57 protein-coding genes, 1 tRNA gene and 1 pseudogene (2 of these 59 running past the window's edge) are annotated in these 56,460 nt (G+C 53.0%); 44 read left to right on the top strand and 15 right to left on the bottom strand.

The window, feature by feature from the left end:
- The 16 genes from pepP to rbsK form a co-directional block, all read left to right on the top strand.
- On the top strand, positions 1 to 232 hold the 3' end of the coding sequence (pepP, locus tag ACZRKO_RS16030; RefSeq protein WP_463738246.1) for a Xaa-Pro aminopeptidase. It extends 1,085 nt beyond the left edge of the window; the window shows 232 of its 1,317 coding nt (coding positions 1,086–1,317); the start codon falls outside the window, past its left edge; it ends in the stop codon at positions 230 to 232.
- A 1-nt stretch (position 233) separates the two neighbouring features.
- Complete coding sequence (gene ubiH, locus ACZRKO_RS16025) at positions 234 to 1,412, top strand: 2-octaprenyl-6-methoxyphenyl hydroxylase (protein ID WP_463738245.1); 1,179 nt, start codon at positions 234 to 236, stop codon at positions 1,410 to 1,412.
- A gap of 29 nt (positions 1,413 to 1,441) precedes the next feature.
- The gene (ubiI, locus tag ACZRKO_RS16020; protein WP_463738244.1) at positions 1,442 to 2,668 is read left to right on the top strand and encodes an FAD-dependent 2-octaprenylphenol hydroxylase; all 1,227 of its coding nucleotides are present in this window, start codon (positions 1,442 to 1,444) and stop codon (positions 2,666 to 2,668) included.
- A gap of 441 nt (positions 2,669 to 3,109) precedes the next feature.
- Positions 3,110 to 4,207 (top strand): glycine cleavage system aminomethyltransferase GcvT, encoded by a 1,098-nt coding sequence (gene gcvT / locus ACZRKO_RS16015; RefSeq protein WP_463738243.1) that lies wholly within the window; start codon positions 3,110 to 3,112, stop codon positions 4,205 to 4,207.
- A gap of 42 nt (positions 4,208 to 4,249) precedes the next feature.
- Positions 4,250 to 4,636, top strand: a complete 387-nt coding sequence (gene gcvH, locus ACZRKO_RS16010) for a glycine cleavage system protein GcvH (RefSeq protein ID WP_463738242.1) — start codon at positions 4,250 to 4,252, stop codon at positions 4,634 to 4,636.
- Between the two features lie 103 nt (positions 4,637 to 4,739).
- Complete coding sequence (gcvP, locus tag ACZRKO_RS16005) at positions 4,740 to 7,613, top strand: aminomethyl-transferring glycine dehydrogenase (protein WP_463738241.1); 2,874 nt, start codon at positions 4,740 to 4,742, stop codon at positions 7,611 to 7,613.
- A gap of 667 nt (positions 7,614 to 8,280) precedes the next feature.
- Positions 8,281 to 9,027, top strand: a complete 747-nt coding sequence (locus ACZRKO_RS16000; RefSeq protein ID WP_463738240.1) for an SDR family oxidoreductase — start codon at positions 8,281 to 8,283, stop codon at positions 9,025 to 9,027.
- A 172-nt stretch (positions 9,028 to 9,199) separates the two neighbouring features.
- Entirely contained in the window at positions 9,200 to 10,321 is a 1,122-nt protein-coding gene (locus ACZRKO_RS15995) for a DUF4056 domain-containing protein (protein WP_463738239.1), read from the top strand.
- A 372-nt stretch (positions 10,322 to 10,693) separates the two neighbouring features.
- Positions 10,694 to 11,533, top strand: a complete 840-nt coding sequence (locus ACZRKO_RS15990) for a DeoR/GlpR family DNA-binding transcription regulator (protein WP_463738238.1) — start codon at positions 10,694 to 10,696, stop codon at positions 11,531 to 11,533.
- A 50-nt stretch (positions 11,534 to 11,583) separates the two neighbouring features.
- Entirely contained in the window at positions 11,584 to 12,570 is a 987-nt protein-coding gene (locus ACZRKO_RS15985; protein ID WP_463738237.1) for a substrate-binding domain-containing protein, read from the top strand.
- 2 nt (positions 12,571 to 12,572) lie between these two features.
- Positions 12,573 to 14,090 carry a sugar ABC transporter ATP-binding protein gene (locus ACZRKO_RS15980; RefSeq protein WP_463738517.1) on the top strand — a complete coding sequence of 506 codons (1,518 nt, stop codon included), beginning with the start codon at positions 12,573 to 12,575 and terminating at the stop codon, positions 14,088 to 14,090.
- A complete protein-coding gene (locus ACZRKO_RS15975; protein WP_463738236.1) occupies positions 14,083 to 15,072 on the top strand; it encodes an ABC transporter permease in 990 nt (329 codons plus the stop codon). Before ACZRKO_RS15980 ends, ACZRKO_RS15975 begins: the two co-directional genes overlap by 8 nt.
- 9 nt (positions 15,073 to 15,081) lie before the next feature.
- A complete protein-coding gene (locus ACZRKO_RS15970) occupies positions 15,082 to 16,164 on the top strand; it encodes an ABC transporter permease (protein ID WP_463738235.1) in 1,083 nt (360 codons plus the stop codon).
- 53 nt (positions 16,165 to 16,217) lie between these two features.
- Positions 16,218 to 16,898, top strand: a complete 681-nt coding sequence (gene alsE, locus ACZRKO_RS15965; protein WP_463738234.1) for a D-allulose 6-phosphate 3-epimerase — start codon at positions 16,218 to 16,220, stop codon at positions 16,896 to 16,898.
- Between the two features lie 14 nt (positions 16,899 to 16,912).
- Complete coding sequence (alsK, locus tag ACZRKO_RS15960) at positions 16,913 to 17,851, top strand: allose kinase (protein WP_463738233.1); 939 nt, start codon at positions 16,913 to 16,915, stop codon at positions 17,849 to 17,851.
- The gene (rbsK, locus tag ACZRKO_RS15955; RefSeq protein WP_463738232.1) at positions 17,848 to 18,780 is read left to right on the top strand and encodes a ribokinase; all 933 of its coding nucleotides are present in this window, start codon (positions 17,848 to 17,850) and stop codon (positions 18,778 to 18,780) included. The genes alsK and rbsK overlap by 4 nt, the downstream gene beginning before the upstream one ends.
- Before the next feature lie 66 nt (positions 18,781 to 18,846).
- On the opposite strand, the gene ACZRKO_RS15950 is transcribed toward rbsK, so the two are convergent.
- A complete protein-coding gene (locus tag ACZRKO_RS15950) occupies positions 18,847 to 20,025 on the bottom strand; it encodes a tetratricopeptide repeat protein (RefSeq protein ID WP_463738231.1) in 1,179 nt (392 codons plus the stop codon).
- A 485-nt stretch (positions 20,026 to 20,510) separates the two neighbouring features.
- Here ACZRKO_RS15950 and ACZRKO_RS15945 point away from each other — a divergent pair, with 485 nt between their 5' ends.
- From ACZRKO_RS15945 to ACZRKO_RS15925, 5 genes are read left to right on the top strand one after another with little or no spacing between them, the layout of a single operon-like run.
- Positions 20,511 to 21,383, top strand: coding sequence for a carbohydrate ABC transporter permease (locus ACZRKO_RS15945; RefSeq protein ID WP_463738230.1), 873 nt, complete (start codon positions 20,511 to 20,513; stop codon positions 21,381 to 21,383).
- A complete protein-coding gene (locus ACZRKO_RS15940; protein ID WP_463738229.1) occupies positions 21,373 to 22,266 on the top strand; it encodes a carbohydrate ABC transporter permease in 894 nt (297 codons plus the stop codon). The genes ACZRKO_RS15945 and ACZRKO_RS15940 overlap by 11 nt, the downstream gene beginning before the upstream one ends.
- Positions 22,267 to 22,292: 26 nt before the next feature.
- A complete protein-coding gene (locus ACZRKO_RS15935; RefSeq protein ID WP_463738228.1) occupies positions 22,293 to 23,117 on the top strand; it encodes a phosphodiesterase in 825 nt (274 codons plus the stop codon).
- Between the two features lie 2 nt (positions 23,118 to 23,119).
- The gene (locus ACZRKO_RS15930) at positions 23,120 to 24,244 is read left to right on the top strand and encodes an ABC transporter ATP-binding protein (RefSeq protein ID WP_463738227.1); all 1,125 of its coding nucleotides are present in this window, start codon (positions 23,120 to 23,122) and stop codon (positions 24,242 to 24,244) included.
- Positions 24,225 to 25,544 carry an ABC transporter substrate-binding protein gene (locus tag ACZRKO_RS15925; RefSeq protein ID WP_463738226.1) on the top strand — a complete coding sequence of 440 codons (1,320 nt, stop codon included), beginning with the start codon at positions 24,225 to 24,227 and terminating at the stop codon, positions 25,542 to 25,544. The genes ACZRKO_RS15930 and ACZRKO_RS15925 overlap by 20 nt, the downstream gene beginning before the upstream one ends.
- 83 nt (positions 25,545 to 25,627) lie before the next feature.
- On the opposite strand, the gene ACZRKO_RS15920 is transcribed toward ACZRKO_RS15925, so the two are convergent.
- The gene (locus ACZRKO_RS15920) at positions 25,628 to 26,236 is read right to left on the bottom strand and encodes an HD domain-containing protein (protein ID WP_463738225.1); all 609 of its coding nucleotides are present in this window, start codon (positions 26,234 to 26,236) and stop codon (positions 25,628 to 25,630) included.
- Between the two features lie 337 nt (positions 26,237 to 26,573).
- Between ACZRKO_RS15920 and trhA the strand changes: the two genes are divergently transcribed.
- On the top strand, positions 26,574 to 27,218 hold the full coding sequence (trhA, locus tag ACZRKO_RS15915; RefSeq protein ID WP_463738224.1) for a PAQR family membrane homeostasis protein TrhA: 645 nt from the start codon (positions 26,574 to 26,576) through the stop codon (positions 27,216 to 27,218).
- Between the two features lie 68 nt (positions 27,219 to 27,286).
- Here the strand turns inward: trhA and ygfZ are convergent, their stop codons facing one another.
- Entirely contained in the window at positions 27,287 to 28,279 is a 993-nt protein-coding gene (gene ygfZ, locus ACZRKO_RS15910; RefSeq protein WP_463738223.1) for a tRNA-modifying protein YgfZ, read from the bottom strand.
- A 279-nt stretch (positions 28,280 to 28,558) separates the two neighbouring features.
- Between ygfZ and sdhE the strand changes: the two genes are divergently transcribed.
- Positions 28,559 to 28,825 carry an FAD assembly factor SdhE gene (gene sdhE, locus ACZRKO_RS15905; protein WP_463738516.1) on the top strand — a complete coding sequence of 89 codons (267 nt, stop codon included), beginning with the start codon at positions 28,559 to 28,561 and terminating at the stop codon, positions 28,823 to 28,825.
- Positions 28,806 to 29,252: a protein YgfX gene (locus ACZRKO_RS15900; RefSeq protein WP_463738222.1), complete on the top strand. Its 447-nt coding sequence runs from the start codon at positions 28,806 to 28,808 to the stop codon at positions 29,250 to 29,252. Before sdhE ends, ACZRKO_RS15900 begins: the two co-directional genes overlap by 20 nt.
- Positions 29,253 to 29,300: 48 nt before the next feature.
- Here the strand turns inward: ACZRKO_RS15900 and fldB are convergent, their stop codons facing one another.
- The gene (gene fldB / locus ACZRKO_RS15895) at positions 29,301 to 29,822 is read right to left on the bottom strand and encodes a flavodoxin FldB (RefSeq protein ID WP_463738221.1); all 522 of its coding nucleotides are present in this window, start codon (positions 29,820 to 29,822) and stop codon (positions 29,301 to 29,303) included.
- Between the two features lie 84 nt (positions 29,823 to 29,906).
- On the opposite strand from fldB, the gene xerD reads away from it, so the two are divergent.
- The 6 genes from xerD to ACZRKO_RS15865 all read left to right on the top strand — a co-directional run bounded on the left by xerD (position 29,907) and on the right by ACZRKO_RS15865 (position 36,295).
- Positions 29,907 to 30,812, top strand: a complete 906-nt coding sequence (gene xerD / locus ACZRKO_RS15890; RefSeq protein WP_463738220.1) for a site-specific tyrosine recombinase XerD — start codon at positions 29,907 to 29,909, stop codon at positions 30,810 to 30,812.
- Positions 30,813 to 30,837: 25 nt separating this feature from the next.
- Positions 30,838 to 31,554, top strand: a complete 717-nt coding sequence (dsbC, locus tag ACZRKO_RS15885) for a bifunctional protein-disulfide isomerase/oxidoreductase DsbC (protein WP_463738219.1) — start codon at positions 30,838 to 30,840, stop codon at positions 31,552 to 31,554.
- Positions 31,555 to 31,560: 6 nt separating this feature from the next.
- Positions 31,561 to 33,294 carry a single-stranded-DNA-specific exonuclease RecJ gene (recJ, locus tag ACZRKO_RS15880; protein ID WP_463738218.1) on the top strand — a complete coding sequence of 578 codons (1,734 nt, stop codon included), beginning with the start codon at positions 31,561 to 31,563 and terminating at the stop codon, positions 33,292 to 33,294.
- A gap of 142 nt (positions 33,295 to 33,436) precedes the next feature.
- Positions 33,437 to 34,535 (top strand): peptide chain release factor 2 gene (gene prfB / locus ACZRKO_RS15875; RefSeq protein ID WP_463738217.1). Its coding sequence is split into 2 segments (ribosomal slippage): positions 33,437 to 33,511 and positions 33,513 to 34,535, totalling 1,098 coding nucleotides; the frame shifts between segments, so codons are not numbered across the junction.
- Between the two features lie 9 nt (positions 34,536 to 34,544).
- Positions 34,545 to 36,071: a lysine--tRNA ligase gene (lysS, locus tag ACZRKO_RS15870; RefSeq protein WP_463738216.1), complete on the top strand. Its 1,527-nt coding sequence runs from the start codon at positions 34,545 to 34,547 to the stop codon at positions 36,069 to 36,071.
- A gap of 150 nt (positions 36,072 to 36,221) precedes the next feature.
- Positions 36,222 to 36,295 (top strand) — tRNA-Gly (locus tag ACZRKO_RS15865).
- 487 nt (positions 36,296 to 36,782) lie between these two features.
- On the opposite strand, the gene arsH is transcribed toward ACZRKO_RS15865, so the two are convergent.
- Positions 36,783 to 37,484, bottom strand: a complete 702-nt coding sequence (gene arsH / locus ACZRKO_RS15860; RefSeq protein ID WP_064358872.1) for an arsenical resistance protein ArsH — start codon at positions 37,482 to 37,484, stop codon at positions 36,783 to 36,785.
- Positions 37,485 to 37,573: 89 nt separating this feature from the next.
- On the opposite strand from arsH, the gene ACZRKO_RS15855 reads away from it, so the two are divergent.
- The 3 genes from ACZRKO_RS15855 to arsC are packed head-to-tail and all read left to right on the top strand — an operon-like array spanning position 37,574 to position 39,671.
- Positions 37,574 to 37,894, top strand: a complete 321-nt coding sequence (locus tag ACZRKO_RS15855; RefSeq protein WP_071998062.1) for a metalloregulator ArsR/SmtB family transcription factor — start codon at positions 37,574 to 37,576, stop codon at positions 37,892 to 37,894.
- Between the two features lie 46 nt (positions 37,895 to 37,940).
- A complete protein-coding gene (locus ACZRKO_RS15850) occupies positions 37,941 to 39,230 on the top strand; it encodes an arsenic transporter (protein ID WP_064358873.1) in 1,290 nt (429 codons plus the stop codon).
- A 15-nt stretch (positions 39,231 to 39,245) separates the two neighbouring features.
- Positions 39,246 to 39,671 (top strand): glutaredoxin-dependent arsenate reductase, encoded by a 426-nt coding sequence (gene arsC, locus ACZRKO_RS15845; protein ID WP_064358874.1) that lies wholly within the window; start codon positions 39,246 to 39,248, stop codon positions 39,669 to 39,671.
- Between the two features lie 265 nt (positions 39,672 to 39,936).
- Here the strand turns inward: arsC and ACZRKO_RS15840 are convergent, their stop codons facing one another.
- Positions 39,937 to 40,545, bottom strand: a complete 609-nt coding sequence (locus ACZRKO_RS15840) for a tyrosine-type recombinase/integrase (protein ID WP_463738215.1) — start codon at positions 40,543 to 40,545, stop codon at positions 39,937 to 39,939.
- A 2,002-nt stretch (positions 40,546 to 42,547) separates the two neighbouring features.
- Between ACZRKO_RS15840 and ACZRKO_RS15835 the strand changes: the two genes are divergently transcribed.
- The 7 genes from ACZRKO_RS15835 (at position 42,548) to ACZRKO_RS15805 (ending at position 47,170) form a co-directional block, all read left to right on the top strand.
- Positions 42,548 to 43,054, top strand: a complete 507-nt coding sequence (locus tag ACZRKO_RS15835; protein ID WP_256562913.1) for a hypothetical protein — start codon at positions 42,548 to 42,550, stop codon at positions 43,052 to 43,054.
- A gap of 100 nt (positions 43,055 to 43,154) precedes the next feature.
- Positions 43,155 to 43,634, top strand: a complete 480-nt coding sequence (locus ACZRKO_RS15830) for a hypothetical protein (RefSeq protein ID WP_115627380.1) — start codon at positions 43,155 to 43,157, stop codon at positions 43,632 to 43,634.
- A 16-nt stretch (positions 43,635 to 43,650) separates the two neighbouring features.
- A complete protein-coding gene (locus tag ACZRKO_RS15825) occupies positions 43,651 to 44,217 on the top strand; it encodes a hypothetical protein (RefSeq protein WP_064358876.1) in 567 nt (188 codons plus the stop codon).
- A gap of 126 nt (positions 44,218 to 44,343) precedes the next feature.
- Entirely contained in the window at positions 44,344 to 44,727 is a 384-nt protein-coding gene (locus ACZRKO_RS15820; RefSeq protein ID WP_064358877.1) for a hypothetical protein, read from the top strand.
- A gap of 652 nt (positions 44,728 to 45,379) precedes the next feature.
- Positions 45,380 to 45,721 carry a hypothetical protein gene (locus ACZRKO_RS15815; protein WP_064358878.1) on the top strand — a complete coding sequence of 114 codons (342 nt, stop codon included), beginning with the start codon at positions 45,380 to 45,382 and terminating at the stop codon, positions 45,719 to 45,721.
- Between the two features lie 25 nt (positions 45,722 to 45,746).
- A complete protein-coding gene (locus ACZRKO_RS15810; RefSeq protein ID WP_064358879.1) occupies positions 45,747 to 46,784 on the top strand; it encodes a major capsid protein in 1,038 nt (345 codons plus the stop codon).
- Positions 46,785 to 46,879: 95 nt separating this feature from the next.
- Positions 46,880 to 47,170 (top strand): hypothetical protein, encoded by a 291-nt coding sequence (locus ACZRKO_RS15805; protein ID WP_064358880.1) that lies wholly within the window; start codon positions 46,880 to 46,882, stop codon positions 47,168 to 47,170.
- A 48-nt stretch (positions 47,171 to 47,218) separates the two neighbouring features.
- Here the strand turns inward: ACZRKO_RS15805 and ACZRKO_RS15800 are convergent, their stop codons facing one another.
- The 3 genes from ACZRKO_RS15800 to ACZRKO_RS15790 all read right to left on the bottom strand — a co-directional run bounded on the left by ACZRKO_RS15800 (position 47,219) and on the right by ACZRKO_RS15790 (position 49,498).
- A complete protein-coding gene (locus tag ACZRKO_RS15800) occupies positions 47,219 to 47,560 on the bottom strand; it encodes a hypothetical protein (RefSeq protein WP_064358881.1) in 342 nt (113 codons plus the stop codon).
- Positions 47,561 to 47,645: 85 nt separating this feature from the next.
- Positions 47,646 to 48,863, bottom strand: coding sequence for a tyrosine-type recombinase/integrase (locus tag ACZRKO_RS15795; RefSeq protein WP_064358882.1), 1,218 nt, complete (start codon positions 48,861 to 48,863; stop codon positions 47,646 to 47,648).
- A gap of 167 nt (positions 48,864 to 49,030) precedes the next feature.
- On the bottom strand, positions 49,031 to 49,498 hold the full coding sequence (locus ACZRKO_RS15790) for an Lrp/AsnC family transcriptional regulator (RefSeq protein ID WP_463738214.1): 468 nt from the start codon (positions 49,496 to 49,498) through the stop codon (positions 49,031 to 49,033).
- Between the two features lie 130 nt (positions 49,499 to 49,628).
- Between ACZRKO_RS15790 and ACZRKO_RS15785 the strand changes: the two genes are divergently transcribed.
- Positions 49,629 to 50,048 (top strand): DUF2000 domain-containing protein, encoded by a 420-nt coding sequence (locus tag ACZRKO_RS15785; protein WP_463738213.1) that lies wholly within the window; start codon positions 49,629 to 49,631, stop codon positions 50,046 to 50,048.
- Between the two features lie 38 nt (positions 50,049 to 50,086).
- Here the strand turns inward: ACZRKO_RS15785 and ACZRKO_RS15780 are convergent, their stop codons facing one another.
- The 3 genes from ACZRKO_RS15780 to ACZRKO_RS15770 form a co-directional block, all read right to left on the bottom strand.
- Positions 50,087 to 50,809, bottom strand: a complete 723-nt coding sequence (locus ACZRKO_RS15780; protein WP_463738515.1) for an amino acid ABC transporter ATP-binding protein — start codon at positions 50,807 to 50,809, stop codon at positions 50,087 to 50,089.
- Positions 50,796 to 51,560: an amino acid ABC transporter permease gene (locus tag ACZRKO_RS15775; RefSeq protein WP_463738212.1), complete on the bottom strand. Its 765-nt coding sequence runs from the start codon at positions 51,558 to 51,560 to the stop codon at positions 50,796 to 50,798. The genes ACZRKO_RS15780 and ACZRKO_RS15775 overlap by 14 nt, the downstream gene beginning before the upstream one ends.
- 81 nt (positions 51,561 to 51,641) lie before the next feature.
- Positions 51,642 to 52,409: a basic amino acid ABC transporter substrate-binding protein gene (locus tag ACZRKO_RS15770; protein ID WP_463738211.1), complete on the bottom strand. Its 768-nt coding sequence runs from the start codon at positions 52,407 to 52,409 to the stop codon at positions 51,642 to 51,644.
- 296 nt (positions 52,410 to 52,705) lie between these two features.
- On the opposite strand from ACZRKO_RS15770, the gene ACZRKO_RS15765 reads away from it, so the two are divergent.
- Positions 52,706 to 53,161, top strand: coding sequence for a hypothetical protein (locus tag ACZRKO_RS15765; protein ID WP_463738210.1), 456 nt, complete (start codon positions 52,706 to 52,708; stop codon positions 53,159 to 53,161).
- Positions 53,162 to 53,182: 21 nt separating this feature from the next.
- Here ACZRKO_RS15765 and ACZRKO_RS15760 read toward each other — a convergent pair whose 3' ends face one another.
- The 3 genes and pseudogenes from ACZRKO_RS15760 to ACZRKO_RS15750 form a co-directional block, all read right to left on the bottom strand.
- The gene (locus ACZRKO_RS15760) at positions 53,183 to 53,731 is read right to left on the bottom strand and encodes a M15 family metallopeptidase (protein ID WP_463738209.1); all 549 of its coding nucleotides are present in this window, start codon (positions 53,729 to 53,731) and stop codon (positions 53,183 to 53,185) included.
- Positions 53,728 to 54,546 carry a gamma-glutamyl-gamma-aminobutyrate hydrolase family protein gene (locus tag ACZRKO_RS15755; RefSeq protein ID WP_463738208.1) on the bottom strand — a complete coding sequence of 273 codons (819 nt, stop codon included), beginning with the start codon at positions 54,544 to 54,546 and terminating at the stop codon, positions 53,728 to 53,730. Before ACZRKO_RS15755 ends, ACZRKO_RS15760 begins: the two co-directional genes overlap by 4 nt.
- A gap of 143 nt (positions 54,547 to 54,689) precedes the next feature.
- A pseudogene (locus ACZRKO_RS15750) lies at positions 54,690 to 54,809 on the bottom strand (sugar O-acetyltransferase); the annotation flags it as partial.
- Positions 54,810 to 55,125: 316 nt separating this feature from the next.
- On the opposite strand from ACZRKO_RS15750, the gene ACZRKO_RS15745 reads away from it, so the two are divergent.
- Entirely contained in the window at positions 55,126 to 56,445 is a 1,320-nt protein-coding gene (locus tag ACZRKO_RS15745; protein ID WP_463738514.1) for an MdtA/MuxA family multidrug efflux RND transporter periplasmic adaptor subunit, read from the top strand.
- Positions 56,442 to 56,460 carry the 5' portion of an efflux RND transporter permease subunit gene (locus tag ACZRKO_RS15740; RefSeq protein WP_463738207.1) on the top strand. It continues 3,230 nt past the right edge of the window, so the window shows 19 of its 3,249 coding nt (coding positions 1–19); its start codon is at positions 56,442 to 56,444; its stop codon lies beyond the right edge, outside the window. The genes ACZRKO_RS15745 and ACZRKO_RS15740 overlap by 4 nt, the downstream gene beginning before the upstream one ends.

Raw genomic sequence — 56,460 nt, 5'->3', positions numbered from 1 at the left:
CCACTACGGCAGCGTTGACCGCAGCCGAACGCTGGAACCGGGTATGGTGATCACCGTCGAGCCGGGTCTGTACATCGCGCCAGACGCGGACGTACCTGAAGCTTACCGCGGTATCGGCATCCGCATCGAAGACGATATTCTGATCACCGCCGACGGCATCGAGATCTTCACCGGCGACGTCGTGAAAGAAGCCGATGACATTGAAGCGCTGATGGCGGCGGCACGGAAATAATATGAGCATCATTATTGTTGGCGGCGGAATGACCGGTGCCACGCTGGCGCTGGCCGTTTCCGCGCTGACGAAAGGCCGGCTGCCGGTGCATCTGATTGAAGCCTCGAAACCGGCCGGCGATACGCATCCCGGTTTCGACGCCCGTTCTATCGCGCTGGCGCAGGGCACCTGCCAGCAATTGGCGCGCATCGGGTTGTGGTCGGCGCTGGCGGATATTGCCACGCCTATCCGCGACATTCATGTCAGCGATCGCGGTCATGCCGCTTTCGTCAATCTCAACGCCGCGCATTATGGCGTTGAGGCGCTGGGACAGGTAGTGGAACTGCACGGCGTCGGTCAGCGTCTGTTTAAGCAACTCGCAGAGGCGCCGGGCGTTACGCTGCACTGTCCGGCCAAGGTAGTGGACGTTATCCGTTCGCAGGACGACGCCACCGTTACTCTCGATAATGGCCAGCAGCTTATGGCTCAGGTGCTGGTGGCGGCCGACGGCACCCATTCCGAGCTGGCGAAAGCCTGCAACATTAGCTGGCAGCAGGAAGATTATGCGCAGGTGGCGGTTATCGCCAATATCGATACCAGTGAACCGCACCGTGGCCGTGCCTTTGAGCGTTTTACGGCGCACGGCCCGCTGGCGCTGTTGCCGATGTCCAAAGGGCGCAGCTCGCTGGTCTGGTGCCATCCGCGTGAAGCCAAAGCACAGATCGATAGCTGGAGCGAAGAACAATTTCTCGCCGAACTGCAAACGGCCTTCGGTTGGCGGTTGGGTAAAATGCAGCAGGCGGGCACGCGATCCAGTTATCCGCTGCAGTTAAAAACGGCCAATAATCATATCAGTCACCGTCTGGCGCTGGTCGGCAATGCAGCTCAGACCCTGCATCCCATCGCCGGACAGGGCTTTAACCTCGGTTTGCGCGACGTCATGACGCTGGCCGAAACGCTGGCTGCCGCGTATCACGCGGGCCAGGACGTCGGCAGTTACCGCGTGCTCAGCGGCTATCAGCAGCGCCGTCAGCCCGATCAACTGGCGACGGTGGGCGTGACCGACGGTCTGATCCATCTTTTTGCCAACCGCTATGCTCCGCTGATGCTCGGACGCAATCTGGGCCTACTGGCCATGGAGGGTATTACGCCATTGCGCGATGCCTTCACCCGTCGCACGCTCGGTTGGGTTAGTCGTTAAGCCCGGCTTGACGCTTTACAGGAAAAATTATGCAATCTTTTGATGTGGTTATCGCCGGTGGCGGCATGGTGGGTTTGGCGCTGGCCTGTGGATTACAGGGCAGCGGGCTACGCGTTGCAGTGCTGGAAAGCAAACAGCCGGATCGTGATTCGCCATTGCCGGAACAGCCGGGCCTGCGCGTATCGGCGATTAACGCCGCCAGCGAACGTCTGCTTAAGCACATCGGCGCGTGGGACAACATCATTGCACAGCGCGCCAATGCCTATCAGGGGATGGAAGTCTGGGACCGCGACAGCTTCGGCAAAATCGCCTTCCGTGGTGAAGAGTACGGTTTCAGCCATCTCGGCCATATCATTGAAAATCAGGTCATTCACCGCGCCCTGTGGCAGAAAGCGGAGCAATATTCTGATATCACCCTGCTGGCTCCAGCGACACTTAAAAACGTGGCGTGGGGCGAAAATGACGCCTTTATTACCCTCAACGATGACCGCCAGCTCAGCGCGCGTCTGGTGGTGGGTGCGGACGGCGCGCAGTCGTGGCTGCGCCAGCACGCGGATATCCCGCTGACCTTCTGGGACTACCGCCATCACGCGCTGGTCGCGACGATCCGCACTGCCGAACCGCATCAGTCGGTGGCGCGTCAGGTGTTCCACGGTGACGGTATTCTGGCGTTTCTGCCGCTGGCTGACAGCCATCTCTCTTCCATCGTCTGGTCGGTCTCGCCGGATGAGGCGCAGCGTCTGGCAACTTTGACTGATGAAGAATTCAACAAAATCCTCGCCAGCACTTTTGACCTGCGCCTTGGCGTGTGTCACGTGGAAAGTGCGCGTCAGACTTTCCCGCTGACCGGCCGCTATGCGCGCAGCTTTGCGGCACAACGGCTGGCATTAGTGGGCGACGCAGCACATACCGTACACCCGCTGGCCGGGCAGGGTGTGAATTTAGGCTTTATGGATGCCGCCGAACTGGCGTCTGAAATCAAACGTCTGCAAAAAGAAGGCAAAGATTTTGGTCAGCATATGTACCTGCGCCGCTACGAACGCCGCCGCAAGCACAGCGCCGCGCTGATGCTGGCTGGGATGCAGGGCTTCCGTGAACTGTTTAACGGCGATAATCCGGCGAAGAAATTGCTGCGTGATATCGGCCTGACGCTGGCGGACTCCCTGCCGGGTGTGAAGCCAAAACTGGTCCGTCAGGCCATGGGTCTGAATGATTTGCCGGAATGGTTACAGGAAGATGCGCTTCGATTGAAATAATCTAATTCCAGCGATAATTTTTCATTACTTTTAATAATGCGAGGCTGGATGGCTCATTCTGCAAATGGTGAGAAATCTGGCCTCTGCGTTATATAACGTCGATATTTTTGTAGTTCATTTGTGGATTTTGCGCCACAAACCCCATTTTTCCAGTCAAAAACTCTGCACAATCCCCCTCCGACATTCCTGACTTTCACACGCTCCGCATATTTTATCTTATGGTTAGCCAGCGTGTTCAGTGGTAAGTTCAGGCGAGGGTATCGTTTGCGCCACCGCGATAAATCCCGTCCTCATTCGAGTTGTCTCTGCGTTGGCTACCTTCGCGAACCCCGGTTACATACTTGATGTATGCGCTCGGGATTCACTCAGTTGCCGCCTTGATCTAACCCGAATGATTTGGGCATTTCACGCGGTGCGCCGTGTAAGCTAATGAGGGATAAGATGGTTCAGCAGACTCAGCTTTATGAACAACACGTTGCGTGCGGTGCGCGTATGGTCGATTTCCACGGCTGGATGATGCCGTTGCACTACGGTTCACAGCTGGATGAGCATCACGCCGTACGTCAGGACGCCGGTATGTTTGACGTCTCCCACATGACCATTGTTGATTTACACGGTGCCCGTACCCGTGAATTCCTGCGTTATCTGGTGGCCAACGACGTCGCCAAACTCACCGTTCCTGGTAAAGCGCTTTATACCGGCATGCTCAATGCGTCCGGCGGCGTGATTGATGACCTCATCATCTACTTCCTCACTGAAGACTATTTCCGCCTGGTGGTGAACTCCGCTACCCGCGACAAAGATCTGGCATGGATTTCGCAACATGCAAAAGCCTACAACGTTGAACTGACCGTCCGTGATGACCTGGCGCTGATCGCCGTTCAGGGGCCGCAGGCCAAAGAGAAAGCTGAAACCCTGTTTACCGACGCGCAAAAAGCCGCCGTCGCGGGTATGAAGCCGTTCTTCGGTGTGCAGGCCGGTGACCTGTTTATCGCCACCACCGGCTATACCGGTGAAGCCGGTTATGAAATTGCCTTGCCGCAGGAACAGGCGGCTGACTTCTGGCAAAAACTGCTGACGGCGGGTGTGAAGCCTGCTGGTCTGGGCGCACGCGATACGCTGCGTCTCGAAGCCGGGATGAATTTATACGGTCAGGAGATGGACGAAGGCGTTTCCCCGCTGGCAGCCAACATGGGTTGGACCATCGCCTGGGCACCGGAAGACCGCGATTTTATTGGCCGTGCTGCGCTGGAAAAGCAGCGTGAGCAGGGGACTGAACAACTGGTCGGTTTGATCATGACTGAAAAAGGCGTATTACGTAATGAGCTGCCGGTGCGTTTCACCGATGCAGCAGGCAATTCGCAGGAAGGCATTATTACCAGCGGTTCATTCTCGCCGACGTTGGGTTACAGCATCGCACTGGCCCGCGTTCCGGCCGGTATCGGCGAACAGGCCGTGGTGCAGATCCGTAACCGCGAAATGCCGGTGAAAGTCACCAAGCCCGGTTTCGTGCGTAACGGAAAATCGCTGGTTCAGTAAATAATTCATCATTTGTTAACACCTATTTTTGGAGATTTTTTCATGAGCAATGTCCCAGCAGAATTGAAATACGCCGCATCACACGAGTGGGTGCGTTCAGAAGGCAATGGCGTTTATACCGTGGGTATCTCCGAACATGCGCAGGAATTATTAGGCGACATGGTCTTCGTTGACTTGCCAGAAGTCGGCCGCGTTGTGACCGCCGGTGAAGACTGCGCCGTCGCTGAATCAGTGAAAGCCGCATCTGATATCTATTCACCCATCAGCGGTGAAATCATCGCGGTAAATAGCGAACTGGAAGCGTCACCTGAGCTGGTAAACAGCGCGCCATATGGCGACGGCTATCTGTTCCAAATCAAAGCCTCCGACGAAAGCGAAATCGCTAAATTGCTGGATGCCGATGCGTACTTAGCTTCTACCGAAGACTAATGTTGTACCCGCCCCGTAACCTGTTTGCGGGGCGCCATACAGTGCCCGTAGCGTTGTCAGTATCCCCCGACACCTCCATGCAGATTTCAGGAATGCGTAGCAAATGACTCAGACTCTCAGCCAACTCGAAAACAGCGAAGCGTTTATCGGCCGTCACATAGGCCCGTCTTCCCAGCAACAGCAACAAATGCTGGAAGCGGTCGGTGCCGACTCGTTAAATGCGTTGATCCAGCAAATTGTGCCGGTGGATATCCAACTGCCGGGGCCGCCGGCCGTCGGCGATGCGGTCACTGAACATCAGGCGCTGGCTGAGCTGAAAGCCATTGCCAGCCAGAACCAGCGCTACAAGTCCTATATCGGTATGGGGTATACCTCGGTGCTGATGCCGCCGGTTATTCAGCGCAACATGTTGGAAAATCCGGGCTGGTACACTGCCTATACGCCTTATCAGCCAGAAGTGTCACAGGGCCGTCTTGAGGCACTGCTGAACTTCCAGCAACTGACTCTCGACCTGACCGGTCTGGACTTAGCCTCCGCCTCGCTGCTCGATGAAGCGACCGCCGCGGCCGAAGCCATGGCTCTGGCAAAACGCGCCAGCAAACTGAAGAATGCCAACCGCTTCTTCGTGGCTGACGATGTACATCCGCAAACGCTGGACGTGGTCCGTACCCGCGCGGAAACCTTCGGTTTCGACATCATTGTCGATAAAGCCGAAAAAGTACTCGATCTGGAAGGCGTGTTTGGCGTGCTGCTGCAACAGGTCGGCACCACCGGTGAAGTTCACGACTACCGCGCACTGCTGGCGGAGCTGAAATCCCGCAAAATTATTACCAGCGTGGCCGCCGACATTATGGCGTTAGTGCTGCTGGCTGCGCCGGGTGCGCAAGGTGCCGATGTGGTCTTTGGTTCCGCGCAGCGTTTCGGCGTGCCGATGGGCTACGGGGGTCCGCATGCGGCCTTCTTCGCCTGTATTGATGAATTCAAACGTTCCATGCCGGGCCGTATCATCGGGGTTTCCCGTGACGCGGCAGGGAATACTGCATTGCGTATGGCGATGCAGACCCGTGAGCAACATATCCGCCGCGAGAAAGCCAACTCGAACATTTGTACTTCTCAGGTTTTACTGGCCAATATCGCCAGCCTGTATGCGGTATTCCACGGCCCTGAAGGCCTGAAGCGCATCGCATCACGCATTCACCGCCTGACCGATATTTTAGCCGCTGGCTTGAAAAAAGGTGGCCTGACCCTGCGCCACAACAGCTGGTTCGACACCCTGACCGTCGAAGTAAAAGACAAAGCGGCCGTGTTGGAACGCGCGCTGAGCTTTGGCCTGAACCTGCGTACTGATATTCACGGTGCTGTTGGTATCACGCTGGATGAAGCGACCTCCCGTGACGATGTGCAAATCCTGTTTGCCGCCCTGCTGGGGGATGACAACGGTCTGGATATTGATCAACTGGACCGTGCCGTCAGCACCGACAACGCCTCGATCCCGGCCGCCATGCTACGTGTGGACCCCATCCTGACACACCCGGTATTCAATCAGTACCACAGCGAAACCGAGATGATGCGTTACATGCACCGTCTGGAGAAAAAGGATCTGGCGCTGAATCAGGCGATGATCCCGCTCGGTTCCTGCACCATGAAACTGAATGCCGCCGCCGAGATGATCCCGATCACCTGGCCTGAATTCTCCGACCTGCACCCGTTCTGCCCAATTGAACAGGCAGGCGGTTATCAGCAGATGATCGGCCAGCTCTCCCAATGGCTGGTGCAACTGACCGGCTATGACGCGGTGTGTATGCAGCCGAACTCCGGTGCACAGGGCGAATACGCGGGCCTGCTGGCTATCCGCCGTTACCATGAAAGCCGTAATGAGAGCAGCCGTCACATCTGTCTGATCCCAAGTTCTGCGCACGGCACCAACCCGGCATCGGCGCAAATGGCCAGCATGACCGTGGTGGTTGTCGCTTGTGATAAACAGGGCAACATCGATTTAAGCGATCTGCGTGAGAAAGCGGCACAGGCCGGTGACGCGCTGTCATGCATCATGGTGACCTACCCGTCTACCCACGGCGTGTACGAAGAAACCATCCGCGAAGTGTGCCAGATCGTCCATCAGTACGGCGGTCAGGTTTACCTCGATGGCGCGAACATGAACGCACAGGTGGGGATCACCACGCCGGGCTACATCGGCGCGGACGTTTCGCACCTCAACCTGCATAAAACCTTCTGTATCCCACACGGCGGCGGCGGTCCTGGCATGGGCCCAATCGGCGTAAAAGCGCATCTGGCACCATTTGTTCCGGGCCACAGCGTAGTGCAGATTGACGGCGTACTGACCCAAAACGGTGCAGTGTCCGCGGCTCCTTTCGGCAGCGCCTCGATTTTGCCAATCAGCTGGATGTACATCCGCATGATGGGTGCTGAAGGTCTGAAACAGGCCAGTCAGGTGGCGATTTTGAACGCCAACTACATTGCAACCCGTCTGAAAGACGCCTATCCGGTGCTCTATACCGGCCGTGATGGCCGCGTGGCGCACGAATGTATTCTGGATATCCGTCCGCTGAAAGAAGCGACCGGCATCAGCGAAATGGATATCGCCAAGCGTCTGATCGATTTTGGTTTCCATGCCCCAACTATGTCATTCCCGGTCGCGGGTACGCTGATGGTTGAGCCAACGGAATCTGAAAGCAAAGTCGAAATCGACCGCTTTGTTGATGCACTGCTGGCAATCCGCGCTGAAATTGACCGTGTTGCCAAAGGCGAATGGCCGCTGGAAGACAACCCGCTGGTTAACGCCCCGCACGTACAGGCCGAGCTGGTCAGCGAGTGGTCACACCCGTACAGCCGCGAACTGGCGGTCTTCCCGGCAGGCAGTGATAACAAATACTGGCCAGCGGTGAAGCGCCTTGATGACGTATATGGGGACAGAAACTTGTTCTGTTCATGTGTACCGATGAGTGATTACGAGTAAGGCTCGTTTTTTCTGACTGAGTCAGTCTGAGTCAATTTCGGTTTTTTAGGTGCGATGATCACATCACTCACCGCGCCGAAACCGAGCAAAGGGGGAAGTGCTTTCCCCCTTTGCATTCCCCCGCTTTTTTCACTCCGCGCTACCGCTAAATTGGGATGGACGTGTTTCAGGTATTTCTGTTATAGCCGCAAAATGTCGTCGCTTAGGCGGTTCCCGAATTTCAGGTTTCGAGCCTTGTGGTCTCGAACCATTCATTCGGCGTCATTTTTGAATGCGGCCCTGGCTTTTTAATTCACAACCTCGCCACTTTTGACTTAGTGTTTTGATTTAAAAAACCAACATGGCGCGCTCAAAAATCTTGCTGAACGGAGCGGCTTCGAGACCTGTGGCTCGAAGACCGAGTGAAGGTACCGCGAAGCGGCAAGATTTTGCGGCACCCACGATAATTACAGAATGCGTCCTTCGTCCCAGCGGTAGCGCGCAGTTAAAAAAGCTCGGATTGTTAAGGCCCGAGCGACTGCGGGCCTTGACGCGGGTTTGGGCGGCAGCCCAAGGTTTGCCGGTGTGGGCCAGCGCCCACGGTGTTGACGTTGATTTAAGGGGTTTCAAGGACGCAACCTTAACTATCGTGCTCTACAATTTGCTCACTTTCCAAAAGGAGTCACCTATGAATCGCGTAGCGTTAGTCACCGGCGCCAGCCGTGGCATTGGCCGTGCAACGGCGATATTACTCGCTGAACAGGGTTACGCCGTCGGCGTCAATTACCTGAGTAATGAAGCCGCCGCGCTGACCGTCGTTGATGAAATCACCTCCGCAGGGGGAAGGGCTATCGCCCTGCAAGCTGATATCGCCGATGAAACCCAGGTCGTGGCGATGTTCAAACGCCTGGCTGCCGAACTCGGCCCGTTAACCGCGCTGGTCAACAACGCCGGGATCCTGTTTCAGCAATCGACTATCGAAAACCTCAGCGCCGCCCGTATCAACAAAGTGCTCTCCACCAACGTAACCGGTTATTTCTTATGTTGCCGGGAAGCGGTGAAAATTATGTCGCATCGTCATGGCGGAAACGGCGGGGCGATTGTGAATGTCTCTTCGGCGGCCTCCCGTCTGGGTGCTCCGGGTGAATATGTGGATTACGCGGCATCGAAAGGTGCGATTGACACCCTGACCACCGGTCTGGCGCTGGAAGTGGCGGCCTACGGTATCCGTGTTAACTGCGTGCGTCCCGGTCTGATCTACACCGACATCCACGCCAGCGGAGGCGAACCGGGGCGCGTGGATCGCGTGAAGGCTAACCTGCCGATGCAGCGCGGCGGCCAGCCGGAAGAGGTGGCGCAGGCTATTGCATGGCTGCTGTCAGATTCCGCTTCTTATGTGACAGGCAGTTTTCTCGAGCTGGCGGGCGGTAAATAAGTTTGCTGATGGAGGACTAATCCTAAACTCCCTCTTTTTGCCGATGAGATCATAACGTTTCTGCCGATTTGCTTTATCTTCTCACGTTCAGACCTGCAAAATCCGGGTCTGAAAATGCTGAGGGTAAAGGACGCTCAGGATATTCATTCCAGGCAGGAGACGCATTTTATTTATGAGATCGTTAATAAAGTTTGGGGCATGGTTGCTCTTTGTCTCTGGTATAAGCCAGGCCTCCCTATTTGTACCGGCTGATTCCGTCCAAACTGCCTCACAAATATTTCCAGTGGCGCCGCCTATTTCTTCGCCAAATGGCCTGCGCCCGTGCTGCGCTTTTGGGTATGACCTCAAGACCGGCGTACTGGGAGTCACTGTGCCATTTTACCGCATTAATAATGTGGTTGAAGCCGATGATTTGGGCCAGCAACATTACAATAACCGTCTACTGGGCGCGGTGAGCAATATTCTGGGGATGAGTTCGGAACATTCCGGCGTTGTCTACACTACACGGGGTGGGTTTATCGATATTGCCCATGTCCGGGATACCGCAGATATGACGTTTTATATTTTCAGTCATCTGTGGCAGCAACTTGGGCAGGAGATTGAAATTGATACGGGCGAAGAGCTGGCACAACGGCGGATAAAGCTATTTGCCTTCACGCCACCTGCCGATCCGGCAAAACGCTATGAACTGGCGGCGGCTCTCTCTGCTTATCTGGCTTTTCAGATCGCAGCCTGGCATGAGATTGCACAATGGTATGGTTATCAGTCCATTCCAGGTTTCTCCGAAGAACTTTCCGGTTTTTCTCCTGAAGATCTTTATTCGAACCTGCTGGGAGCCGAACTTGGCCTGACACTGATCCAAAAAAATCAGGTTTCTTCTGTCGCCCGCTACAATCTGGCGATGCCTGTTGTGCTTCAGCAGGCGTTGCATCAATTGGGTGCCGTTTCTGCGGATCAGACTCGTGAGCAGTTCAATCAGTTAGATGGACAGTGGTGGGACAGTCAGCGGCATTTGCCCGAAAAATTTCTCGTGTTGAACCGTAATTATGAAACCGGAGACTCACGCTTTCCCACGCCGGTGCCTGGTGAAACTGCATCTCCTGTCGCACTCATGCTTTCACACGATGTGGCGGGATATACACTTTCATCTCTGGCCGAGCTGCAGCTCTGGCCGGGTAAAAATATGGCACAGTTGCCGAAACCTGAACGATTCTACACCTTCCGTGATTTCCCGCTGCTGGCCAGATATGCTCAGCAGCAGGATGCGACCGAGCTGATGAAACTCCATCCCTGAGATTAACCACGCCACTTACCGGTGAACCCATATTCACCTGCAGATTTCCTGAAGACGCTGCCCGGCGTCTTTTTGCTTTGCCAACGTCTGTAAAACGGTCACGCCCACACAAACGGTCATCTTCGGTCATGTTTAGACACGAGGATTTGTGACCGTTTGCTGAAATCCCTCTGCCCGCTTGCATCTCAAATGACGATTTAATGGCGTCTCCGCCACAGATCCAAACTTTAACATTTCATCTCTTTGCCTGTTTTCGTGACAACTATCACATGACCAGCGCAACGCCAAGAGTGCGCGGTCGCCTTTGAGGCACCCCGCATTCCGCTTTCTGCGGTCTGCGTATCCTATTAAACATCGGGAAGAGGAAAAATCATGCTGCCTGTAGAACGTCATCGCTTTATTACCGAAGTCCTCGCTCAGAGAGGGCGTGTGCTGGTGCAGGAAGTGGCAGAGCTGTGCCACATCTCGCTGGAAACCGCGCGACGAGATCTGGCGCTGCTGGAAAAGCGCGGAATGTTATTACGCAGCCATGGTGGGGCAGTATTTGTTGAACCTCAGTCGGCTGAAAAGCAGTACGTGCCGTCGCAGATTGAACAGGGAGAATCTTTCCGTGACCGCAGCAATCAGTCGCCGGACAGCAAAACCCGTATCGCCAAACGGGCATTGCAGCTGATTAACCCCGGTGACTGTCTGCTGCTCGACAGCAGCTCCAGCAGTTGGTTTCTGGCGCGGCAGTTGCCGGATATCCCGCTGGTGGTGCTGACCAACTCGCTGCACATCATCCAGACGCTGGCGGTAAAAGCGAACGTCAGAACCATTGGCCTTGGCGGCGAGTACTCCGGCAAGTACGAGGATTTCATCGGCATTTATGCCGAACAGATGCTGAAAGAGTTCGTCATCAACAAGCTGTTTTTCTCCTGTCACGGCATCAGCCATGAAGGGGGAATCCGTGAGAGCAACGAGCACCATGCCCGGCTCAAACAGCAGATGCTGCTCTCCTCAGAACACAAAATTTTGCTGGCAGATGCCAGCAAATTCGGCCGCCGCTCTTTTGCGCGGATTTGCCACTACCGGGAAATAGACACACTGATCACGGATCATCTGGATGATGAGGAATTCCGGCAGGAGCTGGCCTGGAGCAACGTCAACGTGATTGAAGTTGCCCCGTTACCCCTACAAAAGAAAACCAAAAACAGCCGCGGCGTTGCCTGAACTTCTCAGGCAGCGACTGTGGAAAAATAGAACATCTGTGGAGAAACATCATGAAAAAGTCCGTACTCGCCTGTTTGTTCGCTTCAGCGCTGTTATCCGTTTCAGCGGCGCATGCCGCTGACAAAATCCGCATGGGCGTGGTGGTGAAAGTGGGCGGCAACGCCTGGTTTAACGCCATGGAAGTGGGCATCAAAAGTGAAGCGGCGAAACGCGGCATCGATGCCTGGCAGGTTGGGCCGACCAGTGCTGACCCGGCGTTACAAGTCCGTGCCATTGAAGACCTGATTGCGCAAAAAGTGGACGTGATAGGCGTGGTGCCAAACGATGCCAAAGTGCTGGAACCGGTGCTTAAACGCGCCCGTGACGCCGGCATTAAGGTCATCGTGCATGAGTCGCCAGACCAGAAATATGCCAACTGGGATTTCGAAATGGTCGACGCCACCCAGCACGGTATCAACCACATGATTGCCCTCGCTGAGTGTATGAAAGAGAAGGGCGATTACGCGGTATATGTCGGCAGCCTGACGGTACCTTTGCATCAGAAATGGGCTGACGCAGCGGTGAATTACCAGAAAGAGCACTATCCGAACATGCATCAGGTGGGCGACAAGTTTGGCGTGGGTGAATCCCTTGACGACACCATCCGCACCACCAATGACCTGATGTCCAAAGATCCGAACCTGAAAGGCATTCTGGCGATCGGTTCACAAGGCCCGATCGGTGCCGGTCGTGCGGTACAAAACCGTGGCAAAAATGGCGATGTCTGCGTCTACGGCCCGTTCAGTCCGGGACAGGGTGCCTCTCTGGTGAAAAGCGGCGCGATTAACGGCGGCTTTATCTGGAACCCGATGGTGGCCGGTGAAATCTTCGTACGCATCGCCGACATGATGGAAAAAGGTACGCCAATCACCGATGGCATGGACATCGAAGGCATGGGCAAGGTGAAAGTTGACGAGGCGACGCACACCATCCTCGGCAATAAAACCGAAAGTCTCGACAAGGCGAACTTGCCGAAACTGGTCAAAATGGGGCTCTGATGATGGCGACCTCCGAGATTATCCAGACAGACAACGCGCCGCTGATTGATGTTCAGAATCTGTCGGTGACTTTTGGTGGCCAGCGGGCGCTCAACGAGATATCCCTGCGGCTGATGCCCGGCGAAGTGCACTGCCTGGCGGGTACCAACGGCTGCGGAAAAAGTACGTTGATCAAGGTGATCTCGGGGGTCTATCAGCCGGACAACGGTTGTCAGATAGCCCTGGGCGGTCAGGTTTTCAGCAAGCTCAGCCCGGATCAGGCGCGCCAGTTTGGCATTCAGGTGATTTATCAGGACTTGTCGCTGTTTCCGAATCTGAGCGTGGCGGAAAACATCGCCTTTGACCACAACCTGCAAGGGCTGATGGGCTGGTACCGCCCGTCACGCCTGCGCGACACCGCAAAACGTATTCTCAGCGAACTGAATTACCAGCTGGATCTCGATGCCAAAGTGGCGTCGTTACCTATCGCTCAGCGCCAGCAAGTGGCGATTTGCCGCGCACTGGTGGCCGATGCACGTTTAGTCATCATGGATGAACCGACCGCGTCGCTCACCCGCACCGAAGTGAATCAGTTGCTGCGCACCGTGCATTACCTGAAAAACAGAGGCATCAGCGTGGTGTTCGTCAGCCATCGTCTGGACGAAGTGCTGGAGATCTCCGACAGCGTTACGGTGATCCGTGACGGCAAAAAAGTCGGCAGCTATCCGGCGGCGGAAGTCAGCAGTGAACGCCTGACCGAGCTGATGACCGGCCTCAAACTCGACTACCGCCTGAAAGCCGCCAACCTCAATGACCAGCGCATCATGCTGGAGACTGACAAACTCAGTCGCGCCGGGCAGTACCACGACGTCAGCTTTAAACTGCACGCCGGGGAAGTGCTTGGTCTGTGCGGCCTGCTGGGCTCCGGTCGTACCGAACTGGCCCTGAGTCTGTTCGGCATGACGAAACCGGACAGCGGAAAAATCTATCTCGACAGCAAACCGGTGCGTTTTCGCGGTCATGAGGACGCGATCAAATCTGGCATCGGTTATGTGTCGGAAGACCGGCTGACGCTCGGGCTTATTCAGCAGCAGTCGGTCGGTGATAACACCGTGCTGGCAATCATGGACCAGTTGCGTAGCCGTTTTCACCTGATCGACGAATACCGCAAAAACAAAATCATTCAGCAGTGGATTGAAAAACTGGGCGTCAAAGTCGCTAATCCGGATCAGGCGATCTCCACGCTCTCCGGCGGTAATCAGCAAAAGATCGTACTGGCGAAATGGGTGCTGACGCAGCCGAAGATCCTGATCCTCGACTCGCCTACCGTCGGCGTAGATGTCGGTGCCAAAGCCAGTATTTATCAACTGATCCATCAACTGGCCGAAGAGGGGATTTCGATCCTGCTGATCTCCGACGAAGTGCCGGAAGTTTACTTCAACTGCGACCGCGTTTTGCACTTTAGCGAAGGCACGGTGAAGGGCGAATACCTGCCCGGCAATATCACCCAACAACAACTTGCGGAGGCGGTGAATGCTTAATCTCAACCGGTTACGCCCGGCCAGTAACGAGGGCTATCTGGCCTGGGTTCTGGTGGTGGTGATCGTCACATTTTCGCTGCTCAGCGACCAGTTCCTGACCCTGCAAAACCTGCTGGATCTGTCAGAAAGCTACGCAGTCAGCGGCATTTTTGCCCTCGGTCTGTTCGTGGTGCTGGTGACCGGCGGCATCGATATTTCCTTTGCTGCCGTCGCCTCGGTGGTGCAGTACGCCATCGCTACGCTGGCCATTCATTACGGTCTTTCCAGCCCGACCGGCACCATTTTACTGGCGATCGCGATCGGCTCCGTTTTCGGCATGATCAACGCCATTCTGATCTACTGCCTGCGGATTGTGTCGATCATCGTCACCATCAGTATGCAGTCGCTGCTGTTTGGCATGCTGATGTGGCTGACCAACGGCACCAGCCTGTACGACCTGCCGGAGTGGTTGGTGACGCCGCTGCAGGTGCTGCCGTTTAGCGTTGGTACCCAGCATTATCAGATTGGCCTGCCGCTGGTGGTGATGCTGGCGGTGGCCGGGCTGACCTGGCTTTTACTCAACAAAACCCATCTGGGCCGCCAGTTGTTTGCCGTCGGTGGGGATCAGGAATCGGCGCGGCGCATCGGTATACGCGTCGGCGTGCTGCACCTGTTCGCTTACGGCTATCTCGGTGCTATGGCTGCTATCGGCGGGCTGGTGCAGGTCTACCGCGTCGGAGAAGTGGTGCCGAATGCGCTGGTCGGCGGGGAACTCGACGTGCTGGCCGCGGCAGTGCTCGGCGGTGCCAGCCTCAACGGTGGCAAAGGCAGCGTCGGTGGCACGCTGATGGGCGTCTTCCTGATTGGCCTGCTCAAGAACGGACTGAATCTGATCGGCGTGTCCAACTACTTCATGAACATCGTGATCGGCGTCGTGATCGTGGTGGCTATCACCGTCACTCACTACAAAAAACGCAAAGAAACCGATGTCGGCTTCGCCTGAGGAACTGCCATGTTAACCAAAACCAAGAGTCAGAAGATAAAACCGGTATCTGCGAAATCAGGCGGCAACGGGCCGCGTTTTAAAGTCGACAGCACGACGCTGAGTCTGAGCCTGCTGCTGATCCTGGTGATCATCGGTTTCAGCATGGCAATGCCGGGCCGTTTCTTCACGGATTCGACCTTCATGAGCGTGGCTTTTCAACTGCCTGAGCTTGGCCTGCTGACGCTAGCGATGTTTATTCCGATCCTCAGCGGCGGCCTGAATCTGTGCATTATCGCCACCTCTAACCTGACCAGCCTGCTGATGGCCTGGGTGTTTCTCACCTGGCTGCCGCCGGAGGCCAGTCTGGCGCTGCAGGCGGTGTGGCTGACGGTCGCGCTGGTCGGCGCGATGATTCTGGCAATTGCCATCGGTATGCTGACGGGGGCGCTGGTGGCCTATGTAGGGGCGCATCCGATTTTGGTGACGCTGGCCACCATGACGATGGTGAACGGTATCGGCATCTATTTATCACGCGGCGCAGCCATCAGCGGTATGCCGGACATCGTGCGCTATATCGGTTCAGATACCCTGCTGGGCATCCCGGTGCCGCTGATCATCTTCCTCGCCACGGCGGTGTTGATCGCGGTGTTTTTAGAGCGCACCCGCCTTGGGAAATACATCTACATGAGCGGCAGCAACATCAACGCCACCCATTTCAGCGGCGTGAATACTCACCGCGTACTGATCGCCATCTATGTCCTTTCCAGCATGTTATGCGTGATCGCCGGGCTGGTGATGATGGCGCGCTTTAACTCAGCGCGCATGGGCTACGGCGACTCGTATCTGTTACTGACCGTGCTAGCGATCATCTTAGGTGGCACGGATCCTTTCGGCGGTTTTGGCCGCGTCAGCGGCGTGGTGCTGTCGCTGATTGTTTTACAGGTGATTTCAACCGGCCTGAACCTGCTCAACGTCAGTCCGCATTTCAGTCTGGCGATGTGGGGCGCGGTACTTATCGTGGTATTGGCGCTGAAATTCTTCCGCCAGCGTTTTATGCAAAAGAGAGCTAGCCGTATCAGCGCCGCCAAAGCGCGTGCCGCCCTTCCTTAGCGTACGTCTATAAACCAATAAATTTTCATTGCCTCTGACTTTAGGAAAACATCATGGAATACAAAATTTCGCCCTCGCTGATGTGTATGAGCCTGATTGACATCAAACAGCAGCTGGCGGTACTGAACCGCCGCGCCGACATGCTGCATATCGACATCATGGACGGGCATTACGTCAAAAACATCACGCTTTCACCGTTCTTTATCGAGCAGATCCGCCCGCACACGCCGCTGGTGCTGGATGTGCATATGATGGTGGAAAACCCGACGGACTTTATCGAACCCATAGCCAAAGCCGGGGCTGATTATCTCTGCCCGCATGCTGAAACCATCAACCGTGACGCTTTCCGTGTGATCAATCTGATTCGCTCGCTCGGTAAAAAAGTCGGGGTGGTACTCAACCCGGCCACACCGGTGGAGTTCATTCAGCACTACATTCATCTGCTGGACAAGATCACCGTGATGACCGTCGATCCGGGCTATGCGGGCCAGCCGTTTATCCCTGAGATGCTGCATAAAATCGCCCAACTGCGTGATCTCAAACAGCAGAAAAACTACCGCTACCTGATCGAAATTGACGGATCCTGCAACGTGAATACCTATCAGGATCTGATGGGTGCAGGTGCGGAAGTGTTGATCGTCGGCAGCTCCGGTCTGTTCAATCTCGACAAGGATCTGGACAGCGCTTGGGACAAAATGCTCGACCAGATGCGTCAGGCGCGTCAGGCAGCCTGAGGGCAGGAGAGGCTATGGAGCATTTTCTCGGCGTAGACATCGGCGGTACTAATACGCGGCTGATGCTGATGAACGACCAGCAGGTTTTCCAGAATTATCAGAAAGTGCCGACGCACAGCTGGGCAACGCTTGAGGATCCGCTGCGCGGTCTGGAACAGGTGATTGCGGCTTATCTACAGGAAAGCCTACAGGCAGGTTCCGCGAGCGTGGCGGGCGTGATGCTCGGGCTGCCTGGAATTCTGTCGCGTGACCGTCACACCGTGCTGTCGCTGCCGTTTATCCCCGCGCTCGACAACCAGCCGGTGGCGCAACAACTTTCGGCGCGTCTCGGCTTGCCGGTGTGCATGGACAAAGACGTTAACCATCTGATGTGGTGGGATTTAACCCGCCTCGACGACCTGCCGGACGTTGCGGTCGGGGTCTACCTTGGCACCGGTTTTGGCAACAGCCTTTGGCTCAATAATGACTTTTACCACGGCGCGCACGGCGGCGCAGGGGAGATCGGGCACATTCCGCTTAAGGGCAATCCGCTGCTCTGCCCCTGTGGCAAAACCGGCTGTGTCGAAACCCTGACCTCCGGCAACTGGCTCAGCGGCTGGGCAAAACAGCATGTGCCAGAAACGGCGATCTCGGATCTGTTCGTCAAACATGCCGACCACTCGGAATTGCAGGAATTTATCGAACGGCTGGCGCGCACCGTGGCCAGCGAGATGAACATACTCGACCCGCAATATCTGGTGCTGGGCGGGGGCGTGCTGGCGATGGCGGGCTTCCCGCTGGTACGGCTGGAGCACCTGATCCGTTCGCATCTGCGCAGCCCATATCCGGCCAGCGGGCTGACCATTGGCATCAGCGGGATTTCCGATGAAACCGGCTGTCGCGGTGCCTGTCTGGCCGCACAACGCGTTTTTCAGTCGCAGTCACGACCGTTTTCTTTCAGGAGAGAGGCATGAACAAGGGCAAAGTGTGTGTGTTTGGATCGTTCAACCTGGATATTGTCGCCGGAATGAGCCGTTTTCCGCAGCCGGGTGAATCGCTGATTGCACGTAACAGCATGATGGGGGCTGGCGGGAAAGGGGCCAATCAGGCCGTCGCGGCCCTGCGTGCCGGTGCGCGGGTCCATTACATCGGTAAAGTAGGGCGTGATGACTTCGGTATGTTCGCCCGCCGCCATCTCGACAACGCCGGTTTTGATGCGGTGACGCTGTTCTCCACTGCCGAATGTCCGACCGGCAATGCGCTGATTTATGTTGCCGGAGCCGATGCCGAAAATATGATCGCCGTTGACCCCGGAGCCAACCTGACGGTCACCGACGATGAGGTCGAACAATGCCGCCCGGCGATTGCTGCTGCCGATATTCTGCTGACCCAGTTGGAAAACAACTTGCCGGCGATAGAAAAGCTAATTGGTATCGCCAAAGAGAACGGCACTTACATTATTCTCAACCCCGCGCCGTTCCAGCCAGTGTCTGACAGCCTGCTGGCGCAGGTCGATTTACTTACCCCCAACGCTACCGAATGTACGTTGCTGACCGGTATTCAGGTCGATGATGTTCCCTCGGCAAAACGGGCCGCCAAAGCACTGCACGAAAAAGGTATTAGCGCGCTGATCATCACGCTGGGTACACAGGGCGCGCTGCTATCAGTCGCCGGTGAAACTGAGCTGGTAGCCGCATTCCCGGCGGTACCGGTCGATACCACCGGCGCAGGCGACGCCTTCAACGGCGCGCTCGCCTCCCAGCTCGCCGCCGGGGTTAAACTGGCCGATGCCGCCCAGTTTGCCTCCGCTTATGCTTCAGTTTGTGTCGAACGTGCGGGTGCGGCGGCGTCAATGCCAACTTATGAGGAGGCGCGGGAGCGGATGAAAGTTAGCATCATATAAATATACTTCACGCTTAAAAAAAAGCCCCGGCCAACAGGCACGGGGCTTAGTGATAACGCGATAGAATTATTTATTTTTCACACGTTCAATGGCTGTGTCGTACACCGGGTTGGCTTTTTCAGCTTTTGCCAACTGGTAGTAACGAAGTGCATCGGAATTTTGGCCAGCGGCTTCATAGATGCGTGCAATATTGTAATTTGCACCGGCGCGGACAGTTGCGGCATTTGCACCCGATGCCAGCGCGATAGCTTTGCGGTTCGCCCAGATAGCTTCTGCTGTGCGGCCAGCCTTCTGATAAACCAGCCCTAAGTTACCGTAGGCTTTACCATTTTCCGGATCAATATTAATCACCTGATTAAAGAGAGAGATAGCCAGATCCAGCTGCTTATCTTGATAGGCTTTCTCACCTTGAAGATTCAGATTTTTAACCGCTTGAGTATCTGCGGTGCTTAATGAACGATGTGCCGCAATTTGCCCGTTATTCAGCAGAGGTTGTAGTGTCTGAGCAATATTATCTGGCTCAATATTTACGCCTGTGAAGTCATTAATATCTTCAATTTCACCGTTTTTTGTTATGCGGAATACGGTCCAGAGATTCCCTTCTTTACCTACCGGAACATAGTAGGTTCTTACCAAAGACTCACCGACATAGACGAAGACTTTCGCCTGGCTGGTAGACAGGTTGGTGGTGGTTGAATCATTTTTGTCGGTGTAATCGTGTACGGCATAAACGTAGTCCTCACCATAGATCTTTTTACTTAAGGTCACGGTTTCAGGCCCGAAGCTGTCGGTATCGTCTACATCCAGATTCCCATCGACACCTTCTTTGTGGGCGAAGAAGATATGGCTCCCCGGATAGACCATGTGTGAGTCGAGATCCGACGGCGATTCCCCCCACGTCAGAACGACACGGATACTATCCAGCCCTTTCATTACCGGGCTGAGAGCATAAGACATGCCCTCACATGGGCATTTGACGACCAGCGTTGAATAGCCATCTTTTTTGATAATCAGTAAATTCTCGTTGTTATCTGCGCTGGTGCTGTTGACGCTGGCATTACCATTAGCATTGGTTGTTGCTGTCAGTGTCTGGCCGCCATTGTGTTGCAGTAAAACACTGGCACCAGCAATTTTTTGGTCTTTTACCGTTGCACTTAGCACATCGATATTCATATTTTGCGCGTAAGCAGGGAATAAAACCGCAGACAAAAGTGAAACCACACCGAGTTTGAACATTGTATTCATGTAAAAATCCTTTTTATTAGCTACGAGATAAAAGCGCGATATCCTATCTCTTTTTGATGAGTGGTAAAATAATCAATTTATTGATTTATAGTATTTTTCCTTGAGGCTTGCAGGATGTCTATAAGCCATTAATTTTGAACGGATTTTCTTACGATGAGCTGCTGCATTAAGCATTTCACTTTATCAATACACCGTGTAATTTTTTACTTTGTATAAAAGTGAAAATAGCGTAATCCGACTTTAAAAATTCCTCAATACGTCCACTTAAAACAACATATTAAGATTTTTTAAAGTAAAAAATGCAGTGCTTCTGGCTTACTCCCCCTCTTCCCTTTCGAATACAGAGTAACGAGAGGCACCAAGGTAAACACTTCGTTCAGTAACATTCGCCTGATTTTTATACAAAAAACCATCACATCACTGCCACATAACTGACATGAAGAGATATTAGGGTAGGCGCTTGTTTGACTGACCGGTAACAAGAAATGCGCCGTTCGCTGTTCCCTTATTTGGTGCTGCTGCCCACCCTGATCTTTCTGTTTTTATTCACCTATTACCCTCTGGTGCAGTCGGCGGCGGACAGCCTGTTTGATAGCCGCCTGAACACCGATAACCCGCCGTTTGTGGGTTTGCAGAATTATGCGCGGCTGCTGACGGACGACGTTTTCTGGCGTGCGCTGCTCAATAACGTCGCGTATATCCTGCTGACCGTGATCCCCGGCATTGTGCTGGCGCTGCTGCTGGCCGTCGTGCTGTGGGAAAACACTTCGCTCAACCGCTGGCTGCGTACCGCCTTCTTCTTCCCGATGATTATCCCGCTGGTCAGCGCCGCCACCCTGTGGTTGTTTATTTTCATGCCCGGCATGGGGCTGCTGGATTACTACCTGGCGAAACTTTTCGGCCCGATGAACAACAACTACCTCGGCATGAGCGACAGCGCACTGATGGCGCTGAGTGTAATCGGCGTGTGGAAATTCGCCGGTTATTACATGCTGTTTTTCCTCGCCGGATTGCAGTCCATTCCCGCGTCGGCGCGCGAAGCCGCCATGATGGAAGGGGCGTCGCGCACCCAGACTTTTTTCTACGTCACGCTGCCGCTACTGCGCCCGACCCTCAGTTTTGTGGTCACCATCGCGCTGATTTACGCCATTACGCAAATCGACCACGTACCGGTGATGACGCAGGGCGGACCGAATAACGCCACCACCGTGATGCTCTATTACATCCAGAGTCTCGCCAATGACACGCACGATTTAGGCAAAGCCTCGGCGGCGACTTTTCTGACGCTGGTGCTGCTGTTTGGTTTCTCGGTGATGAACCTGCGGGTGCTGGAAAAAGGGGCGCACTATGAGCGTTGAAACATCGGAAAACCTGCGGCTCACGGCGGCAAAACCGCGCAGCCGTGCACCTTCCTTATTATTGCGTGGGGCGCGTCGTTCCACGTTGCCGGTGCTGCTGGTGTGCGCCGCACTGCTGTGGGTCACGCCCTTTATCTGGATGATCTCGGCCGCCTTCAGCGCCAGCAGTTTCGGGCCCGGAATGGCCTCTTTGCTGCCACGTTTTCCACTGACGCTGCAAAACTTCCGCGATGCGTGGGACAGCGCCGACTGGTTAAGGCTCTACGCCAACACCATTTTCTTCTCCTTCGGCACGTTTCTGGTTCAGCTGGTGACCATCACCACTGCCGGTTACGTCTTTGCCTATCACGAATTTCGCGGCAAACAGACACTGTTCTACCTGTTGCTTATCCAGCTGATGATCATGCCGGTGATCATGATGGTGCCGAACATGATGATCCTCAAACAGTTCGGGCTGCTCAACACATTGACCGGCGTGATGATGCCGTACTTCGCCTCGGCGTTTGGCGTGTTTCTGATGCGGCAAGCGTTTCTCAGTATTCCCCGTGAAATCGAAGAAGCAGCGCTGATGGAAGGCTGCCGCTGGTGGCAGGTGGTGTTCCGCGTACTGATCCCGATGTCGTGGCCCGCCATTCTGGCCTTCGCCACCGTCAGTATTACCTATCACTGGAATGAATATCTTTGGCCGCTGATGGTGCTCAACGATCCGGACAAACAGGTGCTGACCGTCGGGCTGGTGTCGTTCGCCATGGGCGCGGAATCTGGTGGCCAGTGGGGGCTTATCACCGCCGGTACGTTGATGGTGTGTCTGCCATTGATGTTGGCGTTCGTGCTTTTTCAGAAACAATTTCTTAAAAGCTTCGGCTTTTCAGGCATCAAATAAACCGTCGTTGAATAAAGGAGTGACCGATGTTTCTCGCACAAATTTCCGATATGCATTTTCGCAGTGAAGGCCGCAAGTTGTATGACTTTATCGACGTCAACGCGTGTAATGCGGAAGTGGTTAATCAGCTGAATGCGCTGGAAGAACAACCTGACGCCGTGGTGATCACCGGTGACATCGTGAACTGTGGCTTGCCGCAGGAATATCTGGTGGCGCGGCGCACGCTGCAAAACCTGCATTACCCGCTGTACATCATTCCCGGTAACCACGACGACAAGGCACAGTTCCTCGAAGCGCTGCATCCGCTGTGCCCTGAGCTTGGCAATGACCCGCAAAATATGCGCTATGCGGTGGACGATTTTGATATGCGCCTGCTGTTTATCGACAGCAGTCTGGCCGGTGAATCCAAAGGTTTTCTCACCCCTGAAACCCTGTCATGGCTGGAAGCTCAGTTAGAGAAGGGCGGGCATAAACAGACGGCGGTGTTTATGCACCACCCGCCGGTTAAAGTAGGATCGGCGCAGATGGATGCCATCTCCTGCGAGAACGGAGACGAACTGCTGGCGCTGATTGACCGCTTTCCGTCGCTGGTGCGTGTCTTCTGCGGCCATACGCACCGGTTGATTTTCACCCAATATAAGCAGGCGATCATCAGCACCATTCCCGGCACCGTGCATCAGGTTCCCTATTTCCACCACAACCCTGCGCCGTTTTATAACCTTGAACCCGCCGCTTGTGTCATGCACCGGCTGGTGGATAAAACCGGTCTGGTCAGCTATTTGCATCCGCTATCGCAATATCCTGGTCCCTACCTGTATGACGCGGCGATCAGCTGCCCGGTGGATGATTAATCATGTCGGCCATTCGTCTGGAAAATATCAGCAAGCAGTTTGAGGGCAGTACGGCGGTGAATAACCTGTCGCTGGAGATCGCCGACGGCGAGTTTCTGGTGCTGGTCGGCCCGTCCGGCTGCGGGAAAAGCACCTTGCTGCGCCTGCTGGCCGGGCTGGAGAACGTCAGTGACGGGCGGATTTTGCAAGACGGCGAGGACATCACCGCGCTGGAACCACGTGAACGCAATTTTTCGATGATATTTCAGAACTACGCGCTGTTCCCGCACATGACCGTTGAACAAAACATCACGTTCGGAATGCGGATGCGTAATGAGCCGAAAGCGCAACACCGCGCACGAGTGGACCGGGTCGCGGGGTTATTGCAACTGGAACCGTTGCTGAACCGAAAACCGGGGAAACTTTCGGGTGGTCAGCGGCAGCGGGTGGCGATGGCGCGGGCCATCGTGCGCGACCCGAAGCTGTTTCTGATGGATGAACCGCTGTCGAATCTCGATGCGCGGCTGCGCACCGAAGTGCGTGACGGCATCATGACCCTGCATAAACAGCTGAAAACCAGCACGGTGTATGTCACGCACGACCAGATGGAAGCCATGACCATGGCCGACCGGATAGCCGTGCTGGACCAGGGGAATCTGCAACAAATCGGCGCACCGGAAACGCTCTACGCCCATCCGGCGAACCTGTTTGTGGCCGGGTTTATCGGCACGCCGTCGATGAATATCTGCAAACTGCCTTGCGCGCAGGGCGCGCTGATACTGGAGGAACAACGAATTCAGCTTCCGGACAGCAACCACGCACGCGGTCTCAGCGAGGTTTATCTGGGCATCCGGCCCGAACATTTCAATGACCAGCCGGACCCGCAGCATCCCTTGAAACTCGAGGTCACAATGACTCACCGTGAGCTGCTGGGGGCTGAATATCTGTGCCATGCACAGAGCAATATCGGCAATATCCGCTACATCAGAAAAAACCAATTACGTGAAAACAGCCGGGAGATCCCACAACCCGGCGATCGCGTCACCTTGTACTTCTCTTCGCACGACCTTCATCTCTTTTCAGGCCAAACCCGGCTGAATTTGAAACACAGTTACCAGGAGACTCACTATGCGTTTGACCCGGCATAAATTTCACGCCTTAACGCTGGCACTCGGGCTGCTGTCCGCAGGCACGGCGGCAGCGAAAGAGAGTATCGATTTCATGTTTCCGGCACCGGTTGACGGCAAGCTGACCATGGAAATGACCCGCGTAATCAAAGAATTTAACCAGTCGCAAAATGATGTCGAAGTGCGCGGTATTTTTACCGGTAACTACGACACGACCAAAGTGAAAGCTGAGGCGGCTGCTAAGTCTGGCCAGCCACCGGCTTTGGTGATCATGTCGGCTAATTTTACGGCGGATCTGGCGATTAAGAATGAGATCCTGCCGATGGATGACCTGTTCAAATACGGCGACCAGAAAGCCACGCCGTTTTTGACGCAAAATTTCTGGCCTGCGATGCGTCAGAACGCCCAGCTCAACGGCGTGACGTACGCCATACCCTTCCACAATTCGACACCTATTCTTTATTACAACAAAGACCTGTTTGCCAAAGCGGGAATTTCAACTCCGCCGAAAACCTGGGATGAGTTGCTGGAAGATGCCAAAAAGCTGACCGACCAGGCCAAAGGGCAGTGGGGCATTATGCTGCCGTCCACTAATGATGATTACGGCGGCTGGATTTTATCGGCGCTGACCCGTGCCAACGGCGGTCAGTACTTCAATGCCGACTATCCGGGAGAGGTGTATTACAACAGCGCTTCTACCGTTGGCGCGTTGCAGTTCTGGCAAAATCTGGTGTACCGCGACAAGGTGATGCCGGCGGGCGTGCTGAATTCCAAGCAGATCAGCGCAGCGTTTTTCTCCGGCAAACTGGGGATGACTATGCTCAGTACCGGTGCGCTGGGTTTTATGCGTGAAAATACCAAAGATTTCGAGCTGGGCGTGGCGATGATGCCGCAGAAAGTGCGTAATGGTGTGAGTATCGGCGGGGCGAGTCTGGTGAGTTTTAAAGGGATTTCGGAAGATCAGAAAAAGGCCGCCTATACCTTCTTGCAATATCTGGTCAGCCCGAAAGTAAATGGCGCCTGGAGCCGCTTTACCGGTTACTTCTCGCCGCGTATTGCATCTTATGACACACCGGAAATGAAAGAGTATCTGGCGAAAGATCCGCGTGCGACCATCGCGCTGGACCAGCTAAAATACGCCTATCCGTGGTATTCGACGTATGAAACCGTTGCCGTACGTCAGGCGATGGAAAATCAGTTGGGGGCGCTGGTCAATGATCCGAAACTAACGCCACAGGATGCTGCCGCCGCCGCGCAGCAGAAAGCAGACGCCATCATGAAACCTTACGTCGATTCCACGGCGCTGAACGTACCTAAATAACGTGATAAGTAATGTGATAAAAAAGCCCCGGGCTGACAGCTGCGGGGCTTTCTCTATGGTATTCAGGCGGTCAATATCAGGCGTTACTTCAGCCAGCCCTGCGCGTGGGCATTGTCCAGATGCGCGCGGATGTGTTGCCACAATTCCGGGTTGATGTCGCCAATGAACGAATTGCGCGCCAGCACCTGCTCTAGGCGAATATTATTTTCCACCCAGCTCTGACCCTGATTATTGAGGTTCATGATGACGGGCAGCACGCGGTCAATCACCAGCGCAAAGCGGGCTTCCGGCGTAACACCTGCTTCATACTCATTCCACAAATCCAGAAATTGCTGATTCAGCGGCGCAGGCAACATACCAAACAGGCGGTCAGCAGCCATGACTTCTTGATCATGCACCGCTTCGCGGGCGGCGAGGTCATAAACCAGTACGTCCCCCGCATCGATTTCAACGATGTCATGCAGCAGCGCCATGCGGATCACTTTTTGAATATCGACATTTTTTGGCGCGTAAGGCTCAAGGGACATGGCGGCTACCGCGAAATGCCAGCTGTGTTCCGCTGAGTTTTCCTGGCGCTGAGTACCGAGCACTTTCGTGCGGCGTTGCACGCTTTTCAGTTTATCGATTTCCATCAGGAACTGAAAAACGTCAGTCATCGAGCCGAAATTCAGCGCGGAAGAAGCTTCAAACATATTCAAACCTCAGTCATTCATTGTTGACGTCATTATCGGAGTGTTCCCCTATACGATAATCCGATGATGTAAAAAAATCATGTCTTTGCATGCCCGTTGACGGTTATGTAAAAAATCGCCCGTAGGAATTACGAATAAACTGAGCGATTAGAAGCGGTTCGCACAACATATGGCGTGTAATGATTATCGTGCTAAGAGCTTGTTACATCACTTAATACTAATTTTTAGCGTACACGTGTACACTGGAATTATTCTCAGTTACTCTGCTTTGCAGGTAAATTTTTGAACGATTTATTCACGTGTTTTTCTCAATCATTACCTCGGGGATTGTGACTTTATGAGTAAAACAGAGCACCAGGATTACCCCTGGGCTGAAGAGATAGCCAACAGCCTGAGCCACGGCGTCGGGTTGGTGTTGGGTATCGTAGGATTAGTGCTGTTGCTGGTTCAGGCTACGGCCGAAAACGCCAATATGATGGCGATAACCAGTTACAGCTTGTACGGCGGCAGCATGATATTGCTGTTTCTTGCCTCCACGCTTTATCATGCAATTCCGCATGAAAAAACCAAATACTGGCTGAAAAAACTCGATCACTGTGCGATTTACATATTAATCGCCGGGACTTATACGCCATTCCTGCTGGTCGGGCTGAACTCGCCACTGGCGAAAGGGCTGATGGCAGTGATCTGGGGGCTGGCGCTGTTTGGCGTGATCTTCAAAATGGCCTTTGCGCACCGTTTTGAAGTGTTGTCACTCATCACTTATCTCACGATGGGCTGGCTGTCGCTGATCGTGATTTATCAGCTGGCGGTACGTCTGTCTGCGGGCGGGGTGACGTTGCTTGCGGTCGGCGGATTGTTATATACGCTGGGGGTGATTTTCTACGCCTCGAAGCGCATTCCTTTTGCACATGCTATCTGGCACGGGTTCGTGCTGGCCGGATGTGCCTGCCACTTCTTTGCGGTCTATTTCTATATCTGACGCAGTAATTAATGCGAAAACTAAAGGATCCGGCACGTCATGCAGGATCCTTTTTATCTATCGCCTGATCACTTCTCTTCCACCAGCGAATATGGCAACGGCTGGATACTCAACTGGCTGGCGGCATCATCACGCACGCGCAGTTTTGCGTCAGGTTCGAGATCGTTATTCAGCACGGCCTGTACCCAAAGGCTGCCATCATTAAGCTGGCTGGCGGCAAGAATGGTGCCGGTGCGGCGCCAGTTTTCTCCCAGCTGTAACTCCAGATCATCTCCTGCGGCTGGCACTTTGCTGGCATTACCGGCTAACCAATAGAGCGCACGCTTATTTGCTCCGCGGTATTTGGCCCGGGCAACCATCTCCTGACCGGCGTAGCAACCCTTGCTAAAGCTGATACCGTCCAGTGCCTGGATATTGGTGGCCTGCGGAATAAATTGCACGCTGTTGACTGTGTCGATCACCGGATAACCGGCTTCAATATCCAACGCCAGCCATTGCTGGCTGTCATTAAGCTGTGCCTGCTCGCCCAATTCTTCTACTACCTGCTGAGCTTTCTCAGGGCTGGTCACAATCAGGTAACGTTCGGCAGGCAGCGACAGGTGCAGCAATGTGCTCTCATCTTGCTGCACAACCGGCTGTTCTGCCGTTGGCAGCATGGAAAACAGGTCTTTCAGCGCGGCGCTGGCCTGGAAACCGGCCACGCCCAGCAACACCACGTCGTCATCTTCGGTGAAGGTCACTTTGGAGAACACCGCATATTTCTTCATTTCGGTCATCTGCTGAGTACGCAGGTTACGGCGTTCAATAAACGCCATACCGTCACCGCGCTTGAACAAACGCATGTTGCTCAACATTTTGCCTTTGGCATCACAGTGAGCGCAAAGAATGTGCTGGCCCGGCGCGAGCGCATCGACATCGGCGGTCACCTGACCCTGCAAGTATTTCACCGTATCAGCGCCGGTCATGGTGACCATCGCCCAGTCTTCGAGAGAAATTAAGGTCAGCGGCAGATGGGAAGAGGCTGAAGGTTTTTGCGGTGGAAACGGAAACTTGTACGCCATGATGCGATCCTAGGCTGAGAGACATGAACAGTTATCCTCATGGTAAAAGAGCCCGCCCGCTTTGCAAACTCAATTTATGCCATTTACGGGATGCCTCGTAGTGAACCTCTTCGTTACATGAAAATACCGCACCATTTTGCGAAGCCTGATGGGGATGTGAATGTCAGGGCATGTAAAAGTTACGCGCAGGGCGCGTGGGCTGCTAGAATCCTCTCCGACCGATAAAAAACATTATCAATGTACCTAAAAAAGAGTCAGTTTATGGAAAGCAAAACCCAACTGGACATTCATAATAAATCCCGCATTCACTGGGCATGCCGTCGCGGTATGCGTGAACTGGATATCTCCATCATGCCGTTTTTCGAATACGAATATGACAGCCTTGATGATACTGACAAAGCGCTCTTCGCCCGTCTGCTGACCTGTGATGACCCGGATTTATTCAACTGGCTGATGAATCACGGCGAGCCTCAGGACGCCGAATTACAACGCATGGTGGCCCTCATCCAAACGCGAAATAAAGACCGTGGCCCTGTGGCAATGTGATTTACGGGTTTCATGGCGCAGTCAGCTTATTTCGCTGGGTATTCACGGCGGGATTATGCTGGTAATACTGCTCGCGCCATGGCCCGCCGGTTATTGGCCGGTATGGATGTCGCTGCTGCTGGTGGTGATATTTGAGTGTATCCGCAGCCAGCGGCGAATCACCTCACGTCATGGTGAGATAAGCCTGCTCGACAGCAACCGGCTGATTTGGCAGCAACAGGAGTGGGCCATCAAAAAACCGGTCTGGATGATCAACAGCGGAGTGCTGCTGTCATTGCAGCGTGAAAAGCGTAAAGGTGGGTTGCGTCAGGCGATGCGCAGCTCGCGGCAGAAACTCTGGCTGGCTTCCGACAGTATGAGTCTGGAGGAGTGGCGGCGGTTGCGACAGTTGTTACTCAATGCTCAGCCGGAAAAAGAGCGCCGATGATTTTTAAAGAGGTTCAGGGCGAACCTCTCTGGGAGCTGCATTGGCCCGTTAGCTGAGCAGCGCGTCCATCTCCAGCAGGATTTGGTCGCACCAATCTTGCAGGCGTTCTTCACTGAGATCGTACTGATTTACGTCATCGAGTGCGAGGCCGACAAAATGTTTGCCATCCGGGCTGAGTGGTTTAGGGCTGGTGAATTCAAAGCCTTCGATGGGCCAGAAACCGATGAATTGCGCGCCAAGCGGCAGTAACCGGTCATACAACATACCGAGCGCATCGAGGAACCACTCACCGTAACCCAGCTGATCGCCCATGCCATACATGGCGATGATTTTTCCACGCAGATTCAGAGTAGGGAGCTTTTCCCAGACCGCTTCCCAATCTTCCTGGATTTCGCCGAAGTCCCAGGTGGGAATGCCGAGGATAAGAATGTCGTACTCTTCCATTTTGACCGGGTCGACATCTTTCAAATTGTGCAAATCGACCAGCTCTTCACCGAGGATCTCGCGAATTTTTTCCGCTGCCATTTCGGTGTAACAGGTACTTGAGCCGTAAAAGAGTCCAATTTTCATGCTTGTTGCCGTAACGTCATAAGAATGTGAATGGGGGCAGTGTATACCGAATGAAACAGCGTTTGAATGAAATAAGGAGTCAACGTGCCCGATGCCGACTATGACCAGGCTCTGAGTGAGCAATTTCTGGATACGCTATGGATCGAGCGGAACCTCGCCGAAAACACGCTGGCGTCCTACCGGCTGGATTTAAAATCGCTGTTGGCATGGCTGCATCATCACGATACTGGCCTGTTGAATGTGCAGGCCGATGGCCTGCAGGCTTTCCTCGCTGAAAGAGTCGAAGGGGGCTACAAGGCTACCAGTTCCGCCCGTCTGCTGAGCGCCATGCGCCGTCTTTTTCAGTACCTGAACCGGGAATCGTTGCGCCATGATGACCCGACCGCGCTGTTGTCTTCGCCCAAACTGCCACAGCGCTTACCTAAAGATCTCAGCGAGGCACAAGTCGATGCGCTTTTGGCATCACCAAGCGTGGACGTTCCGCTTGAACTGCGCGACAAGGCGATGCTCGAGTTGTTGTATGCCACGGGTTTACGTGTCTCGGAGCTGGTTGGGCTGACGCTCAGTGACCTCAGTCTGCGTCAGGGCGTGGTGCGGGTGATTGGTAAAGGCGATAAAGAACGGCTGGTGCCGCTCGGCGAAGAAGCCGTGTATTGGATTGAGTACTATTTTGAGCACGGGCGTCCGTGGCTGCTTAACGGTGTGTCGCTGGATATTGTATTTCCCAGCAGCCGCGCACAGAAAATGACCCGGCAGACTTTCTGGCATCGCATCAAACACTATGCGATCCTTGCCAATATTGATGCTGAACGGCTCTCCCCGCACGTTTTGCGTCACGCCTTCGCCACCCATTTGTTGAATCACGGGGCGGACCTGCGTGTCGTGCAAATGTTATTAGGTCACAGTGACTTGTCGACTACCCAAATTTATACCCATGTAGCCACTGAGCGACTCAAAGTGCTACATCAACAACATCATCCCCGTGCCTGAGCGCGGCGAGATAAAGGACGCAATGATGAAAAAAGGCTTAATGCTGTTAACGTTACTGACCGCGTGTATCACTTCCACGGCGCAGGCTGACGACGCGGCACTCCAAGGAACCCTGAACAAACTGGGCATGAAAAATGCTGAGATCCAGCCTTCTCCTGTGGCGGGTCTGAAAGCCGTGACCACCGAAAGCGGTGTGATTTACATCACCGAAGATGGCAAACACGTATTGCAGGGCCCGATGTATGACGTCAGCGGCACGCAACCGGTGAATGTGACCAACAAAATGTTGATCACTAAGCTCGAAGCGCTGAAAAGCGAGATGATCATCTACAAAGCCAAAAACGAAAAACACGTGATCACCGTGTTTACCGACATTACCTGCGGCTATTGCCACAAACTGCATCAGCAGATGCAGGACTACAACGATCTCGGTATTACCGTGCGTTATCTGGCGTTCCCGCGTCAGGGGCTGAATTCCAAAACCGAAAAAGATATGCAGTCCATCTGGTGTACCGGCAACCGTAAGCAGTCATTTGATGCTGCCATGCGCGGCGATGATATTTCCCCTGCCACTTGTAAAACCGATATTGCCAAACACTTTGAACTGGGCGTGCAGTTTGGCGTGACAGGTACGCCAGCCATCGTGCTCGAAAATGGCACGATGATCCCGGGCTATCAGCCGCCAAAAGAGATGGCAGCGATGCTCGATGCTCAGGATATTCCAAACAAAACCGGTGGTTGATTTTACGTGACTTTGCTGACCCAACTTCGCCGCCGCAAGGCGGCTGACGGCGCATCTCTACCGGCCGAACTTTCCCCTTTACTGCGCCGTCTGTATGCGTCGCGTGGCGTACAGGGCCCGCAAGAGCTGGAGCGCAGCGTGCGCGGATTGCTCGGTTATGAGCAGCTTGACGGTATTGATACCGCCGTTGAACTATTGCAAAAAGCCTTGCGTGACCGCCTGCGGATTATGGTAGTCGGGGACTTCGATGCCGACGGCGCGACCAGTACCGCGCTGACCGTACTTTCCCTGCGCAGTATGGGATGCAGCGAAATTAATTATCTGGTGCCGAACCGTTTTGACGACGGTTATGGCCTCAGCCCTGAAGTGGTCGAACAGGCTGCTGCACGGGGTGCTGAGCTGATCCTGACCGTGGATAACGGTATTTCGTCCCATGCTGGTGTCGATCTGGCCCACGAGAAGGGCATTCAGGTACTGGTTACCGACCACCACTTGCCGGGCGAGACGCTGCCTGCTGCCGAAGCCATTATTAACCCTAACCTGCACGGCTGTGAATTTCCCTCTAAGTCACTGGCGGGCGTCGGTGTCGCGTTCTATCTGATGCTGGCGCTGCGTGCGGCATTGCATAAAAGCGGCTGGTTCGAAGAGAAAGGACTTGCGGTTCCTAATCTGGCCGAATGGCTGGATTTAGTGGCGCTCGGCACCGTGGCCGATGTTGTACCCCTGGACGCGAATAACCGAATCCTGGTTTATCAGGGGTTGAACCGCATTCGTGCGGGCAAATGCCGTCCCGGTATCCGCGCGTTGCTGGAAGTGGCCAACCGCGAGGCGCGCACACTGGGCGCCAGTGATTTAGGCTTTGCGCTGGGTCCGCGTCTGAATGCCGCTGGCCGGCTGGACGATATGTCCATCGGTGTGGCGCTGCTGCTCAGCGATGATATCGCGCAGGCCCGCGCACTGGCCCTCGATTTAGATGCCCTGAACCAGACCCGTCGTGAAATCGAGCAGGGTATGCAGGTCGAAGCGCTGGCCCTGTGTGACAAACTCGAAAGCAGCAGTGATGAACTGCCTTACGGGCTGGCGATGTACCACCCAGAGTGGCATCAGGGCGTGGTGGGTATTCTGGCTTCGCGCCTGAAAGAGCGGTTTAACCGACCGGTGATTGCTTTTGCCCCAGCGGGTGATGGCATTCTCAAAGGTTCTGGACGTTCGATTGCCGGTCTGCATATGCGCGACGCGCTGGAACGCATCGATATGCTTAATCCCGGTCTGATGATGAAATTCGGCGGGCACGCTATGGCTGCCGGGCTGTCGCTGGAAGAGGCTAAGTTTGACGAATTCCGCGCCCGCTTTGCTGAGCTGGTGGGCGAATGGTTGGATCCTTCGCATCTGGAGGGGGTTATCTGGTCCGACGGCGAGTTGGCGGGTCAGGAGCTGACTATCGATACCGCCGAAATGCTGCGTGACGGCGGCCCGTGGGGGCAGGCTTTCCCTGAGCCGACCTTCGATGGACGGTTCCGCATACTGCAACAAAAGCTGCTCAAAGAGCGTCATCTGAAGCTGATGATCGAACCTATAGGCGGCGGACCATTGCTCGACGGGATTGCGTTTAACATCGATCCGACCTTCTGGCCGGACAGCAGTGTGCGCGAAGTTGAGCTGGCGTACCGGCTTGATATTAACGAATACCGCGGTAACCGCAGCGTTCAGTTAATCATTCAGCATTTATGGCCGAAATAAGCCGTTTTGTATCTTGTGGTGTGGTTGAATAAACGGCGCTAAAAAAACGGCAACTTGCTATAAACCCGCCGCTAATTCCGTTAGAATTGGCGGTTCGAATGGCATTGGGCCAACTCCGAATCAACGTAAGACGCGAAAAAATATGTTTGAAATTAATCCGGTAAAAAACCGCATTCAGGACCTGACTGAGCGGACGAACGTCCTCAGGGGGTATCTTTGACTATGATGCCAAGAAAGAACGCCTCGAAGAAGTAAACGCCGAGCTAGAACAGCCGGATGTCTGGAACGAACCTGAACGCGCACAGGCGCTGGGTAAAGAACGTTCCACGCTGGAAGCGATTGTCGAAACTATCGATCAACTGACCCAGGGCCGTGATGACGTATCCGGTCTGCTGGAACTGGCGATTGAAGCTGACGATGAAGAGACTTTCAATGAAGCGGTAGAGGAACTCGATGTTCTGACCGGCAAGCTTGAGCAGCTCGAATTCCGTCGTATGTTCTCTGGCGAATATGACAGCGCCAGTTGCTATCTGGATATCCAGGCCGGTTCCGGCGGGACAGAAGCACAGGACTGGGCCAGTATGCTGCTGCGCATGTACTTGCGCTGGGCAGAAGCCAAAGGCTTCAAAACGGAAGTGATTGAAGAGTCTGACGGCGAAGTCGCAGGCCTGAAATCCGCGACCATCAAAATTATTGGTGACTATGCCTTCGGCTGGCTGCGTACGGAAACCGGTGTTCACCGTCTGGTGCGTAAGAGCCCGTTCGACTCCGGTGGCCGTCGTCATACCTCGTTCAGCTCCGCGTTTGTGTACCCGGAAGTGGACGACGATATTGCTATCGAAATCAACCCTGCCGATCTGCGAATCGACGTATACCGCGCGTCAGGTGCGGGTGGTCAGCACGTTAACAAAACGGAATCTGCGGTACGTATTACCCACCTTCCGACCAACATTGTGACCCAGTGCCAGAACGACCGCTCACAGCATAAAAACAAAGATCAAGCCATGAAGCAGATGAAAGCCAAGCTTTATGAGTATGAGATGCAAAAGAAAAATGCTGATAAGCAACAGTTAGAAGACAACAAGTCTGATATTGGCTGGGGCAGCCAGATCCGTTCTTACGTGCTCGATGATGCGCGTATCAAAGATCTGCGCACCGGTGTTGAGACGCGAAATACGCAGGCCGTTTTGGATGGCGACCTGGATAAATTCATCGAAGCAAGTTTGAAAGCCGGGTTATAAGGAACCAAAATGTCTGAACAGCAACCAAAAGCGCAGGGCGCAGAGCAGGTGCCGGATCTTAACAACGAGCTGAAAGCCCGTCGTGAGAAGCTGGCCGCCTTGCGCGAAACCGGCATCGCTTTCCCAAATGATTTCCGCCGTGACACTATTTCTGACGAAATTCATGCCAAATACGACAGCAAAGAGAACGAAGAGCTGGAAGATTTAGGCATTGAAGTCACCGTCGCTGGCCGCATGATGACTCGCCGTATCATGGGCAAAGCCTCTTTCGTTACCTTGCAGGACATGGGCGGCCGTATTCAGCTTTACGTTTCCCGTGACGATCTGCCGGAAGGCGTTTACAACGAGCAGTTCAAAAAGTGGGATCTGGGCGATATCCTGGGCGCGCGCGGCAAGCTGTTCAAAACCAAGACCGGCGAACTGTCGATCCACTGTTCTGAACTGCGTCTGCTGACCAAAGCACTGCGTCCGTTGCCGGATAAATTCCACGGCTTGCAGGATCAGGAAGCGCGTTACCGTCAGCGTTATCTCGACCTGATTGCCAACGATGAATCACGTAAAACCTTCAAGGTGCGTTCGCAAATTATGGCCGCTATTCGTACCTTTATGGTCGAACAGGGCTTCATGGAAGTCGAAACCCCGATGATGCAGGTGATCCCTGGTGGTGCTGCGGCACGTCCGTTTATCACGCACCACAATGCGCTGGATATCGACATGTATCTGCGTATCGCGCCGGAACTGTATCTGAAGCGTTTAGTGGTAGGCGGTTTTGATCGCGTATTCGAGATCAACCGTAACTTCCGTAACGAAGGCGTCTCTCCGCGTCATAACCCAGAGTTCACCATGATGGAACTCTATATGGCTTATGCGGATTACAAAGACCTGATCGTGCTGACCGAAAACCTCTTCCGTACGCTGGCAGAGCAGGTAAATGACGGTAATGCAGAAATCGTTTACGGTGAACACACCTTCGATTTCGGTAAGCCATTCGCCAAGCTGACCATGCGTGATGCGATTTGCAAATACCGTCCTGAAACCAACGTTGCCGATCTCGACGACCTGGCGAAAGCGACGGCGATTGCTGAATCTATCGGTATTAAAATCGAGAAGAGCTGGGGCCTTGGCCGCATCGTCACTGAGATCTTCGAAGAGACCGCCGAAGCACAGCTGATTCAGCCGACTTTCATCACTGAATACCCGGCAGAAGTATCACCGCTGGCACGTCGTAACGATGAAAACCCGGAAATTACCGACCGCTTCGAATTCTTCATCGGTGGCCGCGAAATCGGTAACGGCTTCTCTGAGCTCAATGATGCAGAAGACCAGGCACAGCGCTTTGCTGACCAGGTAAGTGCTAAAGATGCTGGCGACGACGAAGCGATGTTCTACGACGAAGACTACGTCACCGCGCTGGAACACGGTCTGCCGCCAACGGCGGGTCTTGGTATCGGTATTGACCGTATGGTGATGCTGTTCACTAACAGCCACACCATCCGTGACGTGATCCTGTTCCCGGCCATGCGCCCGCAGAAATAAATCACTGCGTAAGAAACACAAAGGGAGCTGCGGCTCCCTTTTTCATGCGTAAAATCACACTGGAATCTAACTGCTTAAATCTCAAGCGTATATCCGCAAACTCGCCTTGCTCACCACACACAACCGGTTATAATGCACACGCACACCGATGCGGGTGTAGTTCAATGGTAGAACGGCAGCTTCCCAAGCTGCATACGAGGGTTCGATTCCCTTCGCCCGCTCCAGTTCTCCTGAATAATCAACAAGTTAGATTATTCAGTTAGTTACGTTGCCCTGCAAAGCAGGTACAACTTAAACTACCCATTGTACTACGCCCGCACCTGCCGCGTGTGTGGTCAGTGGTATAAGGGGAGCATACCACCACGCTGGCAGTAGTTCCAAGTTCATACTGCGACAGTCCAACATGAACAGCAGATGCCTTCACCAGGGCTTTAAAACTCTCCCAAAACTTTTAACTGTTCCACACTTAGCGCGGTGTCCCGTACCAGCCTGTCGTGATGACACGCCACGGATAAACGAGCAAATGTTGGGAAGCCTAACCAGTCCGGGAAAGGGACTGGCTCTGCCGTGGTGTTCACCGAGCCATAAATGATCGGTACTCGATAAGAGAGCGGTTAACTGACAATCTGATGATACGCCTTCGGCGCTTTCTGTTGGTGTGCCCAACACGGCGCTAAATGATCTCTATTGCCTTTCACTGGCTGTTACTTTTTAAATTTTTTGTTGATTCACTCGGGCGGAGAGTTGCTCGTGGTTTTCTTTTCTTTCGCTATAACGATCTGCAAGGTACTCAGTGTGGCCTTTCAAAATCAGTGTGATTTTGAATAGTTCCTCCATCACATCAACAATGCGGTCGTAATAAGAAGATGGTTTCATTCGTCCATCATCATCAAACTCTTGCCAGGCTTTTGCCACCGATGATTGGTTAGGGATAGTAAACATCCTCATCCAGCGCCCAAGGACACGCATCTGATTAACGGCATTAAATGATTGAGAGCCGCCACAAACCTGCATCACTGCCAGAGTTTTTCCTTGAGAAGGGCGGATCGCTCCTTCTGTTAAAGGAATCCAGTCTATTTGGGCTTTCAGAATGCTACTCATCGCACCGTGCCTTTCTGGAGAACTCCACACCATACCATCACACCATCGAACCAGGCTCCGTAGCTCCTGCACCTTTGGGTGAGTTTCTGGTGCATCATCAGGAAGTGGTAAACCTGATGGATTAAAGATTTTCACCTCAGCCCCCATTTCCGTAAGCAATCGCCCGGCTTCTTCGGCACTAAATCGACTAAATGATCGCTGACGTACTGAGCCGTAAAGGATGAGAAAGCGAGGAGAGATAGCTGAACCTCCGATCCTTTCAGCTATGGTTGCATCAAAGCAATCAGTATCAAGGGCAGGGAATGTCTTCATGTTGTTACTCCAGAGTTTTTACGCTATGCTTTACTTTTAACACATATGAATTAACATATGTATTCGTTTTTGACTGGGGCTGCTCACAGATGTTACCTGTTCAACTTTTCAAGCTACTTGCAGACGAGACACGCACGACGATTATTCTGTTACTGCGTGAGGCTGGGGAACTTTGTGTTTGCGAGCTATGTTCGGTCACTAACCAATCTCAGCCAAAGGTTTCAAGGCACATAGCTTTGCTACGAGATGCCGGACTGGTGCTGGATCGCCGTGAAGGAAAATGGATTTATTATCGACTTTCACCACACATGCCAGCATGGGCGGCTTCAATCATCGACACAGCCTGGAGTAGCCAGCGCGATGAAGTACGACAATCTTTGAATAACGTAAACACCGCTGTTTGCGGATGATAACAAAAATACATTCACCAAATCGAATGTGTTTAAGGGGTTCGGAATGTTATTGGCAGGAGCAATCTTCGTACTAACCATTGTCTTTGTTATTTGGCAACCTCGCGGCCTTAGTATTGGCTGGACTGCCTCAATTGGTGCGGTGCTGGCTTTAGTTACGGGGGTTATACAGATAAATGACATCCCGGTTGTATGGCACATTGTCTGGAATGCTACCGCAGCTTTTATCGCGGTTATCATCATCAGCTTACTGCTTGATGAGTCTGGCTTCTTTGAATGGTGCGCTTTACATGTTGCCCGGTGGGGTAATGGACATGGGCGGCTGCTATTCACTTATATAGTGTTACTGGGGGCGGCTGTTGCTGCTCTGTTTGCTAATGATGGCGCAGCGCTGATTCTTACGCCGATTGTCATTGCTATGCTATTGGCGCTGGGATTCAGTAAAGGAACAACGCTGGCTTTCGTTATGGCAGCGGGGTTTATTGCTGATACGGCAAGTTTACCGCTGATCGTATCTAATCTTGTGAATATTGTTTCTGCTGACTTCTTCAAACTGGGGTTCAGTGATTACGCTTCTGTGATGGTTCCGGTGGATTTTGCCGCTATTGCAGCCACTCTTGCTGTACTTCACTTGTTCTTCCGTAAAGACATTCCAGCCGTTTACGAACTTTCCCGACTGAAAGCACCAGCAGAAGCTATTAAAGATCCGGCAACATTCAGAACAGGCTGGATAGTGTTATTGCTTCTCTTGATAGGTTTTTTTGTGCTCGAACCTCTTGGAATCCCTGTAAGTGCTATTGCGGCAGTTGGGGCGTTAATACTCTTCCTCGTTGCTAAACGAGGGCATTCGATCAATACGGGCAAGGTGTTGCGTGGTGCGCCTTGGCAGATTGTAGTGTTCTCGCTCGGTATGTACCTGGTTGTTTATGGTCTGCGTAATGCAGGACTCACCGAACATCTTTCGGGTGTTCTAAACCAGTTTGCGGATAGAGGTCTCTGGGCCGCAACGCTGGGAACCGGCTTCTTATCTGCATTCTTGTCATCCATCATGAACAACATGCCTACTGTTTTGATTGGCGCTTTGTCGATTGATGGGAGTACGGCATCAGGGGTTATCAAGGAAGCGATGATCTATGCCAACGTGATTGGCTGCGATCTGGGGCCAAAAATCACACCTATAGGGAGCCTTGCTACGCTGCTTTGGTTACATGTCCTTGATCAGAAAAGCATAAAAATAAGTTGGGGGTATTACTTCCGGGTGGGCGTGATTATGACGCTGCCTGTGCTGTTCGTTACCCTCAGTGCGCTGGTGTTGCGCTTGTCGTTTTCCCTGTAAGTTAAGAGAAGAACCATGACTGATATAACCATTTACCACAATCCAGCATGTGGAACATCCCGTAATACGCTGGCTTTGATTCAGAATAGCGATGTTGAACCGACCGTGATTCTCTACCTGGAAAATCCACCAAGCAGAGATCAACTTTCAGAGTTGATCAGCGCAATGGGGATCAGTGTTCGAGCATTACTGCGGAAAAATGTAGAACCATACGAGCAACTTGGTTTAGCAGAGGATCGTTTTACCGATGAAGAAATGATTGAGGCAATGCTGAGCCACCCTATTTTGATCAATCGTCCGATTGTCGTTACACCACTTGGAACGCGCCTCTGCCGTCCATCTGAGGTTGTGTTGGAGATTCTACCAAATCCTCAAAAAGGCGAGTTTATTAAAGAAGATGGTGAAAAGGTCGTTGATAAGGATGGCAAGCGACTGATTTAACCATAATCTATTCCGCATCATCCGTGTTAAATGTGCGTGTGTATTGGCAAGACATTGACCGGGTGATGTGGGTGAATGTGTATATCGAGTTACAATATACGCATAGCCGTTTTCCGTTCGGCAGTTCTTGCTCGTCTGTCAGTTGCATTGTTATACGGCCTGCATATGCTGCCAGAGGCTGATACGCCAGCAGGGTTAACAAAGTTAAAACTGACACTGATGGTGCTTTTACTGTACGTTTTTTCATCTACGCGTCCCCATGTTGTTAAATGTTCAGATCGTAGGTCTGATTCACTTCGTCTTGCGTAATATCGAGGTACGTCATGGTGACCGTCGGGCTGCTGTGGTTCAGCATCTTGGATATTGTCTCGATGGGTACACCGCGTTCCCACAACGCACGCCCGCGACACTTGCGGGCGCTGTGTGTCCCGATGTTTTTATCCGTCACCATCTCCCCAGCCTCACTGAATGCCCTACTGGCTGACTCTCTGGTGACTGGCCTCGCAGCCTGGCCCTTCACGCGGTTTGATCGGGACTGAAACAGGAATATATCTTCGGGATATGCCGCACGGCGGCGGTTGATAATCTCCCGCGCCTTTTCGTTAATCGGGATAACCCGCGCTTTTTTCGTCTTGCCCTCTGTGATGCGGATTTCCGTCCCGGCAACATCTTTATAAGTCAGTGCCAACAGATCACTAATGCGTAACGCCAGGTTGAGATTAAGCGCCCAGGCGTCTGCGTAGGTCTCATTGCGATACCTCAAAACCTTCTCAATTGCTGCTGCTTCTTCCAGCGTTGGCGCGTTTGTTTTTGCCATGATTTGTGCTCCATTAATCGTTCTGATGAGTGAATGATTGATCGTTAAGTCGATCATTGTAAAGAACTTTTTTGATCATTTTCCTTTGGTCACAATAAATGTGATGGATGCAACCCAGCCCCGCCGGGAGGCATACCAACAAGGGCCATGCCGGAGGCTGGCTGGTCGGGAAATATCCTGCGGACTCAGAGCACGGTTAGTATCTTCGGACTTGGAAAACGGTTAAGTGCCCGCCTGGCTGGTTCAATAAAAATGAAATGTAATTTCAAAATATCTTGGCGGTTGACTTATCGAGTCCTCGCCCGGTTCCTGGTCGCCTGGCTGAACTTCGTCAATGTATGCAAAGAATTGAATTTTCATTCACATTTCGGCTTGTTCTATTCATCTGGTGACTGCATAAAACCACGATACGGCGGCGGCAGAGACGGCAAGGCGATAAAAGTTATTATTATTCAGTTGGTTGCTTGTATTCCTCCTTGCTTAGGTCACACTTGAATACAGTGTGACCTAACTTAGAGTGTCGCTTCTTTGCCTGCCTGCTGGAGTCAGATTCCCCACCAACACGACACCAGCGCCCGGCGATATTCCCCAGACCTCCGGCCCTGGTCTTGACCTCATCCCACAACATGTACGGCCTCAGCCTTTCCACCATCCGGCAAGCCCTCCCACGCTTCACCAGAAGCACACCATGACGTTTTCCCACAATAGGTACATCACGATTACCATGATCCTGAGCGCCTCTCTCAGAGGCTCCCAGAGGCCAAAAAAGCGATGATTTTTCGATGTTTTTTGAGAATGAAACGGCTTTTTATTATTTTAGACAAAAGTTAAGGGGTGATCATGATTGTTGTTTAGCCCACATCTAAAGGGGCAACCCTGCATTATTGGCAGACAAATTTAACGAACCCGCGCCAGTCGGGGCGCTCAGGCCATACCGCTGTATAACTTACACCTTAGCGAACACCCATACTTGACCACAACCACACGAGGGAAGTCGCCCGGATGGGGCGAGATAGGGCAGATTTGGGGCTGATTTCGGGGTATTTATCGGCTATTTATTTTGAGAAAAGATCGCCAGAGGTGGGACAGCACATCGTGCGTTTGTTTCTGCATTACCAGTGGATACGCCACCAACACGACGACGTTTTGACTCAGCGGCGTTCTGACTGGGAGAGGCCAGCCATTAACGCAACAGTTATATTTTAAGACCTCGCTACGCTCACCCTTCGGGCTTCGGTAATTAACGCAACAGTTATTAGAGATCTCCGCTCTCTCTTCCCTGGCCGGGAAGAACGCTCCACCCTACGGGCTACGATCTCCAACTAACTTACTAATTAAAAACAAAAAAATTAAGACTGATTCTATAAGACTTCACTCTGCTCACCCTCCGGGCTTCGGTCTTATAAATAATTATAAAGAAGATTTTTTTGTTTCTTTTTTGTTGTTTTGTTGTTGTGTTTGTTTACAACGCTACGCTGAACCCTTAGCTATCTAAGTGTTTTCGCTGGGTTGTGACCATACGCTACAACACTAAGACCCCAGCCCAATCGCGTGTAAACGCTCTTGGTGGGGTTGTAAGGCTACGGCAATGGGCTAACTGCCTACGGCAGGCCAGCCACCTTTTGGGCAGCAAGGCGACAGCCGCGCAGTATTTGGACACATTGTCACGAGGAGTGTAACCCGCAGAGTCAATGGGGGCGGCGAGGGTGGCGGGGGGTATAACAAGCAAACATCATGCCAATCCGTCACAGGCTTAACAGGAAGCCCGTAGAGCGATTTAAACACCTCAGGCAATACGAACGTAGCGGGTAGGCATCAGAACGCAGCACAGGGCGTTACAGAGCGTTTAAAAATAATTTGACATTGAAATCTGACTTGTGCCATAGTAAGATTTGGAAATCATTTTAATTCAAATAATGTCTTGCGAATGACAATCATTACTGATAACATGGTTTTTAACAAATAAGGTGCATCTACCGCCCGGTGATGGCTCCTGACTAAATGGGTTTCACGATTAGAACCTCCGAGAATAATTTCAATAACTCACGGAGAACCCAAAATGAACAAACCTAAATCCCAACGCATCACCCTATCCACCATGACAGGCGAGCAGATCGCAGACGCCATCATGTACGGCACATACACCAAAACCGCACTTTGGTCTTTCATTAGCCGTAGTGGTGGCGCTGACGCTGCACACGCGAAGTACCCGCAGCTTGCCGTTGCACTTCATATCCTGAAACAGGAAAAGAAAAAGGCAAAGAGCGCCCGAGCGGTCAAGGCGATCCTGAAACCACTATCCCGCCAGTTTGCTGATGGTCAATCCCTGACTGAGATTCTGGCCCCGGTGCTCCAGGGTTACCGCCGTCTGTACCGTGAAAAACTCAATCTGATTATGACGCCCGAGCAGGTGATCATGTTCCTTGTTGCCACTGATGGTGTGGAGAACCTGGAACAACACGGTTACAGCTTCGCTGGCGACTTCGCGACTTCGCGACTTCGCGACATTGCCAACAGTGTGAACCCATCCGGCGCAACGCCGGGCCAATCAAATTGCCTCAAATAGGGCAGACCAACCAAAAACGCAAGCCATGCAGGCCGCCGAATTCTGATCGCTCACCCGCGATAGCAGGATCAATTCCGCATATGCATTTTTAGGAGGAAAATTGGCACGACCCGTATTTAAAATTGATAACCAAACAGCAAAACGTTTTTTACTTAACTACGCCACGTTTTACGAATTACCCCGATGGGCAAATGACATTATCAGGGGAGCGAAGGGCCAGATTAAAACCGGCACTAATCAGGTTAGCTCATCCGCCGTTTTCCGGTTGGTTCAATCGCTGGAAGTAATCAGCACTCAAACAGTAGCGGCGACTCTAAATCGTAAACGGCTGGCAGTTGATGGGGAAGTATACTGCCAGCGAATGATTGAGTATTACACAAGTGCCGCCCGATGCGCTTCACAGGGCATAACGCACCAGTTGCAGAAACATTCCCAGCAAAACGAAAATCACCAATTCACCATTCCAGTGTACAACCTAACCAATACGGATCGTGAATACGCACGGCGCTTGGCTATCGCTGGCTCAACAGATGAGCTACAGCGATTCCTGAATGGTTCTACATCTAAAGCCGCTGCGTGACAACTAAAGAGGACAAATGATTGAGAAACGCAAGGCGTTGACCGCCACCCAGAACACAGACCTACCCGAACCACTACCAGATTCAGAACTCCCAGACTTAACGCTATTGTTTAAGTGCCGCTCGCGCGATGTGGACGTGTTGCGGAAATGTAAACACATGCTCATTGCCGGAATGCCGCCCGGAAAGGTCGCGCTGATCTGTAGGCTTCCGCTGGATCGCGTTATCGAACTGTACAATAGCTCATACAATCCGCGTTGCCGTCGATTTGCCAAAACTAACAGCTATACCAACGCCAGGTTAGCGCTGACCAGCTTCAACGAGGGTGCAACGCTCGCAGATATCTGCACGGCGCTGGGCCTTTCATTGTACTGGGTAGTTATGTCGCTGCGTCAAAACGGGGTTGCTGAATCCTCGATCAATGCACGAATGCCGCCAGCAAATGATCCTCTCTACATTGAGTTTATTATGGTTTCTAAACGGAAGGCCGCGAGCCGTTTTAAACCAATCCAGATAAACCCGGTGAGACGAATCAGTAAGAACCAGGCAGGCAAGCCAGGGCCATTAACCAGGCCGCAACCGTGAGTCAGACCGCGACGGTCTGAAAGTGTCCAGCATTGAACCTCATAGACATTTTGCCCTACCTGCCGTTGCTGGCTGGCGCATTTACGTGCGTCCTCGACGGTCTAACCCTGTACAGGAAATATAAGAATGAAGACAACATTGCAAAAAGTAAAAGACGGAATAGCCGCCGCGCTTCAAGGAAGGACGGTCGAAGAGATGGAGGACGCCCAGCGCCAGGAAGCTGTCTGCGCCGCCGTTGGTCGTTTCCTTGAGTCCAACTCGGATTGGAGGCCGTCACACCAATCAGCGCCAGCAGGCCAGCCAGTCAAAGACAGTAAACAGAAGGCTAAACACAAAGCGAAGCGCATCAAGAAGACGCTGGGTGCTGGCGCTGGGACGTTTAAACCTCACATTGTGGATGAGGCAGCGCTTGAACGTGCTCGCGTCAAATGCCGGGAGATTGTCGCCGCTGATCCGGCTGCGTACTCATTCATTATTGAATCAGCACCGATCAAAGGGACGAATGATTGAAGGCATACTTGCCTTTAATTCACAAATTGACATGGAAGTCAATAAATATTCGTCATTTTTGTTGAAAATTCTGACGATATATAGTAAAATGATAACGTAAGGTGATTAATAGATTCGAAAGAGTCTACTGCGTACTACAGCCGATTGTCGCGTTTAATCTCCTCTCTCTCAGGCGCTGGCCTCCGATACGCTTTGCACGAGCCTCATCGCTTCCCAGCGCCGCCTATTCTTCTGTTGTGGTATGCCACCATGATGGGGTTTGCTCGATTCTCCTCGGGCTGTCTGCCGGACATAAAGCGGTACGAGCACACGGCGATGATTAGAGGTCTCCCGCCGCGCTGCTCCCTCTTTCCCAGCCCGGTAAAGCCGGGTTAGCTCTGCTAACGCCAGTTTATGGCGCTGCATTCTCAGATCAGAAAACAAACAATAACAAATGCCTGTCTATTGTCCTCCGGGGCGGTATCTCCTGCCGCCTGATTTTTTCTGAAATGAAGACTCAATAAAAGAAGGTCGCCACCGTGCGACCTCTTTTGCACCTGTACACCGTCAAAATTGACGAAGGGCCGCAACGGCCTTTAGGCCCACGGGCCAAAGCAACGACCTAAAGGCCGAACCGACTGAATAACTAAACAAACATTTATGGAGTGACATTATGAAAATGGGTGAAACCCAACGCACGTATAACGACGTGATTACCTGCCATGTTGACGGCAACTTTGATCGCCGTGTCGTGAATATCCCAACCCTCGGCGTTGAAGTTCAGCCAGGCTGCGTTATCAAATCAGACGGGACTGCCTATGTCTCTGGCTCTGATGCTCTGCTGGTTCTGAGCCATCACCGCGCCGGAACTGATGTAAATATCATCGTGGCTGACCGTGGCGTTTATATCCGTGCTGAAACAGTGATCGCCGTTATGGGTGAGACCGTAGGCGCTGCTGCTATTGCTGCACTAACTGCTAACGGCAACATTCGTGTTGCACTGGCTGACAAATAATCCAACTGATAAGGACATCTAAAATATGGCTCTTTCTTCCAATTTCGAATACGTAGATTATTCTGCGTCATTTACCAACATCCCGGCGCGTAACCGCATCCTGACCAACCTCGGGATTTTCCAGCGTGATACTACCGACCAGTTTAAAACCAGCCTGGATATTCTGGCCCAGATGGGCGACACCGTAGCTCCTGCTGGTATGCGTTTTGGCAGTCAGTGGGGTTCGACTCCTAAGGCGTCCGCCTCTAACCACTTGATCGAACTGCCGTTATTCCCAACGCAGGACATCATCACGGCAGCAGACGTGCAACCATACCGTAAGGCGGGATCTCCGCTACAGGCCAGCGTGCTGGATGCTGTGACCGCTAAAGGTCTGGCTCACTATGAGCGATTCGCGGCTACTCGTGAAAAGATGTTTGCTGAAAGTCTCTTCCGCCACCGCGTGATCGATATGCAGTACACGGCAGATGGTTCGGAGATCCTTGATTGGTCTGATGAGTTCGGCATTGAACAGAGCACCGGAACAATTTACACGGGTGTCGCTGCCGATCCGTTAGAGTCGCTCTCTGATGAGGTCAGCAAAATGAAACGCCGTGCGGGTGGCCTGGCCTCTCAGCTCAAGGGCATCTATCTGTTTGCGGGTTCCAACCTGTTCCAGAAACTGCGATTTAACCCAGCGGTTCGCCAACTCGTACAGTATGGTGTGCTCGATCCTCAGGGCCTGGTTTTCAACCGCGAGATTAACCCGGCATTCAGTTATTTCGTGCTGGATTCCGTCACCGTGGTTGAGATGAGCGATACCGATTTTTACGGTATTGGCGCGGATCAGGGCTATCTTCTGCCAGTGTTTGATAAGCCGCTGAGTGGTCAATCTGGAGCCTGGACGAACATTGTCGGGCCGACAAGCCGCAATCTGGAACTGGCATTCGCTGACGTGGTTGATTTCCGCATCTATTCCAACACCGATGCGTATAAAAACATTACGTTAAGCTCGGAGTTCTCAATGCTCCCGGTGACCTTCCGTCCTGACCTGGTGACAGCCATCACCAATGACGCATCGTAATCAGGCGAAGTAACAGCCCAACGGGATAAGACCCAGGGGCTAACGGTTTTGGGGGCCATTATTTGGCCCCTCCGTCATTATGGAGAGGTAAATATATGCAATTGAAGATTCTGGGTGTGGGCAACGCGCTGTTGCTGTCTGTCAGCGTCAAGACGCTTGATGATGCCGGAATTTTAAATATCAGCGGTCTCTGCCGTAAGCTGAACGTGAAACGCTCAACATTTCTAAGCAAGGTCGCCAGCGTGGGACTTGAGAAATCTATCATCTATTACGCAGCGATCAAAAAACAGCGGGATGTGCTCGCCACATTATCAGAGAAAGATGCAGCCGCTTTTCTCGCTGCATGTAATGTAGGCAATAACAACACCAACAACGCTACACATTAAACCGGACGGGTAAACCGCCCGGTTTTTTTATGCTTAAAATCCTGAATATTACTTAATTTCACGAGTGAAATTTATGTTCTGACCGTCATACTCACCATCACGTGAGATCGTGATTGAAAACCGCTTAAACTTCGACACGAATTCATCAGCACTGACGTCTACAGAGACGCGATGTGTTGTACCGTCCGCCTTTAAGATGTAAGCATCAATATCAGTAGCATTAGGTATGGACGAAAATTCAACGGCAATAATAGTTTCCCCGGTTGCCAACTTCCCTGCTTTTTTCAATAGGTCTTCAATATTGTCAATTCCGACCTCCGCATCATCGGCTGCGACAGTACCTTTCCAATCGTTATATTGAGTTCCGGCACCAAATGTTTTGCTTTCCATACCACTCCCCTATGATTAATTTTACAAAAAGATACATTAAGCAAAACCATGAAATCATCAAGATGTTTTTGAAAAAAAAGACTTTTTAAGTAAGGTTATAAGACACCAACTCGACATATTCTGATAGCTCCTTGATGCTGGCCCCCTGGCTGTAGGTGCGGAAGGCTTCCGTTTTCGCCTTCTGTTCAGTGTGTCCGGTGATGGCCCCAATTCTTTGCTCAGGAATTCCAGCACGGTCTAAGCAGGTGATGAACATCCCGCGCAAGCTGTGGAAGCATTGCCGATCTGTAGCGGTAGGCAATACACGGCGGCGTAGCCTGGTGAACGCTTGAGAATAGAAGGGGCCTTTCTTGCCGTCAGCGCGGCTAATCTTGTTAGCCTGTGGGAATAGATATTCGCCGCAATTATGACTCAGGTATTCATCGACAATCGCGGATAGCTTAGGGTGAATCGGCACATGTCTGATCCCTGCTTTCGTCTTTGACTTCGAAATGTAGAAACAGCGCACACCGTCCACCGTCTGGATCTCTGATTTCTTGAGGCTTGCCAGTTCATCAAGGCGACATCCTGAAAATAGTCCCATTATGATGATGTTCTTGATCTCCAGCTCTGCTGCATCAAGTAGCTTTTGCATCTGGTCAAGCTCGAACGGTTCGTAACTTTCGATTGTACGCCGTGCTTCCAGATTGTGGTTGTGGAAGGGGTTTCCCTCGGGGATGGCATCGTAAGATCTCAGAGCGAACTCGTACAGACTGCCCAGGCAGGTTAGCCAGTTCTGTAAAGTCTGACCCGCAACCCGTTCTTGTTGTGTTCTGATGAACTGCGTCACCAAGCGTCGCCCGATTAGATCGATCTTGATGTCTGTTTCCTGGGTGGTGGCAAGAAAGACCTCCACGGCGCGGGCTGATTTGCTCAGAGTGGAGTAGGAGCGACGGTTTTTGTAGTTTTCGCTGTACTCATCGCGGATCTCGCAAAGAGTGGGGGACGTGGTTTTATCCTCGTCTGGCTTGCCGCGTCTGTCCTCGATCTCATTGTTGGTGCTTACCTCCTGATAGAGAGACGCGATAGCGCCTGAGATGCGTTTCTCCTCAGTATCTGGCCTTGACTTCTCTTTCAACTTATTGAATTCAATAAGAAGATGGTTTCTGAATTGCCGGGCCTTAACGATATCTTTTGTGCCCGTGGACTTGCGCCAGGCGCGCTTATGTCCGAATACGTGGCGCATGTATTTAGGTACGAAGATCTGGAAAATCCACAGCCCGGATTTGTTCTGAAAAAGGTACTGATTGTTGTTGATCGCCATGACATTGATCCTCTATAGTCACGCAATCAGGTACAGCGCCCTGTACAATATCGAGATGGAGTGAACGGCAGCTTCCCAAGCTGCATACGAGGGTTCGATTCCCTTCACCCGCTCCAAAGTGTCCTCCGGTACCCTCCTCTGAAATCTACAATTCAAAAATATTCCATTCACAGTGGCAGCACATCCAGCGGCTTTACTTCGCGCAGTACGAAGGTGGTTTGCATCTCTTTAATTCCTGGCAGGCGGCGGACGACTTCCATGGCAAACGTTGAAAAACTGTCGAGATCTTCTGCGACCACCTGCAGCATAAAATCGGCGTCTCCGGCGACGGCATAACAAGCGACCACCGGTTTTAGCTCGCCGACCTGCTGTTCAAATCTCTGGGCCTCTTCTTCATTATGACTGTCTATTTTCACCCGGATAAACGCCAGGATACCGAGCCCGATCTTCTTGCGATCAATCTTCGCCTGATAACCCGTGATCACGCCGCTCTCTTCCAGTTGTTTGACGCGACGCCAGCAGGGTGAGGTTGCCATACCGACCTTCTCGGCCAACTCCTGATTAGTCATCCTGCCGGCACTTTGCAGCTGGCGCAGAATGCGAAGGTCTGCCGGTGTTAACTTTGTATTTGGCATGATTTTCCTTTTTTTTATTTATTTTAGAAGCAGATTACCAAATTCACCGCAAAAAGAGAGTAAAAAGAAAGCACTTACCGACAGCCGACGGCTATGATCTCAGGCACTTATCCGAACCCGAAAGGACGCCATGTTGAGCACTTCACTTCGCCTTGCCATTATCGTTAACCCCGAACTTTCCCTTGGTCTGATTGCCAATACCGCCAGCGCATTGAGCATCGGTCTTGGCGCCAAATTTCCGCCATTAGCGGCCAGCCAGTTGTCTGATTCGCAGGGCAGGGCGCTCGATGTCAGTTCGAAGCTGCCCGTACCTGTTTTACAGGCCAGCCCCGAGAAAATGCGTGAAATATTATTGAAGGCTCTGACGGGGGAGGTTGAGAAAGCCATCGTTCCTTTCCCTGCTTTTGCCCGTTCGATGCACAGTTTTGATGAGTATGAGCAGGCATTCCCGCAACGGAATTTGGCCGCAGAAACGCTGGATGGTCTGGCGCTGTGTGGCCCTGAAAAATGGGTGAAATCTCTCACCGGGGCATTGAAGTTATTGCGCTGAAAGCGAAAGGGCGGGGCGCTGAATGCGCCCCGTTAAACTTAAAGGACTTTACTCAAAAACGCTTTGGTGCGCGGATTCGTTGGATGGGTGAACAACTGCTCGGGTGTGCCTTGTTCCTGAATCACGCCCTGATCGATAAAGACCACGCGGTCGGCCACTTCGCGGGCGAAGCCCATCTCATGGGTAACGATAACCATGGTCATGCCTTCCAGAGCGAGCTGCTTCATCACGGCCAGCACTTCGCCGACCAGTTCCGGATCCAGCGCTGAGGTAGGTTCATCAAACAAAATGATCGACGGCTCCATCGCCAGCGCGCGGGCAATAGCCACACGTTGCTGCTGGCCGCCAGACAGGCTGGAGGGCCAGGCGTCAATTTTGTCGATCAGTCCCACTTTTTGCAGCAGCTTTTCAGCGCGGGAAATGGCTTCAGCTTTCGATAACCCTTTCAGCGCCATTGGTGCCATGGTCAGGTTCTCCAGCACGGTCATATGCGGGAACAGGTTGAACCGCTGGAACACCATGCCGACGCCAGAACGCAACGTATTGAGGTTGGTTTTCGGGTCATGCACGGCAAAACCATTAACCACTACTTCGCCACCGTTAGGTTTTTCCAGCGCATTCAGGCAGCGCAGGAAGGTGCTTTTACCGGAGCCTGATGGTCCGATAATGCACACCACCTCTTTTGGTGCGACGTCACAGGAAATGCCGCGCAGCACGTGGGTTTCGCCAAACTGTTTCTGTAAATCCTTAACGTGAATCACTTTTGCCAAACCTCTTTTCCATGTGTTGAACCAGCAGCGAAAGCAGGAACGTCAGTACCCAGTAGACCAGGGAAATCGTCAGGTAGGGTTCCCAGTAGGTTGCATAAGCGCCGGAAACGGTACGTGCCGCATAGGCCAGGTCGGCAAGCCCGATGGCTGATGCCAGTGAGGAGTCTTTGACGATGGCGATGGCATTATTACCTAGCGGAGGCAGGATGCGGCGAAATGCCTGCGGTAAAATCACCTTGCGCATGGTTTTGCCCCAGCCCATACCGAGTGCCCGCGAAGCTTCCATCTGACCGTTATCGATCGACTGAATACCGGCGCGGAAAATCTCTGATACATAAGCACCGGCGTTGAGGGTGATGGCTACCACGCAGGAGAGAAACGCGCCGTAGTCAGAACGTAACGCGCGGGCAAAATCCGATGACATCAGCCCGTGGCTGACTAAGATACCGTCGCGCGGATTAATAAATAGCGGCACCAGCGCAAAGTGAACGACCATGATTTGCACAAACAGCGGCGTGCCGCGGAACGCACTGACGTAAACACGCACTGGCCACTGTACCGCAAAGCGCAGTATCAATTTCCACGGGCCATCATCGGCGCGTGCCATACGGCCTAAGCCCAGCAGCAGACCCCAGGTGGTGCCTAAAATAACGCAAATAATGGTGCACTTGATGGTCATCAGCGCGCCCTGCACAAACAGCGGGGCGTATTCGGAGATGATCTCCCAACGAAATCCAGTCATACCTTTCCCTGTAAAGGGGCGAAAACGCCCCTTTCTTTTTTAAAAACTTTCTAATAACGCGCGACCAAAATACGGCAGGTTTTATTGGGCTGGCAGAGTCGGCACGTTGGCATCGAACCAGTTGGCGTAGATTTTCGCATAAGTACCGTCAGCCACGATGGTTTTCAGACCTGCGTTGATTTTACCCAACAGCTCGGTATTGCCTTTCGCGACTGCGATACCGAAATACTGGCGCTGGAATTTGCTGTCAGGAACCAGTTTCAGGGCCTTTTCCGGATGGGATTTAATGTAGTACTTCACTACGCCCACGTCGCCAACGGCAGCGCCGATGCCATCTTCAGACAGCTCTTGTAACAGCAGCGGTGTGTTGTCGAAGCGTTTGATGTCGGTACTGTTTTTACCTAATTCGTCAGAAACGACGATGTCACCGGTGCTGGAGTTCACCACGCCGACTTTTTGGCCTTTCAGCGCAGAGACGGAATCTACTTTTGAACCTGCCGGAACCACGATGGATTGTTCAGCCGGGAAGTAAGGGTGCGAGAAATCCACCATCTGCTGGCGTTTATCGGTAATCGTGATGCCGGAGATGATGATGTCGCGGTCGCCGGAATTAAGCGTCGCAAAGATGCCTTCCCACGGTGTGTTGACCAGCTTTATGTCAAAATTTTCGGCTTTGGCAATGGCTTTAATAATATCAATATCAAAGCCTTCCAGCTGTTTCTGGCTGTTTTCATATTCGAACGGACGGTAAGTACCGCCAGAACCAACAACGTAAGTTGTCTGTGCCGCGAAGGCCGACGTAGCTAAGGAAGAGAGCAGACACCCGGTGAGAATAAAGGACTTAAACATGGTAACTCCTGTTGTGTTTGTTATTTTATGCACTTAATTTGCATAAAAATACACAAATTGACGGGGTGCATCAACTAAAAACAGTCTCAGGGCGCATTATTCCTGTCAGGAGTTGGGGTTTTGGGGAGGAACCCTGCCTGAATAAGTCAGGGAGGGCTTTTTGGTTTGGTTTTACTTAAGTCAAATTTTTAGGGGTATTCACTGAATAAAGCGTACCCGATAAAATCTGTTACGGGTTTTCAGGTAGTAATGATTAACTTGATGAATAAAAAGAGTTCTTATAAGAAATGGCCTGAATGGCTTTTAAGGACATAAAAGTGATAATGCGTTTATTTCCCTGCCTGTTTTTATTTTTCACAGCCTCAAGTTTTGCAAATTACACGCCCAAGGAATATAACGTCTGGCGCTCGGGTCATGGCTTTATTTATGGGGCAACCCAGACAGAAAAGGATGAACCCGTCTTAGTCACTATTACGGGGCCCGGCACCCAATGGGCGGGCGTCGTCATTTCAATGGTGAGTGAAAGTGCCTGTGAAATGAAGGCTGCCGCAACATCGTTGCTCTTTAACAGTACATTGCATCCGGTGAGTTACAGCTGTATCCCGATGAGACACGGCAGCATCGCAACGTATATTCTCAGCGATGCAGAAAAAGCCAACCGTTTTTATGCAGACCTTAAATCCGGGTTTACCGTGGTATTGGATAACCGCATCAAGGTATGGGCCACGAATATCTCCGCACCCAAAAACTAAGCGGTAACCAGAATTGAGTTGTCAGGGGTTCCAGCACCAGTGCCAGGGCTCATAAATAAAGCCCCAGGGGTTACCGGGCGGGAAGGAGAGAGTAAAACCGAAACGTGTTGCGTTGAGGTTCAGCCAGCGGAATGCGTCTGTTTCACCAAAGACGCCGGTGACTTCGTCGCAGCCGGGCGTATTGATATCGACCGCGCGGCCGGTGTGATGCTCGCTGCAACCCGGCGGTGCCAGTGAGGTGAAAATGGTTTCCGCCGCGATACCCGTCTGTTGTTTCAGGCGGATAAGCCCTGTCTGGTAATCGAGGCTACGCCAGGCGGACACCAGCAACAACGCCACACCGTCGCGAAGCGCGGCCTGTTTCATGTTCTGCCATGCGGCGGCGGCTGGTGCGGTCAGACGGTGATTTTTACCGGTTTCATCGGTTTCAGCCACGACCAGCAATACCTCATCCACATCATCGAAAAAGGGCAGCGTGCGCTCAGCAATGACCTGCGGATTAATGCCCAGCTCACGTAAAACCTGTTCTGTTTTATGGCGTAATGCTGCCTGATCTTTTACGGTGTTCACTCGTCGTCATTGCCTAAGCGGTTCATTGCATGTGCCATGGCTTGGCCGCTGCTGCGCATGGTCTGTTGATAATGCGCGGCTGCACCAACGAAGGCGGCGAGCAGTTGCTTATCTTGCTGATGTTGCAGGTATTCCGGATGCCATTGCACACCGAGACAAAAATCATACCCTTCACACTCGATCCCTTCGATCACGCCATCCGGCGCGACGGCATTGATGCGGCAACCAGCTCCGACGGTTTTGACCGCCTGATGGTGGGAGCTGTTGACCTCATAACGGGCCGTGTCTACGCAGCGGCTCAGCAGGGTGCCTGCAAAGATTTCCACTTCATGACGCGCGCGTTTTTTCCCTCCGGCATTTTCCGTATCGGCAGTGGTGCTGTGTTCAAGGGCATCAGGCAGGGCATCGGGAATATGCTGATGCAGCGTGCCGCCGGTGAGTACTGCCAGCAGTTGCTGACCGCCACAGATGCCGAGCAGCGGCATATTACGGCGCAGTGCGCCCTGAACGATGGCGGTTTCAAACTCAGTGCGTGCGGGTTTCAGCCGGACCTGTTCGCTGGATTGCTGCTCATTGAACATGGCCGGGGGAACGTCAAAGGCGCCGCCGGTCACGACAATGGCGTCGCACAAAGAGAGATAATCGTCGGCCAGTTCTCCATGATGCGGTAACGCCAGCGGGATCGCCCCGAGTTCCGCCAGACTGGTCATATAACTCTGACGTAATGCATACCATGGAAAATCGGCGTACCCGCCTGTTTCTTCGCTATCCAGCGTGACGCCTATTACCGGCTTAGACTGAAAATTTGCACTCATAGTGATCTACCGCACCCCGTCATTAACGCAATGAGAAACAATAAGGGAAAACACTTTCTCTCAACATATCAACAGGTCGGGGATGGAACAATACAAATTATCAATGTGAGAAGTATTCGGAATTTACCGCTGTAATAGGTTGTTTACGGCAGTTCACGTACCACTTTACAAGGCTGCCCCATCGCCAAAACGTTGGCCGGAATAGCATGCGTCACAATGCTGCCCGCCGCGATGGTGGTGTTATCACCAATCGTCACGCCGGGTAGGCGTTCACGGGCCGAAAGTGGATGCACCGGCGTTAAGAACTGCACGTTCGGACCAATCAGCCTGTTATCGCCGCTGGTGTTGCAGTCGAGAAACACGGTGTTGCCTGCTCTGATGATAAATCCCTCATCCCACTGTGCAAATTAACTGTTAGAATTCATCCAGCCAATAGACACATATGAACTCAATTGCTTACATAATCTTTACGTTGTCCTAAAAACAGCCAGCGGTTATTTTCTGGATAATGATTCTGTCTGGTTGAAGGACCAAATTCAGCTGCTTTCTCCTTATTTTTACTGCGAAACCAATAAATTTATGCTGCCAAATGCCTCTTCCCGCTCTAAACGCCGCACAAGATTGTGGTTTGTTATCGCTGTGATTATCGCGGCAATTCTGGTCTGGTATTTTGCCTTCCATCACAGTTCATCCACGACTGAGGCGAAGCGGGCAGGGCAGGGTCGTGGAGGAATGCGCGGCGGTATGCATGGCGCTGCCCTGGCCGGTGCCGTGACGCCGGTGCAGGCGGGGAAAGCCGAACAGGCCGATGTGCCGGTGTATCTGCGTGCGCTGGGCACAGTAGTCGCCAATGCGACGGTCACGGTGACGAGCCGGGTTGACGGCCAACTGATGAAAGTCTATTTCACCGAGGGGCAGAAGGTTGAGCAAGGCCAGTTGCTTGCGCAGATTGATCCGCGCAGTTATCAGGCGACACTGGAACAGTATCAGGGCGATTTAGCGCAGAATCAGGCGCTGGCGAAAAGCGCCGAGCTGACACTGGCCCGCTACAAAAAACTCTATGCGCAGGACTCTCTGGCGCGTCAGGATCTCGAAAGCCAGATGGCAACCGCAGGCCAGTACACTGGTGCAGTAAAAGCCGATCAGGCGCAGATTTCCGCTGCCAAATTGAATTTGGAATTTGCCAAAATTACCGCCCCGGTCAGTGGTCATGTCGGCCTGCGTCTGGTCGATCCGGGCAATATGGTCAGCAGCAGCGACACCACCGGCATTGTTACAATTACCCAAACGCAGCCGATTGCCGTCACGTTCAGCGTGCCGCAAAGCAATCTGCAAACCCTGCTGAAATCCCTGCGCGGCGGCCAGCAACTGCCAACTACGGCGTTTGATCAGGACGGCAGTGACGTGCTGGCTCAGGGCAAATTGCAATTTATCAGTAACGAGATCGACACCAGCACTGGCAGCATTAAGCTCAAAGCGTTGTTTGATAATCAGGATGAGAAGCTCTATCCGAATCAGTTTGTGAACGCCCGTTTACAGGTAGGAACGCTGGAGAAAGCCACCGTGATCCCTGCGGCAGCGTTGCAACTGAGCGCCGCCGGTGATTTTGTTTACGTAGTGAAGGCGGATAACACCGTCGAGCGCCGTCAGGTGAAATCCGGCCCGCCGTTCGGTGATGATAAAATCGCTGTGCTGACCGGTATTGAACCGGGCGAACAGGTGATCACCACCGGCATTGACCGTCTTAACAACGGCAGCAAAGTGCAGATTGTCTCCGCCACCGGTGCAGCAGGTGCAGCGGATGCCAGTGCCAGTAAAGTTGCCGGCAGCTCTAAGCATCGCACCGAACAGGGCGGTGTGGATAAAGCCACTACCGGTAAAGACAGCGGGTCGAAATGAATCCTTCACGCCTCT

It is taken from the genome of Ewingella sp. C233 (assembly GCF_055407225.1).
This window is presented reverse-complemented; position numbering and strand designations above follow the sequence as displayed.

What these genes read in the sequence shown, in the direction of transcription:
- ACZRKO_RS15950 (WP_463738231.1), bottom strand. Translation starts at nt 20,025, where the DNA reads ATGAATACAATGTTCAAACTCGGTGTGGTTTCACTTTTGTCTGCGGTT.
- gcvT (WP_463738243.1), top strand. Translation starts at nt 3,110, where the DNA reads ATGGTTCAGCAGACTCAGCTTTATGAACAACACGTTGCGTGCGGTGCG.
- ACZRKO_RS16000 (WP_463738240.1), top strand. Translation starts at nt 8,281, where the DNA reads ATGAATCGCGTAGCGTTAGTCACCGGCGCCAGCCGTGGCATTGGCCGT.
- dsbC (WP_463738219.1), top strand. Translation starts at nt 30,838, where the DNA reads ATGAAAAAAGGCTTAATGCTGTTAACGTTACTGACCGCGTGTATCACT.
- lysS (WP_463738216.1), top strand. Translation starts at nt 34,545, where the DNA reads ATGTCTGAACAGCAACCAAAAGCGCAGGGCGCAGAGCAGGTGCCGGAT.
- fldB (WP_463738221.1), bottom strand. Translation starts at nt 29,822, where the DNA reads ATGAAAATTGGACTCTTTTACGGCTCAAGTACCTGTTACACCGAAATG.
- ACZRKO_RS15925 (WP_463738226.1), top strand. Translation starts at nt 24,225, where the DNA reads ATGCGTTTGACCCGGCATAAATTTCACGCCTTAACGCTGGCACTCGGG.
- ACZRKO_RS15920 (WP_463738225.1), bottom strand. Translation starts at nt 26,236, where the DNA reads ATGTTTGAAGCTTCTTCCGCGCTGAATTTCGGCTCGATGACTGACGTT.
- gcvH (WP_463738242.1), top strand. Translation starts at nt 4,250, where the DNA reads ATGAGCAATGTCCCAGCAGAATTGAAATACGCCGCATCACACGAGTGG.
- gcvP (WP_463738241.1), top strand. Translation starts at nt 4,740, where the DNA reads ATGACTCAGACTCTCAGCCAACTCGAAAACAGCGAAGCGTTTATCGGC.
- ACZRKO_RS15825 (WP_064358876.1), top strand. Translation starts at nt 43,651, where the DNA reads ATGATTGAGAAACGCAAGGCGTTGACCGCCACCCAGAACACAGACCTA.
- rbsK (WP_463738232.1), top strand. Translation starts at nt 17,848, where the DNA reads ATGAACAAGGGCAAAGTGTGTGTGTTTGGATCGTTCAACCTGGATATT.
- ACZRKO_RS15810 (WP_064358879.1), top strand. Translation starts at nt 45,747, where the DNA reads ATGGCTCTTTCTTCCAATTTCGAATACGTAGATTATTCTGCGTCATTT.
- ACZRKO_RS15800 (WP_064358881.1), bottom strand. Translation starts at nt 47,560, where the DNA reads ATGGAAAGCAAAACATTTGGTGCCGGAACTCAATATAACGATTGGAAA.
- ACZRKO_RS15945 (WP_463738230.1), top strand. Translation starts at nt 20,511, where the DNA reads ATGCGCCGTTCGCTGTTCCCTTATTTGGTGCTGCTGCCCACCCTGATC.
- ACZRKO_RS15850 (WP_064358873.1), top strand. Translation starts at nt 37,941, where the DNA reads ATGTTATTGGCAGGAGCAATCTTCGTACTAACCATTGTCTTTGTTATT.
- ubiI (WP_463738244.1), top strand. Translation starts at nt 1,442, where the DNA reads ATGCAATCTTTTGATGTGGTTATCGCCGGTGGCGGCATGGTGGGTTTG.
- ACZRKO_RS15745 (WP_463738514.1), top strand. Translation starts at nt 55,126, where the DNA reads ATGCTGCCAAATGCCTCTTCCCGCTCTAAACGCCGCACAAGATTGTGG.
- ACZRKO_RS15940 (WP_463738229.1), top strand. Translation starts at nt 21,373, where the DNA reads ATGAGCGTTGAAACATCGGAAAACCTGCGGCTCACGGCGGCAAAACCG.
- ACZRKO_RS15795 (WP_064358882.1), bottom strand. Translation starts at nt 48,863, where the DNA reads ATGGCGATCAACAACAATCAGTACCTTTTTCAGAACAAATCCGGGCTG.
- ACZRKO_RS15970 (WP_463738235.1), top strand. Translation starts at nt 15,082, where the DNA reads ATGTTAACCAAAACCAAGAGTCAGAAGATAAAACCGGTATCTGCGAAA.
- arsC (WP_064358874.1), top strand. Translation starts at nt 39,246, where the DNA reads ATGACTGATATAACCATTTACCACAATCCAGCATGTGGAACATCCCGT.
- ygfZ (WP_463738223.1), bottom strand. Translation starts at nt 28,279, where the DNA reads ATGGCGTACAAGTTTCCGTTTCCACCGCAAAAACCTTCAGCCTCTTCC.
- ACZRKO_RS15770 (WP_463738211.1), bottom strand. Translation starts at nt 52,409, where the DNA reads ATGTTTAAGTCCTTTATTCTCACCGGGTGTCTGCTCTCTTCCTTAGCT.
- trhA (WP_463738224.1), top strand. Translation starts at nt 26,574, where the DNA reads ATGAGTAAAACAGAGCACCAGGATTACCCCTGGGCTGAAGAGATAGCC.
- ACZRKO_RS15765 (WP_463738210.1), top strand. Translation starts at nt 52,706, where the DNA reads ATGGCTTTTAAGGACATAAAAGTGATAATGCGTTTATTTCCCTGCCTG.
- alsE (WP_463738234.1), top strand. Translation starts at nt 16,218, where the DNA reads ATGGAATACAAAATTTCGCCCTCGCTGATGTGTATGAGCCTGATTGAC.
- ACZRKO_RS15990 (WP_463738238.1), top strand. Translation starts at nt 10,694, where the DNA reads ATGCTGCCTGTAGAACGTCATCGCTTTATTACCGAAGTCCTCGCTCAG.
- ubiH (WP_463738245.1), top strand. Translation starts at nt 234, where the DNA reads ATGAGCATCATTATTGTTGGCGGCGGAATGACCGGTGCCACGCTGGCG.
- ACZRKO_RS15855 (WP_071998062.1), top strand. Translation starts at nt 37,574, where the DNA reads ATGTTACCTGTTCAACTTTTCAAGCTACTTGCAGACGAGACACGCACG.
- ACZRKO_RS15935 (WP_463738228.1), top strand. Translation starts at nt 22,293, where the DNA reads ATGTTTCTCGCACAAATTTCCGATATGCATTTTCGCAGTGAAGGCCGC.
- alsK (WP_463738233.1), top strand. Translation starts at nt 16,913, where the DNA reads ATGGAGCATTTTCTCGGCGTAGACATCGGCGGTACTAATACGCGGCTG.
- arsH (WP_064358872.1), bottom strand. Translation starts at nt 37,484, where the DNA reads ATGAAGACATTCCCTGCCCTTGATACTGATTGCTTTGATGCAACCATA.
- ACZRKO_RS15785 (WP_463738213.1), top strand. Translation starts at nt 49,629, where the DNA reads ATGTTGAGCACTTCACTTCGCCTTGCCATTATCGTTAACCCCGAACTT.
- ACZRKO_RS15755 (WP_463738208.1), bottom strand. Translation starts at nt 54,546, where the DNA reads ATGAGTGCAAATTTTCAGTCTAAGCCGGTAATAGGCGTCACGCTGGAT.
- ACZRKO_RS15790 (WP_463738214.1), bottom strand. Translation starts at nt 49,498, where the DNA reads ATGCCAAATACAAAGTTAACACCGGCAGACCTTCGCATTCTGCGCCAG.
- ACZRKO_RS15820 (WP_064358877.1), top strand. Translation starts at nt 44,344, where the DNA reads ATGAAGACAACATTGCAAAAAGTAAAAGACGGAATAGCCGCCGCGCTT.
- ACZRKO_RS15805 (WP_064358880.1), top strand. Translation starts at nt 46,880, where the DNA reads ATGCAATTGAAGATTCTGGGTGTGGGCAACGCGCTGTTGCTGTCTGTC.
- ACZRKO_RS15930 (WP_463738227.1), top strand. Translation starts at nt 23,120, where the DNA reads ATGTCGGCCATTCGTCTGGAAAATATCAGCAAGCAGTTTGAGGGCAGT.
- ACZRKO_RS15980 (WP_463738517.1), top strand. Translation starts at nt 12,573, where the DNA reads ATGGCGACCTCCGAGATTATCCAGACAGACAACGCGCCGCTGATTGAT.
- ACZRKO_RS15775 (WP_463738212.1), bottom strand. Translation starts at nt 51,560, where the DNA reads ATGACTGGATTTCGTTGGGAGATCATCTCCGAATACGCCCCGCTGTTT.
- ACZRKO_RS15975 (WP_463738236.1), top strand. Translation starts at nt 14,083, where the DNA reads ATGCTTAATCTCAACCGGTTACGCCCGGCCAGTAACGAGGGCTATCTG.
- ACZRKO_RS15840 (WP_463738215.1), bottom strand. Translation starts at nt 40,545, where the DNA reads ATGATCGACTTAACGATCAATCATTCACTCATCAGAACGATTAATGGA.
- ACZRKO_RS15985 (WP_463738237.1), top strand. Translation starts at nt 11,584, where the DNA reads ATGAAAAAGTCCGTACTCGCCTGTTTGTTCGCTTCAGCGCTGTTATCC.
- ACZRKO_RS15815 (WP_064358878.1), top strand. Translation starts at nt 45,380, where the DNA reads ATGAAAATGGGTGAAACCCAACGCACGTATAACGACGTGATTACCTGC.
- ACZRKO_RS15995 (WP_463738239.1), top strand. Translation starts at nt 9,200, where the DNA reads ATGAGATCGTTAATAAAGTTTGGGGCATGGTTGCTCTTTGTCTCTGGT.
- ACZRKO_RS15835 (WP_256562913.1), top strand. Translation starts at nt 42,548, where the DNA reads ATGAACAAACCTAAATCCCAACGCATCACCCTATCCACCATGACAGGC.